We start from the raw sequence: 42,386 nt of genomic DNA, 5'->3' as shown, positions 1-42,386 counted from the left end.
GAGGGGCTGGCGGGTCTGTCGTTGGGTTGGGGTCCGTGGGCCGAGGGCGGGATGCTCGGGCGGCTCGATGCCACCGACCTCCAGCGCATGGCCCGGGACGGTGTCCTGCCACTGAGCGCGCCCGAAGCGCTGTCTCTGTTCGACAGCGCACCAGGTGCTGGCGCAGGCGCTCTGCTCCCCATCAAGCTGGACCGTGCCGTTCTTCGTCGCCTCGCTTCCACGGCCGCCTTGCCGCCGCTGTTCCAGGACCTCGCGCAGATGCCGAGGACGCGCGCTGCCCGAGCTGGAGCAGGCCGGGGGACCGCGCTTGCCGATCGCGTGATCGCACTGGCGCCCGCTGAGCGGGAGCGTCTCGTGGAGGAGCTGGTCACGGCGCAGGTAGCGACGGTGCTCGGGCACTCGTCCAGCGATGCAATCGGAGCGATGCAGGCGTTCAAGGAGCTCGGGTTCGACTCTCTCACCGCCGTCGAACTGCGTAACAGGTTGGCGACCGCGACGGGGCTACGCCTCCCCGCCACCCTGGTCTTCGACTATCCGACGCCTGCGGAGTTGACCGCGTTCGTGCTCTCCGAGGCGCTCGGGGACGAGGCCGGGTCCTCCCGCGACTCGACTGTGGCCGTCGTGGCGGTGGACGATCCGATCGCGATCGTCGGCATGAGTTGCCGCTATCCGGGTGGGGTATCCGATCCGGACGGCCTGTGGCGACTGGTGGCAGGCGGCGGTGACGGCATTGACGGTTTCCCCGCGGATCGAGGCTGGGACATCGCCGCACTCTTCGACGCCGACCCCGACCGGGCGGGGACGACGTACACGCAGGAGGGCGGGTTCCTCCACGAAGCCGCCGAGTTCGACCCCGAGTTCTTCGGGATCTCGCCGCGTGAGGCGCTGGCGATGGACCCACAGCAGCGGTTGCTGCTGGAAGCGTCGTGGGAGGCCGTCGAGCGGGCGGGTATCGATCCCGAGTCGCTGCGGGGCAGCCGCACGGGTGTGTTCGCCGGCCTGATGTACCACGACTACGCCTCCCGGTTGCGTACCGCGCCGGACGATTCCGAGGGATATCTCGGAATCGGCAATTCGGGCAGTGTGGCGTCGGGGCGGGTGTCGTACGCGTTGGGCCTGGAGGGTCCGGCGGTGACGGTGGATACGGCGTGTTCGTCGTCGTTGGTGGCGTTGCACTGGGCGATTCAGGCGTTGCGGTCGGGTGAGTGCTCGATGGCGTTGGCCGGTGGTGTGACGGTGATGGCGACGCCTGGGACGTTCGTGGAGTTCTCCCGTCAGCGTGGTCTTGCGGCTGATGGCCGGTGCAAGGCGTTCGCCGATGCGGCGGATGGTACGGGGTGGTCCGAGGGTGTGGGCATGCTGCTGGTGGAGCGGTTGTCGGACGCGCGGCGTAACGGGCATCGGGTCCTGGCGGTGGTGCGGGGTTCGGCGGTGAACCAGGATGGTGCGTCGAATGGTCTGACGGCGCCGAACGGTCCGTCGCAGCAGCGGGTGATCCGGCAGGCTCTGGCGAATGCGGGTCTGTCGGCTTCGCAGGTGGATGCGGTGGAGGCGCACGGTACGGGGACGAAGCTGGGTGACCCGATCGAGGCGCAGGCGTTGCTGGCGACGTACGGGCAGGAGCGTGCGCAGGATCGGCCGCTGTGGTTGGGGTCGGTGAAGTCGAACATCGGTCATACGCAGGCTGCGGCGGGTGTTGCCGGGATCATCAAGATGGTTCAGGCGATGCGGCATGGTGTCCTTCCGCGGACGTTGCATGTGGACGAGCCGTCGTCGCAGGTGGACTGGTCGGCGGGTGCGGTGGAGTTGCTGACGGAGTCGGTGGCGTGGCCGGAGACGGGCGAGGTGCGGCGTGCGGCTGTGTCGTCGTTCGGGATCAGCGGTACGAACGCGCACGTCATCCTCGAACAAGCACCGCAGGTCGAGGAGACGGTTTCCCCTGCGGTCTGCTCGTTGCCGGTGGTGCCGTGGGTGGTGTCGGCGAAGTCCGAGGCGGGTCTTTCGGCGCAGGTGGAGCGGTTGTCGGCGTTCGCCGCGGATCGGAACCCGGTGGATGTCGGGTTCTCGCTGGTCACAGCGCGTGGGGTGATGAATCACCGTGCGGTGGTCGTCGGCGACCGGACGGTCACGGGTACGGTGACGCCGGGCCGGACCGCTGTGTTGTTCACGGGTCAGGGTGCGCAGCGCTCGGGTATGGGCCGTGAGCTGTACGCGTCCTATCCGGTGTTCGCGGACGCCTTCGACGCTGTGTGTGCGGAGCTGGACCGTCATCTGGACCGGCCGCTTCGCGAGGTGGTGTTCGAGGGTGGTGAGCTGCTGGATCAGACGCAGTTCACGCAGGCCGGGCTGTTCGCGCTCGAAGTGGCGTTGTTCCGTCTGGTGTCGGCGTGGGGTGTGAAGCCGGATTACCTGCTGGGGCACTCCATCGGTGAGTTGTCGGCCGCGCATGTGGCCGGTGTGCTGTCGCTGGAGGACGCGGCGAAGCTGGTTGCGGCGCGTGGTCGTCTGATGCAGGCGTTGCCGGCCGGTGGGGCGATGGTGTCGCTCCAGGCGTCGGAGGACGAGGTCCTGCCGCTGCTGACCGACGGTGTCGACATCGCCGCGCTCAACGGGCCTTCCGCGACGGTGGTCTCCGGTGACGAGGACGCTGTCCTGGCGATCGCCGCGCACTTCGAGGCGGAAGGCCGCAAGACCAAGCGGCTCCGTGTCAGTCACGCGTTCCACTCGCCGCGTATGGACGCCATGCTGGAGGACTTCCGCACGGTCGCGGAGGGCCTCACCTTCCACCGGCCCGGGGTCGGCATCGTTTCCAACGTGTCCGGGCGGGTCGTCTCGGGCGACGAGATCTGCTCGGCGGACTACTGGGCGCGTCACGTCCGCGAGGCCGTGCGCTTCGTCGACGGTATGCGGGCGCTTCAGGAACAAGGCGTCACCAGCTATCTGGAGTTGGGCCCGGACGGTGTGTTGTCCGCGATGGGTCAGGACTGCGTCGAGGACTCGGTGTTCGTCCCGGTTCTGCGGAAGGAGCGCGACGAGGCGACTACCCTTGTCACCGCGCTTGCCGAACTCCACGTACGCGGGTCGGCCGTCGACTGGGCGGCGTACTTCGCCGGCACCGGCGCCCGCCGCGTCGACCTGCCGACCTACGCCTTCCAGCACGAGCACTACTGGCTCGCCGACAGCATGGTGCGGCCCGTCGATGCGAGTGGCCTCGGGCAGAGTTCAGTGGCCCACCCCCTCCTCGGAGCGGCGGTACCGCTTGCCGGAGGCGAGAGCACGGTGTTCACCGGTCTGCTGTCGCCCGGCCGCTATCCGTGGCTCGCCGACCATGCGGTCATGGGGTCGGTCCTGCTGCCCGCCACCGCGTTCGTCGACCTTGCGTTGCATGCGGCCTCGTATGTGGAGTGCGACCTCATCGAGGAGCTGACACTCGAGGCACCCCTGGTCCTGTCCGAGCACGCCGACACGCAGCTGCAGCTGGTCGTCGGGGCCGCAGACGGCGAGGGGCGTCGTGTGGTCACGGTGCACGCACGCCCTGCTGCGAACTCGGACGTGGACGGGGAGTGGACCAGGCACGCGGTCGGCACGTTGGCCACAGGCACTATGCCGGGCGAGTCGTTGGAGGAGTGGCCGCCGCAGGGTGCTGTCGGGCTGGATGTGGCGGGTTTCTACGAGGAGTTGCTCGGGCTGGGGCTTGGGTATGGCCCGGTGTTCCGGGGGTTGCGTGCTGCGTGGCGGCGTGGGGACGATCTTTTTGCGGAGGTTGTTCTTCCTGAGGGTGTGGATGTCGAGGGTTTCGGGCTTCATCCGGCTTTGCTGGACGCTGCCCTGCACGGGTTGGGGCTGGCGGGCGGTGGGGGTGAGTCGGCTCAGCTGCCGTTCGCGTGGTCCGGGGTTTCTCTTCACGCTGTGGGGGCTTCGGTTCTGAGGGTGCGGATCGCGCCGGCTGGTTCCGGGGTGTCGTTGGTGTTGGCTGATGTGGCCGGTGCACCGGTGGCGTCGGTGGATTCGTTGGTGCTGCGGCCTGTTTCGGCTGACCAGGTGCGGGCGGCGGGATCCGCGTCGGATGCCTTGTTCCGCCTGGAGTGGTCGAAGCTGCGGCTGGACGTGCACGGCACCGACAACGCGTTGAAGGTCGGGTCCTTCGCGGACTGGAGTGCCTCTGGAGTTCTGGACGCGGTCTCGTTCGCCGATTGCGGTCCGGGACCCGGGGACGTGGTGAACCGTACGCATGACATCGCGGGCCAAGTTCTGCGACTGGTGCAGGAGTGGCTGGCGCAGGAGCGGCTCGCTGATGAGCGCCTGGTGGTGGTGACTTCGGGCGCGATGTTCTGCAAGTCGCCGGATCCGGCGCAGGCTGCTGTGTGGGGTCTGGTGCGTGCGGCTGAGACGGAGAATCCGGGACGGTTCGTGCTGGTCGATGTCGAGGGGGTGGATGAGTCGGTTCTGTCGGCTGTGGTGGCTTCGGGTGAGCCGCAGGTGGCGGTGCGTGGTGGTGAGGTGTTCGTGCCGAGGCTGGCGCGGGTGTCTGCCGGTGTGGGTGGTGGTGCTCCGGGTGTCGATTCTGTGGGCACGGTGTTGGTGACGGGTGCCAGTGGTGTGCTGGGTGGGTTGGTGGCGCGCCATCTGGTGGTGGAGCGCGGGGTTCGGCATCTGTTGTTGGTGAGTCGTCGGGGTGGGGATGCGCCGGGGGCGGCCGGTCTGGTGGCGGAGCTGGAGGGGCTGGGTGCGCGGGCTCGTTTCGTCGCGTGTGATGTGGCGGATCGTGCCGCGCTGGCTGAGGTGCTGGACGGTGTCGCTTCTGAGCATCCGTTGACGGGTGTGGTGCATACGGCGGGTGTGCTGGATGACGGTGTGGTGTCGTCGTTGACGTCGGAGCGGCTTGCTGCGGTGTTGCGGCCGAAGGTCGATGCTGCGTGGCATCTGCATGAGTTGACGCGTGGCATGGGTCTGTCGATGTTCACGTTGTTCTCGTCTGCGGCGGGTGTGTTCGGTGGTGCGGGTCAGGCGAACTACGCGGCGGCGAACGCGTTCCTGGACGCGCTGGCGGAGGTGCGGCGGGCGGAGGGGCTGGCGGGTCTGTCGCTGGCCTGGGGTCTGTGGGCTCAGGCGAGTGAGATGACGGGGCAGCTCGGTGCGGAGGATCTGCGGCGGATGGCCCGGGGTGGTCTGCTGCCGTTGTCCTCGGCACAGGGACTCGAACTCCTCGACACCGCTGAGGCATTGGCCGATGAGTCGGTACTCGTCCCTGTCCCCCTCGACTTCGCCGTGCTGCGCAAGAACGCCCTGACGGACGAGGTGCCCACCGTGCTTCGGTCGCTCGTACGAAAGCCGGCCCGGCGCCTCGGCGCGGAAGGCCGCACCGCCGCGTCCGGCGGTGCCCACCTCTACGCCGAGCGGATGCGTGCGGTGCCCGCCGCGGAGCGCGAGCGGCTGGTGCTCCAGCTGGTGTGCGATCAGGTGGCCGACGTCCTCGGACATGCCTCCGGGGCGTCCATCAAGCCGCATGACGCCTTTACCGAGTTGGGCTTCGACTCGCTCACCGCCGTGGACCTCAGGAACCGGCTGAACACGGCGACCGGACTTCGGCTGCCCGCGACCCTGGTCTTCGACCACCCCACCCCCGGCGCGCTGTCCGAGCACATCCTGACCGAGATCGCCCCAGCCAAGGCGGCGATGGTCTCGGTGCTCGAGGCCCTCGATCGGCTGGAGACGGAGTTCGACGCGCTCACGCCTGACGGTGAGGGCCCCACCGCCACCGTCACCGCCCGGCTCAACGCGCTGATGGCCAGATGGAAAGAGGAGTGCGAGCCGGCCGGTGCCCGAGAGGGCCTGGGCAACGACACCCGTGACGAGACCAGCGTCAGTCAGACACTCGGTACAGCCTCAGACGACGAGCTGTTCGACTTTATCGACAACAAGTTCGGCAGGTGACTCGCTGATGGCGAACGAAGACAAGCTCCGCGAATATCTCCGGCGGGTCACCGCCGATCTGCACGAGACCGGCGAGCGGCTGCGCTCCTTCGAGGAGAAGGACAGCGAGCCCATCGCGATCGTGGCGATGAGCTGCCGGTACCCCGGCGACGTACGGTCCCCTGACGAGCTGTGGGAGCTGGCCGTGTCGGGCGGTGACGGCATCACCGGCTTTCCGACCGACCGCGGCTGGGACCTCGAGGCGCTGTACGACCCCGAGATGCAGCGGCCCGGCACCAGCTACACCCGCGAGGGCGGGTTCCTGCACGACGCCGGTGACTTCGACCCTGAGCCGTTCAAGATCTCGCCGCGTGAGGCGCTGGCGATGGACCCGCAGCAGCGCCTGTTGCTGGAGGCGTCCTGGGAGGCGTTCGAGAGCGCCGGAATCGATCCGCTGTCGCTGCGGGGCAGCCGCACGGGCGTGTTCGCCGGGGTGATGTACCACAATCACGCGGCGAGCGTGGGCGCCGTGCCCGAAGGGGTCGACGGCTACCTCGGTACGGGCACCGCGAGCAGTGTCGTCACCGGCAGGGTCTCGTACACCTTGGGCCTGGAAGGACCTGCGGTCACCGTCGACACGGCGTGCTCCTCGTCGTTGGTGGCGTTGCACCTGGCGGTGCAGTCACTGCGTTCGGGCGAGTGCACGATGGCGATCGCCGGCGGGGTCACGGTGATGACCACCCCGGCCACGTTCATCGACTTCAGCAGACAGCGCGGCCTGGCCGCGGACGGCCGGTGCAAGGCATTCGCCGCCGCCGCCGACGGCACCGGATGGGGCGAAGGCGTAGGCGTACTGCTGGTGGAACGGCTCTCGGACGCGCGCCGCAACGGGCATGACGTGCTCGCCGTCGTGCGCGGTTCCGCCGTCAACCAGGACGGGGCGTCGAACGGCCTGACCGCGCCCAACGGTCCGTCGCAGCAGCGCGTCATCCGGCAGGCCCTGGCAGGGGCCGGGCTCACCGCCGCGCAGGTGGACGCCGTGGAGGCGCACGGTACCGGCACCACACTCGGCGATCCGATCGAGGCGCAGGCGCTCATCGCCACGTACGGACAGGAGAGGACCCAGGACCGCCCGCTGTGGCTGGGGTCGCTGAAGTCGAACATCGGGCACACGCAGGCCGCTGCGGGTGTGGCCGGTGTGATCAAGATGGTGATGGCCATGCGGCACGGTGTGCTGCCGCGGACCCTGCACGTCGACGAGCCGTCGACGCACGTCGACTGGTCGGCCGGGCGCGTCGAGCTGCTCGCCGAGCAGGTGGCCTGGCCCGAGACGGGCGAACCACGCCGGGCTGGGGTGTCGTCGTTCGGGATCAGTGGCACCAACGCGCACGTGATCCTCGAACAGGTGGCCCTCGAAAGCCGGCCGGACCCCGGTCCGACGGATGCCCCCCGAGCTGACGCACGGACCCTGCTGACCACCGGAACCGCACCGTGGGTGCTGTCCGGGAAGTCGCCGGAGGCGGTCGCGGCGCAGGCCGCGCGTCTGCTGGCGCACCTGGAGACACGCCACGGTGGCGGCCCGGCCCCGGCGGACGTCGGATGGTCGCTCGCGACCACCAGGGCCTCGCTCGAACACCGTGCGGCCGTGGTGGCGGAGGACCACGAGGACTTCCTGTCCGCACTCCGGTCCCTGGCCCACGTCGGCTCCGCCGCCTCTGCCGTACGGGGGACCGCGTCCCGCAAGGTCAAACCCGTCTTCGTGTTCCCGGGGCAGGGTGCGCAGTGGACCGGCATGGCGGCCGGTCTGGTGGAGTCTTCACCCGTCTTCGCAGCACGGCTCGCCGAATGCGGTGAGGCGCTGGCGCCCTACACGGACTGGTCACTCCTTGATGTGGTGCGACGTGTGGAGGGCGCTCCCTCGTCGGACCGGGCAGACGTCATGCAGTTGGTGCTGTGGGCGGTCATGGTCTCCCTGGCCGAACTGTGGCGTTCGTGCGGCGTCGAGCCGGCCGCTGTGATCGGTCACTCCCAGGGAGAGATCACCGCAGCCACCGTTGCCGGAGCCCTTTCCCTTCAGGACGCGGCACGCCTGGTGGCGCGACGGCGAGAAGTCACGATGCCGCTCTCCGGCAAGGGCGGGATGGTGTCGGTCCCGCGCCCGGTGGAATGGGTGCGGAAGCAGGTCGAGCCGTACGGCACCCGGCTGTCGGTGGCGGCCGTGAACGGCCCCAGGTCCGTCGTGGTTTCGGGTGACCTGGACGCGCTGGACGCCTTCGTGTCCGCCTGTGCGGCGGCGGACGTACGGGCCCGGCGCATCGCGATGGACTACGCGTCCCACTCGACGCAGATCGAAAGCATCCGTGAGGAGCTGGCGCAGGCGCTGCAAGGGCTCGAGCCACGCGCCGCGGCGGTTCCGTTCTACTCCACGCTGACGGGTGGGCTCATCGACACCGCCGGCCTGGACGCCGACTACTGGTACCGAAACCTGCGGTCCATGGTGGAGTTCGAGGCGGCGACCGCCGCCGCACTCGCCGACGGCCACACGGTGTTCATCGAGGTCAGCCCACACTCCGTGCTCACTGCGGGACTCCAGGAGACCTTCGACGCGGCGGACGGCGACGCGGTGGCGCTCGGCACCCTGCGACGTGGCGAGGACGAGCCCCGCCGGTTCATGACCTCGCTCGCCACCGCCTACACCAACGGCGTGGAACCGGACTGGCGTGCCGTGTTCGCCGGCACCGGCGCTCGCCGCGTGGACCTTCCCACGTACGCGTTCCAGCACCGGCGCTACTGGCTGGAATCGGCCGGGACGCCGGACACCGACCGTCCTGAAACCGCTCCGGAGGACGACGCCTTCTGGGCCGCCGTCGACGGCGCGGACCTGGCGGCACTCACACGGACCCTCGCGGTCGACACGGAAAAGTCGTTCGCAGCGGCGCTGCCCGCGCTCTCCGCGTGGCGACGTCGGCGCACCGCCCTGTCCACCGTCGACTCCTGGCGCTACCGCGTGGTGTGGCAGCGGATCGCCGAAACGACCACTGCCCATCGGCCGACGGGCATGTTCCTCGTGGCCCTGCCCGCGACGACCGCCGCAGACCCGACCGCCGCAGACCCGTATCTCGACGCGTGCCTCGACGCGCTCGCCCCCGCCGACGTCGTTGCCGTCCGTGTGGCCCCCGGCAGCGATCGAGAAGCGCTGGCCGCCCTCATACGCACCGCGCTGGGCGGCAGAGAGGACACCGCGGTCTCCGGTGTCCTGTCACTCCTCGCCCTGGACGTACGCACCCACCCCCAGGCGGAGTCCGTGCCGGCAGGGCTCGCCCACACGGTGGCCTTCGTCCAGGCCCTCGCGGACACCGACGTCCAGGCCCCGCTGTGGATCGCCACCCGTGGCGCCGTCTCCGTGGGCCGCGCCGACCACGTGACCGTCCCCGCCCAGGCCCTGCTCTGGGGACTGGGCGGCGTGATCAGTGCCGAACGCCCGCAGAACTGGGGCGGCCTGCTCGACCTCCCCGAAGACCTGGACCGGCGTGCGGCCCACCGTCTCCGTACCACCCTCGCGGCACCTGACCTCGAGGAAGACCAGCTGGCGATCCGTGCCACCGGTGTGCACGGACGCAGGCTCGTCCCCGCACCCCGGCCTTCCCGTACCCCTGCCTCCGACGAATGGCGCTGCCCCCGCGGCACAGTGCTCATCACGGGCGGCACCGGCGCGCTGGGAGCCCACACCGCACGCTGGTTCGCCGAGCACGGTGCCGAACATCTGCTGCTCGTCGGCCGACGCGGCGCCGAAGCACCCGGCGCCGAGTCCCTGGCAGCCGAACTCGGCGCGCTGGGCAGCAAGGTCACCCTCGCCGCCTGTGACGCCGGTGACCGCTCCGCGCTGGCCACCCTGCTCGACTCGATCCCGGCCGAACTGCCCCTGACCGCAGTCGTTCACAGCGCGGCGCTGCTGGACGACAGCCTGCTCGACACGCTGAGCGTCGGCCGGCTGGACCGTGCGCTGCACGCGAAGTCGCGAGCCGCGACGAACCTGCACGAACTCACCCGCGACCTCGACCTCTCCGCGTTCGTGCTCTTCTCCTCCGTCGCCGGTCTGCTCGGCGGCGTGGGCCAGGGGAACTACGCCCCTGCCAACGCCTTCCTCGACGCCCTCGCCCACCATCGGCGTGCCGAAGGCCTGACAGCCGTCGCGATCCAATGGGGCCACTGGCACGGCAGAGGCCTCGGTGCCGCCCAGGAGGAGCGCTTCGCACGCAGTGGCGTCGGCTCCATGGACCCGGAACTGGCACTCCTGGCCCTGCAGCAGGCTCTCGAGGACGACGAGACCACCCTCGCCGTGGCGGATGTGCGCTGGGACCTGGCCGTCGGACAGAACGCGACCCGTCGACCGAACCCCCTGCTCCGCGAACTGTCCCAGGCCCGGGAGAACGACCAGGGAACCGTCGGCCCGGCCGGGCCGGGGCCCGTACGAGGATCGGCGCTCGCCGCCCGTCTGCGGACCATGCCGGAGCAGGACGGCCGCCGCCTGGTGCTGGACCTCGTGCGCGACGAGGCCGCCGCCCTGCTGGGCCACGGTTCCAGGGAATCGGTGCCCGCAGACCGGGCGTTCCTTGACCTCGGCTTCAGCTCGATCAGCGCGGTGGAGCTGCGCAACAGGCTCGACGCCGCATCGGGGCTGAGCCTGCCGACGACACTCGTGTACGACTACCCGTCCCCAGCCGCTCTGGCCCGCCATCTGCAGTCCCGCCTGCGGCCGTCGGGAGTGAGCGGAAGCTCGACGTCGCCCGACGTCCTCCGGACCCATGTGGACGATCCGATCGCCATCGTCGGTATGAGCTGTCGGTTCCCCGGTGGCGTCGCCTCGCCGGAGGAACTGTGGGACCTGCTGGCCCTCGGCTCGGACGGGATCTCCACCCTTCCGGAGAACCGTGGTTGGGACCTCGGATCACTCCACCCCCCGCACGCGGATGCCGCCGGCATCGGCACCTCGTCCACACGCGAGGGCGGCTTCCTGTACGACGCCGCCGACTTCGACGCCGAGTTCTTCGGGATCTCGCCGCGTGAGGCGCTGGCCATGGACCCCCAGCAGCGGCTGCTGCTCGAAGCGTCCTGGGAGGTGCTCGAGCGCGCCGGCATCGACCCTTCGGCGCTGGTGGGCAGCTCGACCGGAGTCTTCGCGGGCACGAACGGGCAGGACTACGTCCACCTCATGAGCGGTGCGGGCGAGTCGGTCGCCGGTTACGGTGCGACGGGCAGTTCCGCCAGTGTCCTGTCGGGCCGGGTCTCATACACCCTCGGGCTCGAGGGGCCGGCGGTGACGGTGGACACCGCCTGCTCGTCGTCCCTGGTGGCGCTGCACTGGGCGATCCAGGCGCTGCGTTCGGGCGAATGCTCGCTGGCTCTGGCCGGCGGTGTGACGGTCATGTCGACCCCAGGTGCCTTCGTCGAATTCTCCCGGCAGGGCGGTCTGGCACCGGACGGCCGGTGCAAGGCGTTCGCTGAGTCCGCAGACGGTACGGCGTGGGGCGAAGGCGTCGGGGTGCTGCTGGTGGAGCGGCTGTCGGACGCGCGGCGTAACGGGCACGAGGTGCTCGCGGTCGTGCGTGGCTCTGCGGTGAACCAGGACGGTGCGTCGAACGGTCTGACGGCTCCGAACGGTCCCTCGCAGCAGCGGGTCATCAACCAGGCGCTGACCAACGCCGGTCTGCGACCGGCGCAGGTCGACGTGGTCGAGGCACATGGCACGGGCACCCGGCTGGGTGACCCGATCGAGGCACAGGCGCTGCTGGCGACGTACGGGCAGGGGCGGTCGGAGGGACGGCCGCTGCTGCTCGGCTCGATCAAGTCCAACATCGGTCACACGCAGGCTGCCGCGGGTGTGGCCGGTGTGATCAAGATGGTGCTTGCGATGCGGCACGGTGTGCTGCCGCAGACGCTGCATGTGGACGGCCCCTCGTCACAGGTGGACTGGTCCTCCGGGGCGGTCGAACTGCTGCGGGACCGTGCGGACTGGCCGGAGACGGGTGAGGCGCGGCGTGCCGCGGTGTCGTCGTTCGGGATCAGTGGCACGAACGCGCACGTGATCCTGGAGCAGTCCTCCGAGGCTGCGGTGTCGGACGCGGCTGATTTTCCGGTGCCGAGCGTGCCGAGTCCGTCGGTGGTGCCGTGGGTGGTGTCGGCGAAGACGGCTGAGGCGCTTGTCGCTCAGGTGGAGCGGTTGTCGGCGTTCGCAGCGGATCGGAATTCGGTGGACGTCGGGTTCTCGCTGGCGACGACGCGTGCGGTGCTGGAGCACCGTGCGGTGGTCATCGGTGACCGGACGGTCACGGGTGCGGTGACGCCGGGCCGGACCGGTGTGCTGTTCTCGGGTCAGGGTGCGCAGCGGTCGAGTATGGGCCGTGAGCTGTATGAGGCGTATCCGGTGTTCGCGGACGCCTTCGACGCGGTGTGTGCGGAGCTGGACCGTCATCTGGACCGGCCGGTGCGGGATGTGGTGTTCGAGGGTGGTGAGCTGCTGGATCAGACGCAGTTCACGCAGGCCGGGCTGTTCGCCCTTGAAGTGGCTTTGTTCCGTCTGGTGTCCGCGTGGGGTGTGCGGCCGGATTATCTGCTGGGTCATTCGATCGGTGAGTTGTCGGCCGCGCATGTGGCCGGTGTGTTTTCGCTGGAGGACGCGGCGAAGCTGGTGGCGGAGCGTGGTCGTCTGATGCAGGCGCTGCCGGCGGGCGGGGCGATGATGTCCCTCCAGGCCACGGAGGACGAGGTTCTGCCGCTGCTGACCGACGAGGTCTCGATCGCCGCGCTCAATGGGCCGTCCGCGACGGTGGTTTCGGGTGACGAGGACGCTGTCCTGGCGATCGCCGCGCACTTCGCGGCTCAGGACCGCAAGACGAAGAGGCTCCGCGTCAGCCATGCGTTCCACTCGCCGCGCATGGACGCCATGCTGGAGGAGTTCCGCACGGTTGCGGAGACCCTGACGTTCCAGTCCCCGCAGATCCCTGTGGTCTCGAACGTGTCCGGTCTGGTCGTGTCGGACGACGAGATCTGCTCGGCGGACTACTGGGTACGCCACGTCCGCGAGGCCGTTCGTTTCGTCGACGGTATGCGGTCTCTCCGGGACCAGGGTGTCACCAGCTATCTGGAGTTGGGGCCGGACGGTGTGCTGTCCGCGATGGGGCAGGACTGTGTCGAGGAGTCGGCGTTCGTACCGGTTCTGCGCAAGGAGCGCGACGAGGCGACGACCCTTGTCACCGCGCTCGCCGAACTGCACGTACGTGGAGCGGCCGTCGACTGGGCGGCGTACTTCGCCGGCACCGGCGCCCGCCGCGTCGACCTCCCCACCTACGCCTTCCAGCGGCAGCGTTTCTGGCCTGAGGTTGCGGCTGTTCCCTCTTCTGCAAGGAGTGCGCAGTCCGCCCCCGACTCCTGGCGTTATCGGGTGGTGTGGAAGTCGGTCGGGGGTGTGGTGTCGGAGTCGCTTTCGGGTGGTTGGTTGGTGGTGTGTGCTGCCGTGGATGTGGATGGTCCGGTGGTGGCGGGTCTGGTGGCTCGTGGTGCGGGGTTGTTGGTGGTGGATGGTGTTGTTGATGGTGGGGTGTTGGGGGAGCGGTTGGTGGGTGTTTCGGGTGTGGTGTCGTTGTTGGGTGGTGTGGGGACGTTGGGGTTGGTGCAGGCGCTGGCGGGTGTGTCGGTGCGGTTGTGGTGTGTGACCAGTGGTGCGGTGTCGGTGGGGCGTGCTGATGGTGTGGTGGATCCGGTGGGTGCTCAGGTGTGGGGTCTGGGTCGGGTGGCGGGGTTGGAGTTGCCTGGGGTGTGGGGTGGGTTGGTTGATGTTCCGGGGTTGGTGGACGAGCGTGTGCTGGGCCGGTTGTGTGGGGTGTTGATGGGTGGGGGTGGTGAGGATCAGGTTGCGGTGCGGGGTTCGGGTGTGTTCGGGCGTCGTGTGGTGCGTGCCCCGGGCTCGGATTCGGGCGCGCGCTCGGGTTCGGGTGTGGTGGTGGGTGGGACGGTGTTGGTGACGGGTGGTTCGGGTGCGTTGGGTGGGCATGTGGCTCGGTGGGTGGTGGGTGAGGGTGCCGGCCGTGTGGTGTTGGTGAGTCGTGGTGGTTCGGCTTCTCCTGGGCTGGTGGAGGAGCTTGAGGGGCTGGGTGCGGAGGTGGTGGTCGCTGGGTGTGATGTGAGTGATCGGGTTGCTCTGGAGGGGCTGGTCCGGGAGGTCGAAGCGGCCGGTGGTCCGGTGTGTTCGGTGTTCCACGCCGCGGGCATCAACCGCATTGCGCCACTCGCCGAGACACGGTCGGACGACTTCGCCGAGGTGTTGCGGGCGAAGGTGGCGGGTGCGGACAATCTGGATGCGGTCTTCGGTGACCGGGCGCTCGAGGCGTTCGTGTTGTTCTCCTCGATCGCCGGTGTCTGGGGCAGCGGAGGTCAAGCCGCTTATGCGGCGGCCAACGCGCACCTCGACGCTCTGGCCGAGAGCCGACGGGCCCGTGGGCTGACCGCCACCTCCATCGCATGGGGCCCCTGGGCGGAGGGCGGCATGGCCGAGGGCGAGGCTGCGGAGCACCTCCGTCGCCGTGGCCTGACCGCGATGGCGCCGACCACGGCGATAGCCGGACTCGAGCAGGCGCTCGACGAGGGTGATGCCGTGATCACGGTTGCCGATGTGGACTGGCAGCTCTTCGCGCCGACGTTCACCGCCGTGCGCGAGAGCCCTCTGCTGAGCGAGCTCACCGAGGACGACACATCCGGCTCCGCCGACTCCCGGTCCTCGTCCCTTCCGGCCGGGTTCGCCGCGCTCGCGGACACCGAGAGAGCTGCTGCCCTGCTCGACCTCGTACGTCGGCAGGTCGCGTTCGTTCTGGGGCATCAGGACACGGTCAGGATTCCTGCGGACCGGGCGTTCCAGCAACTGGGGTTCGACTCCCTGACGGCCGTCGAGCTGCGGAACCGACTGCAGAAGGAAACCGGGCTGGCTCTGCCCACCACTCTCGTCTTCGACAGCCCGAACCCCGCTGCTCTGGCGGAATACCTCCGTGCGATGCTCTTCGGCGCCGAAGCGGACTCTGACGGCTCCGGGACAGCCGCGTCCGTCACCAGCGACGACCCGATCGTCATCGTGGGCATGAGCTGCCGCCTTCCCGGCGACGTTCGCTCTCCGGAGGACCTGTGGTCGTTGCTCGTCGAAGGAGCCGACGGCATCACCGGCTTCCCGATCGACCGGGGATGGTCCGTCGACCCGCGTTCCTCGTATGCACGCGAGGGCGGATTCCTGCACGACGCGGCCTCGTTCGATGCCGAGTTCTTCGGGATCTCGCCGCGTGAGGCGCTGGCGATGGACCCGCAGCAGCGGCTGCTGCTGGAGACGTCGTGGGAGGTGTTCGAGCGTGCCGGCATCGACCCGCTCTCCCTGCGCGGCAGCAGTACCGCTGTCTTCGCCGGGGCTGCGAGCCAGGGATATGCGTCGGGAACCAACGCGGGTGAGGTGGAGGGCGTCGGGGGGCATCTGCTCACAGGAAACGCGACGAGTGTCCTGTCCGGTCGCATCTCGTACGCCTTCGGGCTCGAAGGGCCGGCCGTCACGCTGGACACGGCGTGCTCGTCGTCTCTGGTGGCTCTGCACCTCGCTGCTCAGTCCCTGCGGTCGGGCGAGTGCTCATTGGCACTGGTCGGTGGCGTGACGGTGATGGGCACCGCGGTGACGTTCTCGGAGTTCTCGCGGCAGGGCGGCCTCGCGGGGGACGGCCGATGCAAGTCCTTCGCCGAGGCGGCGGACGGCACGGGCTGGTCCGAGGGCGTGGGCGTGCTCCTGGTCGAGCGGCTTTCGGACGCGCGGCAGAACGGCCACGAGGTGCTCGCTGTCCTGCGGGGCAGTGCGGTCAACCAGGACGGTGCGAGCAACGGTCTGACGGCGCCCAACGGCCCGTCGCAACAGCGGGTGATCCGGCAGGCACTGCTGAACGCCGGCCTGTCGGCTTCCCAGGTGGACGCCGTGGAAGCACATGGAACCGGTACGGCTCTGGGCGACCCGATCGAGGCGCAGGCGGTACTCGCGACATACGGGCAGGAGCGCGCCGAGGACCTTCCGCTGCACTTGGGGTCGCTGAAGTCGAACATCGGTCACACGCAGGCTGCTGCGGGCGTGGCCGGTGTGATCAAGATGGTGATGGCGATGCGGCACGGTGTGCTGCCGCAGACCCTGCATGTGGACGAGCCGTCGTCGCAGGTGGACTGGTCGGCGGGTTCGGTGGAGCTGCTGACGGAGTCGGTGGCGTGGCCGGAGACGGGTGAGGCGCGGCGTGCCGCGGTGTCGTCGTTCGGGATCAGTGGCACGAACGCGCATGTGATCCTGGAGCAGGCTCCGGTGATCGAGGCGCCGGAGGAAGCCGCGGAGGCGGTGTCTCGGGGGTTGCCGGTGGTGCCGTGGGTGGTGTCGGCGAAGTCCGAGGCGGGTCTTTCGGCGCAGGTGGAGCGGTTGTCGGCGTTCGCGGTGGATCGGGATCCGGTGGACGTCGGATTCTCGCTGGCGACGACGCGTGCGGTGCTGGAGCACCGTGCGGTGCTGGTCGGCGACCGGACCGTGCGCGGTGAGGTGGTCGAGGGCCGTTCGGCGGTGTTGTTCTCGGGTCAGGGTGCGCAGTGGTCGGGTATGGGCCGTGAGCTGTACGGGGCGTATCCGGTGTTCGCGGATGCGTTCGATGCGGTGTGTGCGGAGCTGGACCGTCATCTGGACCGGCCGGTGCGGGATGTGGTGTTCGAGGGTGGTGAGCTGCTGGATCAGACGCAGTTCACGCAGGCCGGGCTGTTCGCGCTCGAAGTGGCGTTGTTCCGTCTGGTGTCCGCGTGGGGTGTGAAGCCGGATTACCTGCTGGGGCACTCCATCGGTGAGCTGTCGGCAGCGCACGTGGCGGGGGTGCTCTCACTCCAGGACGCGGCGAAGCTGGTCGCGGCGCGCGGCCGTCTGATGCAGGCGTTGCCGGCCGGTGGGGCGATGGTGTCGCTCCAGGCGTCGGAGGACGAAGTCCTGCCGCTGCTGACCGACGAGGTCTCGATCGCCGCGCTCAATGGGCCGTCCGCGACGGTGGTTTCGGGTGACGAGGACGCTGTCCTGGCGATCGCCGCGCACTTCGCGGCTCAGGACCGCAAGACGAAGAGGCTCCGCGTCAGCCATGCGTTCCACTCGCCGCGTATGGACGCCATGCTGGAGGAATTCCGCACGGTCGCGGAAGGCCTGACCTTCCAACGGCCCGGCATCGGGATCGTCTCGAACGTCACCGGTCAGGTGGTGTCGGACGACGAGATCTGCTCGGCGGACTACTGGGTACGCCACGTCCGCGAGGCCGTTCGTTTCGTCGACGGTATGCGGTCTCTCCGGGACCAGGGTGTCACCAGCTATCTGGAGTTGGGGCCGGACGGTGTGCTGTCCGCGATGGGGCAGGACTGTGTCGAGGAGTCGGCGTTCGTCCCGGCTCTGCGCAAGGACCGCGACGAGGCGACGACCCTCGTCACCGCGCTCGCCGAGCTCCACGTACGTGGATCGGCCGTCGACTGGGCGGCGTACTTCGCCGGCACCGGCGCCCGCCGCGTCGACCTGCCGGCCTACGCCTTCCAACACGAGCACTACTGGTTCGAGGAGCCTACTGCCGTACGCACCGAAGACGACCATTCCTGGCGTTATCGGGTGGTGTGGAAGTCGGTCGGGGGTGTGGTGTCGGAGTCGCTTTCGGGTGGTTGGTTGGTGGTGTGTGCTGCCGTGGATGTGGATGGTCCGGTGGTGGCGGGTCTGGTGGCTCGTGGTGCGGGGTTGTTGGTGGTGGACGGTGTTGTTGATGGTGGGGTGTTGGGGGAGCGGTTGGTGGGTGTTTCGGGTGTGGTGTCGTTGTTGGGTGGTGTGGGGACGTTGGGGTTGGTGCAGGCGCTGGCGGGTGTGTCGGTGCGGTTGTGGTGTGTGACCAGTGGTGCGGTGTCGGTGGGGCGTGCGGATGGTGTGGTGGATCCGGTGGGTGCTCAGGTGTGGGGTCTGGGTCGGGTGGCGGGGTTGGAGTTGCCTGGGGTGTGGGGTGGGTTGGTTGATGTTCCTGGGGTTGTGGATGAGCGTGTGCTGGGTCGTTTGTGTGGGGTGTTGATGGGTGGGGGTGGTGAGGATCAGGTTGCGGTGCGGGGTTCGGGTGTGTTCGGGCGTCGTGTGGTGCGTGCCCCGGGTTCGGATTCGGGCGCGCGCTCGGGTTCGGGTGTGGTGGTGGGTGGGACTGTGTTGGTGACGGGTGGTTCAGGTGCGTTGGGTGGGCATGTGGCCCGGTGGGTGGTGGGTGAGGGTGCCGGCCGTGTGGTGTTGGTGAGTCGTGGTGGTTCGGCTTCTCCTGGGCTGGTGGAGGAGCTTGAGGGTCTGGGTGCGGAGGTGGTGGTCGCTGGGTGTGATGTGAGTGATCGGGTTGCTCTGGAGGGGCTGGTCCGGGAGGTCGAAGCGGCCGGTGGTCCGGTGCGTTCGGTGTTCCATGCAGCGGGTGTCGGTCAGATGACCGGTCTGGTGGGTATGACCGCTGATGAGTTCGACGAGGTGCTGCGGGCGAAGGTGGCGGGTGCGGACAATCTGGATGCGGTCTTCGGTGACCGGGCGCTCGACGCGTTCGTGTTGTTCTCCTCGATCAGTGCCGTCTGGGGCAGTGGAGGCCAAGCCGCCTACGCGGCGGCCAACGCGCACCTCGACGCTCTGGCCGAGAGCCGACGGGCCCGTGGGCTGACCGCCACTTCCATCGCCTGGGGTCCCTGGGCGGATGGGGGAATGGCGGACGGCACGACCGAGGACCTGCACCGGCACGGACTCGTCGCGCTGGCTCCGGCCCAGGCGATCGCCTCGCTGCACCAGGCGCTCTCCGAGGACGAGACGACCCTCACGGTTGCCGACGTGGACTGGGAACGCTTCGCGCCGGCCTTCACCGCTCGTCGCCACAGCCCGCTCCTCAGCGAACTCTCCGACGTACGGCAGGCGCTGACGCAACCCGATGAGGAGGAGGACACCGGCCCCGGCGACGCTGCGACGCTTCTGCGCAAGCGGCTGTCCTCAGCCACGGAGCCGGAGCAGCAGCGCATCGTGCTCGAGCTCGTACGGGGCGAGGCGGCGCGAGTGCTGGGTCATGAGTCGTCCGACGCCGTGAAGCCCCGGCGGGGCTTCGTCGAGCTGGGTTTCGACTCGCTCATGGCTGTCGAGGTACGCAACCGACTGGCGTCCCACACAGGGCTCCGCCTGCCGACCACGCTCCTCTTCGACTTCACCTCGTCCGCGGCGTTGGCGGAGCACCTGTGTTCCGAGCTGGCTCAGGACATGTCGGCGGCGGCCCCGGTCGCCTCGGCCATCACCGAGTTGGAGCGCATGCTCTCCGGGTTGTCCACCACGGATGTCGACCGGGACGACATCACAGAGAGACTCCGAAGCCTGTTGACGGCGTGGGGCGTCCCGTCGGCAGCTGTCACGTCGTCGGACACACCCACGCCGACGACCGTCGAGGTGGACCCCGCGCTCGACGCGGCCACGTCGGACGAGATGTTCGACCTCATCCAACGCGAATTCGGCAAGTCCTGAACGGCAGTTGTTGACGCGCGTGCAAATCATGGCTTTCTCAAGGGGCGGTGCTGTTTCCGATGGCGAGTGAAGAGAAACTCCTGGATCACCTGAAGTGGATGACCGCTGAGCTTCGGCAGACGAAGCAGCGGCTCCACGAGGTCGAGACCGAGGCCCAGGAGCCGATCGCCATCGTCGGCATGAGCTGCCGGTTTCCCGGCGATGTCCGCTCGCCCGAACAGCTGTGGCAGTTGGTGGCAGACGGTTCGGACGCGATCACAGGCTTCCCGACGGACCGGGGCTGGGACGCGGAAGGGCTCTACCACCCCGATCCGGACCATCCCGGCACGACCTACGCCGACCAGGGCGGCTTCCTGACCTCCGTCGGGGACTTCGATGCCGAGTTCTTCGGGATCTCGCCGCGTGAGGCGCTGGCGATGGACCCTCAGCAGCGCCTGCTCCTCGAAACGGCCTGGGAGGCACTGGAGCGGGCCGGTATCGACCCGGCCTCGCTGCACGGCAGCAGCACCGGCGTCTTCGTCGGCTCCAACGCCCAGGATTACGCCGGCCTGCTGCACAACGACACGGCGGAGCTCGGCGGTTACCTCGCCATCGGCAACTCCGCGAGCGTCATGTCCGGCCGTATCGCTTATGCCCTCGGTCTCCAGGGGCCGGCAGCGACCGTCGACACCGCGTGCTCGTCGTCGCTGGTGGCCCTGCACTGGGCCGCCCAGGCATTGCGCCAGGGGGAGTGCTCCATGGCGCTGGTGGGTGGGGCGTCGGTGATGTCCACTCCCGGAGCCTTCCTGGAGTTCTCCCGGCAGCGTGGTCTGGCGTCCGACGGCCGGTGCAAGGCGTTCGCCGAGGCGGCTGACGGCACGGGCTGGGGCGAAGGCGTCGGCATGCTGCTGGTCGAGCGACTCTCCGACGCGCGCCGCAACGACCACCAGGTCCTAGCGGTCATCCGCGGTTCCGCGATCAACCAGGACGGCGCGAGCAGTGGTCTCACCGTCCCCCACGGGCCGTCGCAGCAGCGGGTGATCCGGCAGGCGCTGGCCGACGCCGGGCTGTCCCCGGCAGACGTGGACGCGGTGGAGGCCCATGGCACGGGTACCCGGCTCGGCGACCCGATCGAGGCGCAGTCCCTGCTGGCGACCTACGGGCAGGACCGCTCCGGAAACCGGCCGCTTCGGCTGGGATCACTCAAGTCGAACATCGGTCACACCGCAGGTGCCGCCGGCGTTGCCGGTGTGATCAAGATGGTGATGGCGATGCGGCACGGTGTGCTGCCGCAGACCCTGCACGTCGACAAGCCTTCATCCCACGTGGAGTGGTCGGGAGGCGTGGAGCTCCTGACCGAGTCGGTGGCCTGGCCCGAGACAGGACACCCGAGGCGAGCGGGCGTCTCGTCGTTCGGAATGAGCGGGACCAACGCGCACGTCATCTTGGAGCAGGCCCAGGAAGCGGACGAGGAACCGGCGGCGTCGACCGCTGTGCTCCCGGTCGTTCCGTGGCTCCTGTCCGCGAGGTCCGGGCCGGCGCTCGCCGAGCAGGCTGCTCGCCTGCTGGCCCAGCACGAAACGGTCCACGGCGCCGTCGACTACGGGTACTCCCTCGCCATGGCCCGGACCGCGATGGACCACCGAGCGGTGCTCATCGGCGCGGACGGGGAAAGCCTCCTTCGCCAGGTGGCGGCACTGGCCGACGATCCGCAGGTTGCCGGCGCGGTCACCGCCACCGCAGTCGACCACAATCCGATCGCCGTGCTGTTCTCGGGTCAGGGCGCTCAGCGGTCGGGTATGGGTCGCGAGTTGTACGGGGCGTATCCGGTGTTCGCGGATGCGTTCGACGCGGTGTGTGCGGAGCTGGACCGTCATCTGGACCGGCCGGTGCGGGATGTGGTGTTCGAGGGTGGTGAGCTGCTGGATCAAACGCAGTTCACGCAGGCCGGGCTGTTCGCGCTCGAAGTGGCGTTGTTCCGTCTGGTGTCGGCGTGGGGTGTGCGGCCGGATTATCTGCTGGGGCACTCCATCGGTGAGCTGTCGGCCGCGCATGTGGCCGGTGTGTTTTCGCTGGAGGACGCGGCGAAGCTGGTGGCGGCGCGTGGCCGTCTGATGCAGGCGCTGCCGGCGGGCGGGGCGATGGTGTCGCTCGAGGCGACGGAGGACGAGGTTCTGCCGCTGCTGACCGACGGTGTCGACATCGCCGCCCTCAACGGACCTTCCGCGACGGTTATTTCCGGTGACGAGGACGCTGTCCTGGCGATCGCCGCGCACTTCGCGGCTCAGGACCGCAAGACGAAGCGGCTTCGTGTCAGTCATGCTTTCCACTCGCCCCGCATGGACGCCATGCTGGAGGAGTTCCGCACGGTCGCGGAGACTCTGACGTTCCAGTCCCCGCAGATCTCTGTGGTCTCGAACGTGTCCGGTCTGGTTGTGTCGGGCGAGGAGATCGGCTCGGCTGACTACTGGGTGGGTCACGTCCGCGAAGCAGTGCGCTTCGCGGACGGGATGCAGGCCCTTCTGGACCAGGGTGTGACGACATTCCTGGAGCTGGGGCCGGACGGTGTGCTGTCCGCGATGGGGCAGGACTGCGTCGAGGAAGCGACCTTCGTACCGGTTCTGCGGAAGGACCGCGACGAGGCGACGACCCTCGTCACCGCGCTCGCCGAACTCCACGTACGTGGATCGGCCGTCGACTGGGCGGCGTACTTCGCCGGCACCGGCGCCCGCCGCATCGACCTGCCGACCTACGCCTTCCAGCGGCAGCGTTACTGGCCGAAGAACACCTGGCACCGGACCGGAGACGTTGCCGGGCTCGGGATGCGCACCGGCGATCACCCGCTCCTTGCCGCCGTGGTCGGCCTGGCGCACACCGACGAGTTCCTGTTCACGGGACGTCTGTCGCTCCAGACGCATCCCTGGCTCGCAGACCACGCCGTCATGGGCTCGGTGCTGCTCCCCGGAACGGCCTTCGTCGATCTGGCCCTACACGCGGGCGATCACGTCGGCTGCGAACTGGTGGACGAGCTGACCCTGCAGGCCCCACTGGTGCTCCACGAGTCCGCAGGTGTCCAACTCCAGGTAGTGGTGGGTACTCCCGAGGCCGACGGGCGCAGGCCCATCAGCGTGCACTCACGCCCGGGGGAGGCCGACGGCGAGGAGAACGACTGGACGCAGCACGCCACCGGCCTCCTCGCCCCGGCGGACGAGGCCGTCGCGTCCTCCGCCGAATCCTCGGTGCGGGACTCCCTGCGGGCCTGGCCGCCGCGCGACGCGACCGAGATCGGTGTCGAAGGGCTGTACGCACGACTCGCTGACCAGGGCTTCGGCTACGGTCCTGCCTTCCAGGGGCTGCAGCGGGTCTGGCGTCGTGGTGAGGAGGTCTTCGCCGAAGTGGCCGTGACCGGCCTCGATGTCGCCGGATTCGGTGTGCACCCCGCGCTGCTCGACTCCGCGCTCCACTCCCTCGCGGTGGGCGGTCTGCTGGGCGACGACGGTCCGGAGGACCCGGCGAGCCACGAGCGGCGCGGCTGGCTGCCGTTCTCATGGAACGGGGTGCTCCTTCGCGCCACCGGGTCCACGACGCTGCGGATGCGGATCGCTTCCACGGGGCGCGACAACACGATGTCGCTCATCCTGGCCGATGCCGCCGGACAACTCGTGGCACGGATAGAGGCGTTGCAGCTGCGCCAGGTGTCCGCCGAGCAGTTCGACGACCGACGTCGTGCCACCGCGGACTCGCTGTTCCAGCTGAGCTGGGTCCAGATCGCCCAGGACGCGCCCTCCCCGGAGCTGGTTGAGGGGGAGCAGGTGTGGGGAGTGCTGGCAGCCGAAGGGACCGGCCCCGGCCTCGACGCCTGTGACACCTACGCGGACGTGACCGCGTTGAGCGCAGCCCTCGACGCGGGAGCCGCCGCACCGGACGTCGTACTGATCGACACCACCGAGGGCGCGGCTGACGGTGCCGATGTCCTCGAAGCCACTCACCGCACCGCGCACCGTACGCTCGGACTCCTGCAGGAATGGCTGGCCGAACCGCGCCTGGACGCGGCCAGGCTGGTCGTCGTCACCCGTCGCGCCGTCGACACGGGCGGCGACACGCATGCCGCCGCCGACCTGTCCGTCGCCCCGGTGTGGGGCTTGGTGCGGTCGGCACAGTCGGAGAACCCGCAGCGGTTCGTCCTGTTGGACCTGGACGGGACGACGGGACCCGACGTCAGCCTCGTGCGCCGCGCTGTCGACAGCGGCGAGCCACAGTTGGCCGTACGGGACGGAGCGCTCCACGCACCCCGCTTCGTGCGTTCCGGGCAGGACGGAACACTGCTCCCGCCGGTGGACGGCACGGCCTGGCGACTCGACAGCGTGAGCAGGGGGACGCTCGACGGGCTGCGGCTGCTGCCCCACCCGGAAGCGTGCAACGAGCTCGAATCCGGCCAGATACGCGTGGCCGTGCGTGCCGCGGGGCTCAACTTCCGTGACGTCCTGATCGCCCTCGACATGTACCCGGGGCACGCCACGATGGGCATCGAGGGTGCCGGTGTCGTACTGGAGACCGGCCCCGACGTGACCGGGGTCGTACCCGGCGACCGTGTGATGGGCCTGCTCAGCGGAGGCTTCGGCCCCACCGCGGTGACCGATCACCGCATGGTCGCGAGGATTCCCGACGGTTGGTCGTTCACCGAGGCCGCCTCGGTGCCCATCGTGTTCCTCACCGCGTACTACGGTCTGGTCGACCTGGCCGCGGTACAGCCCGGCGAATCGGTCCTCGTGCACGCGGCGGCGGGCGGTGTGGGCATGGCGGCCACACAGCTCGCGCGCCATCTCGGCGCCGAGGTGTTCGGGACGGCCGGCCCGGCCAAGTGGGACACCCTGCGGGAACTCGGACTGGACGACGAGCACATCGCCTCGTCGCGGACGCTGGAGTTCGAGGAGCAGTTCCGCTCCGTCACCGACGGACGCGGTGTCGACGTGGTCCTTGACTCCCTCGCCGGGCCGTTCGTGGACGCCTCGCTGCGCCTGCTTCCCCGTGGCGGACGGTTCGTGGAGATGGGCAAGGCGGACGTGCGCGACCCCGAAGCGGTCGCGCAGACCCACCCCGGCGTCGCCTACCAGGCGTTCGACGTCATCCAGGCCGGGCCCGAGCGGATCGGCCGGATGCTCGCCGAGGTGGTCGCGCTGTTCGAGAGCGGGGCTCTGCGTCCGCTTCCGGTGCGGACCTGGGACGTCCGCCGCGCAGCGGAGGCATTCCGCTTCCTCAGCCAGGCCCGGCACATCGGAAAGGTCGTGCTCACCGTCCCGCAGCCGCTCGACCGCGACAGAACCGTGCTGCTCACCGGTGGCACCGGATCGCTCGGGGGTGTACTCGCCCGGCATCTGGTCGCCACGCACGGCGCCCGGCACCTGGTGCTGGCGGGAAGGGGCGGGCCTGACGCGCCGGGCGCGCAGGAACTCGCCGCCGAACTGACCGAACTCGGCGCCACCACCGTCACTCTGGCCGCCTGCGACGTCTCCGACGCCGAGGCGGTCGCCGGCCTCCTCGCGTCCATCGACGACGCGCACCCGCTGACCGCCGTGGTCCACGCCGCGGGCGTGCTCGACGACGGCATCATCTCCTCACTCACCGGCGACCGACTGGACGCGGTCATGGAGCCCAAGGCAGACGCCGCCTGGCATCTGCACCGGCTGACCCGCGACCTGGACCTGTCGGTGTTCGCACTGTTCTCCTCCACCTCCGGGCTGCTGGGCGCGCCCGGCCAGGGGAACTACGCGGCCGCGAACGTCTTCCTCGACTCGCTGGCCCAGGCCAGACGGCGGCAGGGTCTCGCAGCGACCTCCCTCGCCTGGGGCCCGTGGGAGCAGGCCGGCGGCATGATCGACCGGCTCCGCGGGACGAGCGCGGGCCGCAGCACACGGGGTGGGCTGATCACCCTGTCGGCGCAGGAGGGTGTGGCTCTGTTCGACGCCGCACTGGCCGTCGACGAAGCCGTGGTCGTACCGGTGAAGCTGGACGCCGGCTTCCTGCGAGGCAGGGCTGAGGAGCCGTCCCTGTTCAAGGGGCTGGGACTCGGCGGACGCAGGTCCAACAGGCGAAGCGTGGCTTCGGCGGCCTTCGAAGCCTCGACGCTCACCGAGCGGCTGAGGGGACTGGACGAGTCGGAGCGGACACAGACGCTCGTGGAACTCGTCAGCGCCCGAGCCGCCGCTGTTCTCGGACACGCGGACGCGGACGCCGTACGCCCCGGCCGGGCGTTCAAGGATCTCGGCTTCGACTCGCTCACCGCCGTCGAGCTGCGCAACCGCCTGGGTGCGGCGACCGGACTACGGCTCCCCGCATCGCTGATCTTCGACTACCCGACTCCGGCCCTGATGGCCGCCCACCTGCACAGCGTGCTGGTCGAGACCCCCGGATCACCCGCGTCCGCCGCATCCGCGGTACGGGCCGGAGCGGCCGACACCGACGAGCCGGTCGCGATCGTGGCCATGAGCTGCCGCTACCCGGGAGGCGTCAACTCCCCCGAGGACCTCTGGGACCTCGTCGCCACCGGCACCGACGGGATCTCCGGCTTCCCCACCGACCGGGGCTGGCGGCTGCCGTCGCCCGACGACGGCTCCGCCCTGCCCCACGAGGGCGGGTTCGTCCACGACGCGGGCGAGTTCGACGCCGCCTTCTTCGGGATCTCGCCGCGTGAGGCGCTGGCGATGGATCCGCAGCAGCGGCTGCTGCTCGAGGCGGCCTGGGAGGCGTTCGAGCGGGCGGGCATCGCCCCCGCATCCGTACGCGGCAGTCGTACCGGCGTCTTCGCCGGTACGTCCTCCACCGGGTACGCCACATCGCTCGACCAGCTCCCCGAGGGCGTCGCCGGACATGTGCTGACCGGAACCGCAGGCAGTGTCGTCTCCGGACGGGTGGCGTACACCTTCGGCCTGGAAGGGCCCGCGGTGTCGGTCGACACGGCGTGTTCCTCCTCCCTGGTGGCGCTGCACCTCGCCATGCAGGCGCTGCGGTCGGGCGAATGCTCCATGGCGCTGGCGGGCGGCGCCATGATCATGGCCGACGAAGGGATCTTCGCCGAGTTCGGCGGGCACGGCGGCCTCGCCGTGAACGCCCGCTGCAAGGCATTCTCCGACGACGCCGACGGCACCGCGTGGTCCGAGGGTGTGGGCCTGCTGCTCCTCGAACGGCTCTCGGACGCGCGGCGCAACGGCCATCAGGTCCTGGCGGTGGTGCGGGGCTCCGCGGTGAACCAGGACGGTGCGTCGAACGGTCTGACGGCCCCGAACGGGCCCTCTCAGCAGCGTGTCATCCGCCAGGCCCTGGCCAATGCCGGCGTCTCGCCGGCACAGGTGGACGCCGTGGAGGCACACGGCACAGGCACCCGGCTGGGCGACCCGATCGAGGCGCAGGCACTGCTGGCGACGTACGGGCAGGGCCGGCCGGACGACCGTCCGCTCTTCCTGGGGTCGCTGAAGTCGAACATCGGCCACGCGCAGGCTGCGGCGGGTGTGGCCGGCGTCATCAAGATGGTGATGGCGATGCGGCACGGTGTGCTTCCCCGGACCCTGCACCTCGACAAGCCGTCCTCCCAAGTCGACTGGTCCTCGGGCTCTGTTGAGCTCCTGACCCGGTCGGTGGCGTGGCCGGAGAAGGACGAGCCGCGCCGGGCCGGCGTGTCGTCGTTCGGTATCAGCGGTACGAACGCGCACGTCATTCTGGAGCAGGCACCGGACGCCGAAGTCGCTGCGGAGGCCAGACTTCCGGCCGATGCGGTGCTGCCGTCCGCCCTGCCGTTCGTGCTCTCCGGGAAGTCGCCCGACGCCGTGGCGGAGCAGGCAACCCTGCTGGCCGGTCTGCTGGACCGGGAGCCCGGTCTCGCCTTGGGGGACGTCGCGTGGTCGTTGGCCACCAGCCGTACGAGGTTCACGCATCGTGCGGTACTGGTTGCCGACGATGTCGAGGAGCTCCGGTCGGGCCTGGAGGCCCTGGCGGGTGGGCGGTCGGGCCCGGCGCTGGTGCGGGGTGTCGCTGATGGTGTGATGCGGCCGGTGTTCGTTTTTCCGGGGCAGGGTTCGCAGTGGGTGGGTATGGCTGCGGGGCTGATGGGGTCCTCGGATGTGTTCGCGGAGCGGATGCGGGAGTGTGCGACCGCGTTGTCGGCGCATACGGACTGGTCGCTGCTGGATGTGCTGCGGGAGGAGCCGGGTGCTCCTGGGTTCGGCCGCGTTGATGTGGTGCAGCCGGTGTTGTGGGCGGTGATGGTGTCGTTGGCCGAGGTGTGGCGTGCGGCGGGTGTGGTGCCCGCTGCGGTGATGGGCCACTCCCAGGGTGAGATCGCAGCGGCCTGCGTGGCCGGTGGGCTGTCCCTGGAGGACGGCGCGCGGGTGGTGGCCTTGCGGAGCCGGGCGATTCTTGAGCTCTCGGGACTGGGCGGCATGGTGTCCGTCGCGGAGCCGGCGCAGCAGGTGGAGGTACGGCTCTCCAAGTGGGAGGGGCGCCTTTCCGTCGCGGCGGTGAACGGCCCGTCCTCGGTGGTGGTCAGTGGTGACGGTGACGCGCTGGACGAGCTGCTGGTGGTGTGCAAGGCGGACGGGGTGCGTTGCAAGCGCATCGATGTGGACTACGCGTCTCACAGTGCGCATGTGGAGCGGATCCGTGACCAGTTGCTGAAGGTGTTGGCGGATCTGTCCCCGCGTGTGTCGAAGGTGCCGCTGTATTCGACGGTGACGGGTGAGTTGCTGGACACGGCGGGGATGGACGGCGAGTACTGGTACACCAACCTGCGCCGGACGGTCCTCCTGGAGAAGACGACCCGGGCACTGCTCACCTCGGGGCACGGTGTGTTCGTGGAGGTCAGCCCGCACCCGGTGCTCACCATGGCACTGCAGGAGACGTTCGAGGCGGCCGGTAGTGAAGCGGTGGCGTTGGGGACGCTGCGGCGGGACGAGGACGAGCACCGGCGCATCCTGATGTCTCTGGCCGAGGCCCATGCGCACGGAGCCGAGCTCGACTGGAGGGTCCTGTTCGAGGGCGTCGACGCCCAGCGTGTCGACCTGCCGACGTACCCCTTCCAGCATCAGCACTACTGGCTCAAGTCGGCCGCCGGACAGGGCCACGACATCTCTGCGGCCGGAATCCGGCCCGGCGGGCACGCCCTGCTCTCCGGGGCGATCCGGCTGGCCGACTCCGAAGGTGTGGTGCTGACAGGCAGGTTGTCGGTCGACACGCACCCCTGGCTCGCCGATCACGTCGTTCTGGGCTCGGTACTGCTCCCGGGAACGGCCTTCGTCGACCTGGCTCTGCACGCCGTCGACCAGGTCGGCTGTGAGCTGCTGGAAGAGCTCATGATCGAGGCACCGCTGGTCGTCCCGGACTCGGGCGCGGTCGTGATCCAGGTGACGGTGACCCTGCCGGACCGGTCGGGCCGCAGCACCGTGCGCGTCCACGCGGCACCTGCCGGAGCACCGGAGGACGTGTGGACCCTGCACGCATCCGGTACGGCGACGTGCGGGGAAGTGGCCGCTGCGGACGCTCTGGACGAGTGGCCGCCGACCGGTGCCCGGACGCTCGCCGTGGACACCCTCTACGAGTCGCTCGCCGAGGCCGGCTACGGATACGGCCCCTTGTTCCAAGGGCTTCGGGCTGCCTGGCGGCAAGGCGACGACGTGTACGCGGAGGTGGCCCTGCCGGAAGAGGCGGATGTCGAGGGTTTCGGGGTCCACCCCGCTCTGCTGGACGCCGCACTGCACGCGCTGGGCTGGTCGACACCCCGTGAAGCCGGAGGCGAACCGGGCTCCGTCGAGCTGCCGTTCGTCTGGAGCGGGGTCTCGCTGGGCGCGGTCGGCGCGCGTGCGCTGAGGGTCCGGATCCGGCGCGCGCGGTCGGGAGCGTCCCTGCTGCTGGCCGACGGAACGGGCCGCCCGGTCGCCTCCGTCGAGACGCTCGCACTCCGCCCCATCAGCCCGGAACAGCTGAAGCCTTCGGACCATGCGCTCGGTGACGCGATGTTCCGGGTCGAGTGGGCGGCGAAGCCGATGGGCTCCGTGATGCCGATGGATGCCCCTGAGGCCCTTCCCGCAGTCGCCCGCTACGCCGAGCTTGCCTCCCTGGAGGCGGCGCCGGACGTGATGGCGGTGTCATTCGCGGACGTGGGGTCCGATTGCGTCGACGCGGCATCCCGGGCCCACGAAATCGCCCGCCAAGCATTGGAGTTGACGCAGAAGTGGCTCGCGGATGAGCGATGCGCCGATGCCCGCCTGGTGGTGATGACTTCCGGGGCGGTGGCTTGTGGCCCCGGCGCTGTGCCGGATCCGGCGCAGGCTGCTGTGTGGGGTCTGGTGCGTTCGGCTGAGACGGAGAATCCGGGCCGGTTCGTGCTGGTCGATGTCGAGGGGGTGGATGAGTCGGTTCTGTCGGTTGTGGTGGCTTCGGGTGAGCCGCAGGTGGCGGTGCGTGGTGGTGAGGTGTTCGTGCCGAGGCTGGCGCGGGTGTCTGCCGGTGTGGGTGGTGGTGCTCCGGATGCCGATTCTGTGGGCACGGTGTTGGTGACGGGTGCCAGTGGTGTGCTGGGTGGGTTGGTGGCGCGCCATCTGGTGGTGGCGCGCGGTGTCCGGAATCTGCTGCTGGTGAGTCGTCGGGGCGGGGATGCGCCGGGGGCGGCGGATCTGGTGGCGGAGTTGGAGGGGCTGGGCGCGCGGGCTGGTTTCGTCGCGTGTGATGTGGCGGATCGTGCCGCGCTGGCTGAGGTGCTGGACGGTGTCGCTTCTGAACATCCGTTGACGGGTGTGGTGCATACGGCGGGTGTGCTGGATGACGGTGTGGTGTCGTCGTTGACGTCGGAGCGGCTTGCTGCGGTGTTGCGGCCGAAGGTTGATGCGGCGTGGCATCTGCATGAGTTGACGCGTGGCATGGATTTGTCGATGTTCACGTTGTTCTCGTCGGCGGCGGGTGTGTTCGGTGGTGCGGGTCAGGCGAACTACGCCGCGGCGAATGCGTTCCTGGATGCGCTGGCGGAGGTGCGGCGGGCGGAAGGGCTCGTGGGTCTGTCGCTGGCCTGGGGTCTGTGGGCTCAGGCGAGTGAGATGACGGGGCAGCTCGGTGCGGAGGATCTGCGGCGGATGGCCCGGGGTGGTCTGCTGCCGTTGTCCTCGGCACAGGGACTCGAACTCCTCGACACAGCACACGCGTTGCCCGGCGAGGCTGCACTGGTGCCCATCCGGGTGGATACGGCCGCTCTACGACTGCGTCCGGAGATGACTCCGCTGATGCTGCGGGGTCTCGTCCGGGTGTCGAACCGGCGGCAGGCCGACGCCGGCACCGACCGTGCACAGTCCTTCGCACGCGCCCTTCTCGGACTGGAGCCGGCCGAACAGGAGGCGCGCGTCCTCGAGATCGTACGCATCGAGGTCGCCTCCACCCTGGGTCATGGCTCGAGCGAGGCGATCAAACCTCGGCAGGCCTTCACCGATCTGGGCTTCGACTCGCTGACCGCCGTGGATCTGCGTAACCGGCTCAACGCGGTCATGGGACTACGGCTGCCGGCGACTCTTGTCTTCGACTATCCGACCCCCGCGGTGCTGGCGGACTACATCCGGGCGGAGATCCTCGGCACGCACAGTGAGCCGACCGAGGCTGCCGGAACGACCGGCAACACGGCGGACGATCCGATCGTGATCATCGGTATGAGTTGCCGTTACCCCGGCGGGGTGTCCGGCCCCGAGGACCTGTGGCACCTGCTCTCCACCGCCGGTGACGCGGTCACGGGCATCCCCGCCGACCGCGGCTGGGACGTGGACGGGCTGTTCGATCCGGACCCGGACAGGCCCGGTACCTCGTACACCCGCGAGGGCGGGTTCCTGCACGACGCCACACACTTCGATGCGGAGTTCTTCGGGATCTCGCCGCGCGAGGCGGTGGCGATGGATCCGCAACAGAGACTGCTCCTGGAGGCCTCATGGGAAGCGGTGGAGTCGGCGGACATCGATCCCGCCTCCCTGCGTGGGAGCAGGACCGGCGTCTTCGCAGGCCTCATGTACCACGACTTCGCGGCGTACGCCGCAGCGTCCGCCGAGAGCCTTGAAGGGCACCTCACCACGGGCACCGCGGGAAGTGTCGCTTCGGGGCGGGTGTCGTACACCTTGGGCCTGGAAGGTCCTGCGGTGACCGTCGATACGGCGTGTTCGTCGTCTTTGGTGGCGTTGCACTGGGCGATTCAGGCGTTGCGGTCGGGTGAGTGCTCGATGGCGCTGGCCGGCGGTGTGACCGTCATGGCCACGCCCGGCACGTTCGTCGAGTTCTCCCGCCAGCGGGCTCTCGCGGTGGACGGCCGCTGCAAGTCCTTCGCGGCCGGCGCCGACGGCACCGGCTGGGGCGAGGGTGTCGGCATGCTGCTGGTCGAGCGGCTCTCGGACGCGCGGCGTAACGGGCATCGGGTGCTGGCGGTGGTGCGGGGTTCGGCGGTGAACCAGGATGGTGCGTCGAATGGTCTGACGGCGCCGAACGGTCCGTCGCAGCAGCGGGTGATCCGGCAGGCTCTGGCGAATGCGGGTTTGTCGGCTTCGCAGGTGGATGCGGTGGAGGCGCACGGTACGGGGACGAAGCTGGGTGACCCGATCGAGGCGCAGGCGTTGCTGGCGACGTACGGGCAGGAGCGTGCGCAGGATCGGCCGCTGTTGCTCGGGTCGGTGAAGTCGAACATCGGTCATACGCAGGCTGCGGCGGGTGTTGCCGGAATCATCAAGATGGTGCTGGCGATGCGGCACGGTGTCCTTCCTCAGACCCTGCACGTCGACGAGCCGACACCTCAGGTGGACTGGTCGGCGGGTGCGGTGGAGCTGCTGACGGAGTCGGTGGCGTGGCCGGAGACCGGTGATGCAAGGCGTGCGGCTGTCTCGTCGTTCGGTATCAGCGGTACGAACGCGCACGTCATTCTGGAGCAGGCGCCGGACGACGATGTCGTCGTGGCGGCCGAGCTGCCGGCCGATGTGGTGTTGCCGTTCGTGCTGTCCGGTAAGTCGGAGGGGGCGTTGCGGGATCAGGCGGCGCGTCTGGCGGAGTCGGTTGCGGGAACGCCGGGTGTGCCGATGCGGGATCTTGCGCATGCGCTGGCGTTGAGCCGGTCCCGTTTCGAGCACCGGGCGGTGGTGACGGCCTGTGGGCGTGAGGAGTTGGTGGCCGGCCTGGAGGCCCTGGCCGGTGGGCGGTCGGGCCCGGCCCTGGTGCGGGGTGTCGCTGATGGTGTGATGCGCCCGGTGTTCGTGTTCCCGGGGCAGGGTTCGCAGTGGGTGGGTATGGCTGCGGGGCTGATGGGGTCCTCGGATGTGTTCGCGGAGCGGATGCGGGAGTGTGCGACCGCGTTGTCGGCGCATACGGACTGGTCGCTGCTGGATGTGCTGCGTGGTGAGCCGGGTGCTCCTGGGTTCGGTCGTGTTGATGTGGTGCAGCCGGTGTTGTGGGCGGTGATGGTGTCGTTGGCCGAGGTGTGGCGTGCGGCGGGTGTGGTGCCCGCTGCGGTGATGGGCCATTCCCAGGGTGAGATCGCTGCGGCGTGTGTTGCTGGTGGGCTGTCCTTGGAGGACGGTGCGCGGGTGGTGGCGTTGCGGAGCCGGGCGATTGTGGAGCTGTCGGGTCTGGGCGGCATGGCGTCCGTGGCGGAGCCGGCGCAGGAGGTGGAGGCACGCCTGTCCGGCTGGGAGGGGCGCCTTTCCGTCGCGGCGGTGAACGGCCCGTCCTCGGTGGTGGTCAGTGGTGACGGTGACGCGCTGGATGAGCTGCTGGTGGTGTGCAAGGCGGACGGGGTGCGTTGTAAGCGCATCGATGTGGATTACGCGTCTCACAGTGCGCATGTGGAGCGGATCCACGACCGGCTGCTGGAGGTGCTCGCGGACCTGGCTCCGCGTGCCTCGCGGGTGCCGCTGTTCTCCACGGTGACCGGGGAACTGCTGGACACGGCGGGGATGGACGGCGAGTACTGGTACACGAACCTGCGCCGGACGGTCCTCCTGGAGGAGACGACCCGCGCCTTGATCGACGCCGGGCATCGTGTGTTCGTGGAGGTCAGCCCCCATCCGGTGCTTCAGCTCGGTCTGCAGGAGACGTTCGAGGCGGCCGGTAGTGACGCGGTGGCGTTGGGGACGCTGCGGCGGGACGAGGACGAGGCCCGGCGCTTCATGACGTCTCTGGCCGAGGCACACGTCAACGGGGTCGACCCTGACTGGAAGGCGCTGTTCGCCGGTCATGTTCCGGCCCATGTCGATCTGCCGACCTATGCCTTCCAGCGGCGGCATTACTGGCCGGAGGCTCTGGCGGTCCCGGCCCCGGCGGCGGGTGCCGTGGACCCGGTCGACGCCCAGTTCTGGGAGGCCGTCGAGGGCGAGAACCTGGACGCCCTCATGCGCACCCTCGGTGGTACACAGAGCGAGGCGGCCCTGCAGACGGTCCTGCCGGCGCTCGCGGCCTGGCGACGTGAACGCCGTGACGGGTCCACGATCGACGGCTGGCGCTATCGCATCGACTGGACCCCCCTGGCCAAGGCGAAGTCCTCGAGCCTCTCAGGACAGTGGATCGTATTGATCCCGGAGGCGCTGCGCGACGACGCGACGGTCCTTGCCTGTGATGCGGCTCTGACGCAGAACGGGGCGCGTGTCACGGCCTCGATGGTGTCAGCGGGCGAATCCGACCGGAACTCCCTCGCCGGAAGCATCCGCCGACTCCTCGACCTGGGCGACGGCGAGGTGGCCGGTGTGCTCTCGTTCCTCGGGGCCGACGAGACCCCCGACCCCGTACACGCTGCGGTGCCCGCCGCCGTGACATCGACGCTGGCTCTGGTGCAGGCGCTCGACGCGGTGGAGGTCCAGGCCCCCCTCTGGTGCGCGACCAGGGGGGCCATGCAGGTCAGCGATACCACCGACCGCACCGTCAGCGTCGCCCAGGCGCAGGTGTGGGGTATGGGGCGGGTCGTCGGACTGGAACGGCCCGGCAACTGGGGCGGCCTGATCGACCTGCCGGCCGAAGGGGTCGACACACGTATCACCGACAGCCTGTGCGGCATCCTGTCCGACGCGGCTGGTGAGGATCAGGTGGCTGTGCGCCCGGCGGGCGTCTTCGGCCGCCGACTGGTGCGGGCCCCCCTGAACGGAGCAGTCACCGCCACCCCGTGGAACGCCGAAGGAACCGTGCTGATCACGGGAGGTACGGGTGCCCTGGGCGGGCATGTGGCCAAGTGGCTGGCGGGGCGGGGCGCGGAGCGGCTCGTCCTCACCAGCCGGCGCGGCATCGCAGCTCCGGGCGCGGCAGAGCTGGAGGCCGAGCTGACGGCTCTGGGCACCAAGGTGTCCGTTGTCGCCTGCGACGTCTCCGACCGGGCTCAGGTGGCCGAACTGGTCGAGCGGCTGAGTCGGGAGGGCAGCCCCGTCCGAAGCGTCATCCACACCGCCGGGGTCAGCGACAGCGTCGCTCTGGCGGACACCGAGCCGGCCGCGTTCGCCGAGGTGCTCTCCGGTAAGACGGCCGGCGCCGCCCACCTGGACGAACTGCTCGGTGGAACGCTGGACGCGTTCGTCATGTTCTCGTCGATCGCGGGGGTCTGGGGCAGCGCGCGCCAGGCCGCGTACGCGACCGCGAACGCCGCACTCGACGCGCTGGCGATCCGTCGCCGTGCCCAGGGCTGGTCGGCGACGTCTGTGGCCTGGGGACAGTGGGCGGACAGCGGAATGGCCGCAGGCGACACCGGTGAGCAGTTGACGAGGCTCGGGCTGGCCCCGATGGAGCCCGGCCTTGCGGTCGCCGCACTCCAGCAGGCGATCGAGCACGACGAAGCGCCGATCGTCACGGTGGACGTCGACTGGCCACGGTTCGCCACAGCGTTCACGACCCTGCGGCAGAGCCCGCTCATCGCCGGCCTGCCCGAAGTGAGGGCCGCGCTGGCGAGCCCCGAAGAAACCGCGGAGGCCGACGGCGCAGGCACGGCCGATGCGCTGACCCGGCGCATGCTGGACCTCTCGGGACCTGAGCAGGATCATCTGCTGCTGGAACTCGTGCAGGAGCGGGCGGCCACCGTGCTGCGGCTCGACACACCGAACGCGGTACGCCCCGACCGGGCCTTCCGCAACCTCGGATTCGACTCGCTGACCGCGGTGGAGCTGCGCAACCAGCTCGCGGAGGCGACCGGCCTACGGCTGCCGGCCGCGCTGGTCTTCGACCACCCCACGCCCGCCGCCCTCATCACGTACCTACGGGACAAGCTGCTGCCGGAGGCCGGCCGGCACGGCGGTGAGGACTCCGTCGCGTACGGCGACGTGGACGAGGCCGTGGTGCGCAGTGCACTGGCCACCGTGCCGCTGGACCGGCTCAGGGCAGCCGGGCTGCTGGACACCTTGATGACGCTCGCGGACGAACACGGCGGAGCGCAGGCTCCCCCGCCCGCGGGTGACGACAACGACTCGATCGACGAGATGGACGCCGAGAGCCTGATCCAAATGGCTCTGGGCAACGGCGATTCCTGATGATGCGCGAAGTGTGGAGTTCATGATGGCTAGTTCGGGTGACAAGGTTCTCGAAGCGCTGCGCGCGTCCCTCAAAGAGGTCGACCGGTTGCGGAGGGAGAACACCCAGCTCACCGGCGCGGCCAGGGAGCCGATCGCGATCATCGGGATGAGCTGCCGGTACCCGGGTGGGGTGGCGAGTCCCGAAGACCTGTGGCGGCTGGTCGCCTCGGGTACCGACGCGGTGGGTGCCTTCCCGACCGACCGTGGCTGGGACCTCGACGGGCTCTACCAGGCGGGCGGCGCCAACGCGACGACCTTCGAGGGCGGCTTCGTCGACGGCGTCACCGACTTCGACGCCTCGTTCTTCGGGATCTCCCCCCGCGAGGCGCTGTCCATGGACCCGCAGCAGCGTCTCCTGCTCGAGGAGTCGTGGAAGGCGCTGGAGCGGGCTGGGATCGCTCCGACCTCACTCCACTCCACCCAGACCGGTGTCTTCGTCGGCGCCCAGAGTTCCGGCTACGAGACGAGCCTGCGCCAGTCCGACGACAACGTCGACGGCTATTACGTCACGGGCACCGCCGGCAGTGTCGTGTCCGGCCGCATCGCCTACTCGCTCGGCCTGGAGGGGCCCGCGGTGACGGTCGACACCGCGTGTTCGTCGTCGCTCGTGGCACTTCACCTGGCAGTCCAGGCGTTGCGTCAGCGCGAGTGCTCCCTCGCCCTGGCAGCCGGCGTGACCGTCATGAACAACCCCGGCGCGTTCGCCGAGTTCAGTCAGCAGGGCGGTCTCGCAGGTGACGGCCGCTGCAAGTCGTTCGCTGCGGCTGCCGACGGAACCGGCTGGGCCGAGGGCGTGGGCGTGCTCCTCGTGGAGCGGCTGTCCGACGCGGTACGCAACGGGCACAACGTGCTCGCGGTCGTACGGGGCTCCGCGGTGAACCAGGACGGTGCGAGCAACGGGCTGACCGCACCCCACGGCCCGTCGCAGCGACGCGTCATTCGCGCGGCCCTGGCCAACGCGGCCCTCTCGCCCACGCAGATCGACGCCGTCGAGGCCCATGGGACCGGCACCGTGCTCGGAGACCCCATCGAGGCCCAGGCCGTGGTCGAGACGTACGGCCAGGACCGCCCTCAGGACCGTCCACTGCTGTTGGGCTCGATGAAGTCCAACTTCGGTCACGCACAGGCCGCTTCGGGCGTAGCCGGTGTGATCAAGATGGTCATGGCACTCCGCCACGGCTCGCTCCCGCAGACCCTGCACGTCGACGAGCCGACGCCGCACGTCGACTGGTCGGCGGGGGCGGTACAGCTGCTCACCGAGCCGGTGGAGTGGCCGGAGACCGGTCAGCCGCGCCGGGCAGGCGTGTCCTCGTTCGGTGTGAGTGGTACCAACGCGCACATCATCGTCGAGCAGGCACCGGTCGAGGAGGGCGCCGCCGGCACCGACGAGACCGAGCCCGGCTGGGCCCCGCCGGTAGTCCCATGGCTCGTCTCGTCAGCCGGCGCCCAGGCACTGCTGGCACAGGCTCAGACTCTGCTGGCGCACATGGAGACCGCTGAGGCCCCCTCCTCGGGCGCACTCGACATCGGCTACTCCCTCGCCGTCGGCCGCGCCGCGCTCGAGCATCGGGCCGTGGTGCTCGAGGCCGGGCGCGAGGACCTCCTGGAAGGCGTACGGGAACTGGCTTCAACCGGCGCCGGGGCGAGGGTGGTACGTGGTACGACCGCGCCCGGTGGTCTGGCGGTGTTGTTCTCGGGTCAGGGTGCGCAGCGCTCGGGTATGGGCCGTGAGTTGTACGGGGCGTATCCGGTGTTCGCGGATGCGTTCGATGCGGTGTGTGCGGAGCTGGACCGTCATCTGGATCAGCCGCTCCGCGATGTGGTGTTCGAGGGTGGTGAGCTGCTGGATCAGACGCAGTTCACTCAGGCCGGGCTGTTCGCGCTCGAAGTGGCGTTGTTCCGTCTGGTGTCGGCGTGGGGTGTGAAGCCGGATTACCTGCTGGGGCACTCCATCGGTGAGTTGTCGGCAGCGCACGTGGCCGGGGTGCTGTCGCTGGAGGACGCGGCGAAGCTGGTGGCGGCGCGCGGTCGTCTGATGCAGGCGTTGCCGGCCGGTGGGGCGATGGTGTCGCTCCAGGCGTCGGAGGACGAAGTCCTCCCTCTGCTGACCGATGACGTATCGATTGCCGCGCTCAACGGGCCTTCCGCGACGGTGATCTCCGGTGACGAGGATGCCGTCCTCACCATCGCCGCGCACTTCGAGACCGAAGGTCGCAAGACCAAGCGGCTCCGCGTCAGCCACGCGTTCCACTCGCCGCGCATGGACGTCATGCTGGAGGATTTCCGTGCGGTCGCGGAAGCACTGACCTTCCATGCGCCCGTAATCGCCATCGTCTCGAACGTGACCGGGGCGATCGTCCCGTCGCGCGAGATCCGAACCCCCGAGTACTGGGTGCGGCACGTCCGGCAGGCCGTCCGCTTCCTCGACGGCGTACGCACGCTGCAGGACCAGGGCGTGACGGCGTTCCTGGAGCTGGGCCCGGACGGGGTGCTGTCGGCCATGGGGCAGGATTGCCTCACCGCTGATGCGGAGAGCCGTGTGTTCGTACCCGCTCTGCGCAAGGGGCGGGCCGAGGTGTCGGCCTGTGTCACTGCACTGGCCGAGCTCCACGTGCGTGGACAGGACGTGGACTGGACGCGGTACTTCGCCGGTACCGGGGCCCGCCGGGTGGAGCTGCCCACCTATGCCTTCCAACGTGAGCGCTACTGGCCGCACGTCCCCATGAAGCTGGACAGCGGGACCGCCGTGGTGGGCAACACTCCTGCGGAGGCGCAGTTCTGGGACGCCGTCGAACGTGAGGACCTCGCCTCGCTGGTCGATGCGATACGTCCCGAGGACTCCGACGCGCTGGCCGGAGCGCTGCCCGCGCTCTCCGCCTGGCGCCGCCAGAGCCGTGTCAACTCCACTGCCAGCCAGTGGCGTTACGGCATCACCTGGAAGCCTGCCACCCTCCCGGCGGCTGCCCGGCTGTCGGGCGACTGGCTGGTCGTCGTTCCCTCCGGACACATGAACAGCGTGCTCGTCACCCGTACGGTCGAGGTACTGACCGCACACGGCGCCAGGGTGATTCCGGTCGAGGCCGATATCGCGGCTGCCGACCGTGGTTCCCTGGCCCAGGCGATGGACGGCGCTCTCGCGCAGGACGCGCAGTTGGCCGGTGTGCTTTCGCTGTTGGCTCTGGACGAGCAGCCGTCTCCCGCTCACCCGGTCGTCACCACCGGCATGACAGGGACGCTGGCACTCGTCCAGGCGCTCGGTGACACGGGAATCGACGCCCCGCTGTGGCTCGTGACCCGTGGTGCCGTGTCCGTCGGTCGCTCCGACCCGCTGGCCAGCGCCGCCCAGGCCTCGCTGTGGGGTCTCGGGCGCGTCGTCGGCCTGGAGTGCGCCCACCGCTGGGGCGGGCTCATGGACCTTCCGGAGACACTGGACGACCGTGCGGCTGCCCGGCTGATCGGCCTCCTCGCCGACGGCAGCGAGGACCAAGTGGCGGTGCGCTCCTCCGGAGCGTTCGTCCGGCGTCTCGTACGGGACACCCGCCCTGACCTCGTCGGCCCGGTCTGGACACCGCAAGGCACCGCGCTGATCACCGGCGGAACCGGTGCGCTCGGCGGTCACGTGGCACGATGGCTCGCCCGCAACGGTGCCGAGCACCTCGTCCTCACGAGCCGTCGTGGCCCGGACGCCCCAGGCGCGGCCGAACTCGTCGCCGAGCTGGAAGAGCTCGGCACCAAGGCCACCGTGGTCGCCTGCGACGTGTCCGACCGCACGGCCGTGGCCGCGCTGATCGAAGCCTGCGACGCGGCGGCGGCCGACTACCCGGGCGCTGCTCTCAGGACAGTCGTGCACGCGGCAGGCGTCGCCACCGCGACCCTGCTGTCCGAAGCAACCGCCGACACGCTCGCAGAAGAGGTCTCCGCGAAGGTCGCCGGCGCGGTGCACCTGGACGAACTCCTCGACGGTCACGACCTCGACGCCTTCGTCGTCTTCTCGTCCGTCGCCGGAGTCTGGGGCAGTGGAGGCCAGAGCGGCTACGCGACCGCCAACGCTCACCTCGACGCGCTGGCTCAGCGCCGCAGGGCGCGCGGTGTCCCCGCGACCGCGGTCGCCTGGGGCGCCTGGTCGGGTGGCGGCATGGCCGACGGCGAAGAGGGCGAGCAGCTCCTCCGCCTGGGCATCCGGACCATGGCCCCCGAGCCGGCGATCGCGGCTCTGCAGCAGGCACTCGACCGGGACGACACTCTGGTGACCGTCGCGGACATGGACTGGGCACGGTTCGTACCGGTGTTCACCGCAGCCCGCAGCCGCCCGCTGATCAGTGAGCTGGCCGAAGTGCGCAAGGCACTCGCCGCGTCCGCCCCCGACGCCACGGGCTCCGTCTCGGATGACGACTCGCCCCTCTGGAACGGACTCGCGGCGCTGGCCCCGGCCGAACGCACCGACGCCCTGACCGACCTGGTGCGGTCCTTGGCCGCAGGCGTCCTGGGACACGCGTCGCCCGACGGGGTCGAACCGGATCGCGCGTTCCGTGAGCTGGGATTCGACTCGCTGACCGCCGTCGAACTGCGCAACGCACTCGTCGCCGAGACCCGGCTGCAGTTGCCGACCACCATGGTCTTCGACCATCCGACGCCGACCGTACTGGCACGTTTCCTCGCAGCGGAACTCTCCGCACAGTACGAACTGCCCGACCTGTCGGGTACGCAGTCGAGGCTGTCGGCCACCGAGTTCCACGCGCCGGCGAAGGACGACGACCTCATAGCCATCGTCGGCATGAGCTGCCGTTACCCGGGGGAGGTGGCGAATCCGGATGATCTCTGGCAGCTCCTCGTCACCGGCACCGACGGGATCTCGGAATTCCCGACCGATCGGGGCTGGGACCTGGAAGGCATCTACGACCCCGACCCGGCGAACCCCGGCACGACGTACACGCGGCATGGAGGGTTCCTTCACGACGCAGGCGAGTTCGACACCGCATTCTTCGGGATCTCGCCGCGTGAGGCGCTGGCGATGGACCCCCAGCAACGGTTGCTGCTGGAGGCGTCATGGGAGCTCTTCGAGGGCGCGGGAATCGATCCCACCTCGGTGCGCGGTGAACAGATAGGCGTCTTCGCCGGTGCCTCCTCCTCCGGTTACGGCGTCGGTATGGCGCAGGGCTCCGAAGGCGGTGAGGGACACCTCCTCACGGGAACCGCGACGAGCGTGGTGTCCGGCCGCATCGCCTACATGCTCGGCCTGGAAGGCCCTGCCGTCACGGTCGACACCGCCTGCTCCTCCTCACTGGTAGCCCTCCACCTCGCGGCCCAGGCGCTCCGCCAGGGCGAATGCACCATGGCTCTCGCCGGCGGAGTCGCACTTCTCGCCAGCCCGACGGCGTTCGTGGAGTTCTCCCGGCAGCGCGGCCTGTCCGCGGACGGCCGCTGCAAGCCCTTCGCGGAGGGAGCGGACGGTACGGGATGGGCAGAGGGCGTCGGTCTGCTGCTCGTCGAGCGGCTGTCGGACGCGCGGCGCAACGGCCACGAGGTCCTGGCGGTGGTGCGCGGGTCGGCCATCAACCAGGACGGTGCGTCGAACGGCCTGACCGCGCCGAACGGCCCCGCGCAGCAGCGCGTCATCCGGCAGGCTCTGACCAGCTCCGGTCTCTCGGCCGCCCAGATCGACGCCGTCGAGGCGCACGGCACCGGCACCCGGCTCGGCGACCCGATCGAGGCGCAGGCACTGCTCGCCACCTACGGCCAGGAGCGCCGGCCCGAGGCCCTGCCCCTGTGGCTCGGGTCGATCAAGTCGAACATTGGCCACGCGGCGGCAGCGGCCGGTGTCGGTGGTGTCATCAAGATGGTTCTGGCGATGCGGCACGGTGTGCTGCCGCAGACCCTGCACGTCGACGAGCCGTCGTCGCGCGTGGACTGGTCGGCGGGTGCGGTGGAGCTGCTGACGGAGTCGGTGGCGTGGCCGGAGACGGGTGAGCCGCGGAGGGCGGGTGTGTCGTCCTTCGGTATCAGCGGCACGAACGCGCACATCATCCTCGAGCAGGCTCCGGAGACGGAGGCGGCGGACGTGGAAGGTGCCTCGTCGTTGCCGGTGGTGCCGTGGGTGGTGTCGGCGAAGACCTCCGAGGCCCTTGTCGCTCAGGTGGAGCGGGTGTCGGCGTTCGCAGCGGATCGGAATCCGGTGGACGTCGGGTTCTCGCTGGCTACGTCGCGCGCGGTGCTGGAGCACCGTGCCGTGGTCGTAGGCGATGTGACGGTCCGGGGCAGGGCATCGGCGGGGCGTTCGGCGGTGTTGTTCTCGGGTCAGGGTGCGCAGCGCTCGGGTATGGGCCGTGAGCTGTACGGGGCGTATCCGGTGTTCGCGGACGCCTTCGACGCTG

2 protein-coding genes and 1 pseudogene are annotated in these 42,386 nt (G+C 69.8%); all 3 read left to right on the top strand.

All coding sequences use genetic code 11. From position 1 onward, the window contains the following. A pseudogene (locus JOC24_RS32280) lies at window positions 1-19,495 on the top strand (type I polyketide synthase); the annotation flags it as partial. A 47-nt stretch (window positions 19,496-19,542) separates the two neighbouring features. Next, on the top strand, window positions 19,543-35,973 hold the full coding sequence (locus JOC24_RS33665) for a type I polyketide synthase (RefSeq protein WP_374104549.1): 16,431 nt from the start codon (window positions 19,543-19,545) through the stop codon (window positions 35,971-35,973). 25 nt (window positions 35,974-35,998) lie between these two features. Continuing rightward, window positions 35,999-42,386, top strand: a 6,388-nt coding sequence (locus JOC24_RS32245) for a type I polyketide synthase (protein ID WP_205023992.1), incomplete at its 3' end; no start/stop codon positions are given.

The sequence above is a fragment of the Streptomyces sp. HB132 genome, from assembly GCF_016909575.1.
Lineage (GTDB): Bacteria > Actinomycetota > Actinomycetes > Streptomycetales > Streptomycetaceae > Streptomyces.
This window is presented reverse-complemented; position numbering and strand designations above follow the sequence as displayed.